The sequence below is a fragment of the Amycolatopsis sp. H20-H5 genome, from assembly GCF_035828755.1.
Taxonomy (GTDB): Bacteria; Actinomycetota; Actinomycetes; order Mycobacteriales; family Pseudonocardiaceae; genus Amycolatopsis.
In genome coordinates, this window is the sequence record NZ_JAYMZS010000062.1 from 1 (window position 1) to 47,077 (window position 47,077).

General features: G+C 69.4%; 46 protein-coding genes and 2 pseudogenes. 18 read left to right on the forward strand and 30 right to left on the reverse strand.

Features of this window, described 5'->3' with window-relative positions; genetic code table 11:
• Positions 1 to 2: 2 nt before the first annotated feature.
• The 3 genes from mltG to QMK34_RS28635 all read left to right on the forward strand — a co-directional run bounded on the left by mltG (position 3) and on the right by QMK34_RS28635 (position 3,501).
• On the forward strand, positions 3 to 1,319 hold the full coding sequence (gene mltG, locus QMK34_RS28625) for an endolytic transglycosylase MltG (protein ID WP_442785239.1): 1,317 nt from the start codon (positions 3 to 5) through the stop codon (positions 1,317 to 1,319).
• A gap of 16 nt (positions 1,320 to 1,335) precedes the next feature.
• Complete coding sequence (locus QMK34_RS28630; protein WP_326417655.1) at positions 1,336 to 2,166, forward strand: shikimate dehydrogenase; 831 nt, start codon at positions 1,336 to 1,338, stop codon at positions 2,164 to 2,166.
• A 72-nt stretch (positions 2,167 to 2,238) separates the two neighbouring features.
• Entirely contained in the window at positions 2,239 to 3,501 is a 1,263-nt protein-coding gene (locus QMK34_RS28635) for a GrpB family protein (protein WP_326417606.1), read from the forward strand.
• A gap of 75 nt (positions 3,502 to 3,576) precedes the next feature.
• Here the strand turns inward: QMK34_RS28635 and QMK34_RS28640 are convergent, their stop codons facing one another.
• Together QMK34_RS28640 and QMK34_RS28645 are read right to left on the reverse strand one after the other, a co-directional pair.
• Complete coding sequence (locus QMK34_RS28640) at positions 3,577 to 4,395, reverse strand: uroporphyrinogen-III synthase (RefSeq protein WP_326417607.1); 819 nt, start codon at positions 4,393 to 4,395, stop codon at positions 3,577 to 3,579.
• Complete coding sequence (locus QMK34_RS28645; RefSeq protein WP_326417609.1) at positions 4,388 to 5,365, reverse strand: helix-turn-helix transcriptional regulator; 978 nt, start codon at positions 5,363 to 5,365, stop codon at positions 4,388 to 4,390. Before QMK34_RS28645 ends, QMK34_RS28640 begins: the two co-directional genes overlap by 8 nt.
• A 101-nt stretch (positions 5,366 to 5,466) precedes the next feature.
• Between QMK34_RS28645 and QMK34_RS28650 the strand changes: the two genes are divergently transcribed.
• The 3 genes from QMK34_RS28650 to QMK34_RS28660 all read left to right on the forward strand — a co-directional run bounded on the left by QMK34_RS28650 (position 5,467) and on the right by QMK34_RS28660 (position 7,371).
• Entirely contained in the window at positions 5,467 to 5,868 is a 402-nt protein-coding gene (locus QMK34_RS28650; protein WP_326417610.1) for a DUF3224 domain-containing protein, read from the forward strand.
• A gap of 9 nt (positions 5,869 to 5,877) precedes the next feature.
• A complete protein-coding gene (locus QMK34_RS28655) occupies positions 5,878 to 6,999 on the forward strand; it encodes a winged helix DNA-binding domain-containing protein (protein WP_326417611.1) in 1,122 nt (373 codons plus the stop codon).
• Between the two features lie 168 nt (positions 7,000 to 7,167).
• Positions 7,168 to 7,371 carry a hypothetical protein gene (locus QMK34_RS28660; RefSeq protein ID WP_326417612.1) on the forward strand — a complete coding sequence of 68 codons (204 nt, stop codon included), beginning with the start codon at positions 7,168 to 7,170 and terminating at the stop codon, positions 7,369 to 7,371.
• 1 nt (position 7,372) lies between these two features.
• Here QMK34_RS28660 and QMK34_RS28665 read toward each other — a convergent pair whose 3' ends face one another.
• The 11 genes from QMK34_RS28665 to QMK34_RS28715 all read right to left on the reverse strand — a co-directional run bounded on the left by QMK34_RS28665 (position 7,373) and on the right by QMK34_RS28715 (position 22,092).
• Positions 7,373 to 8,476: a uroporphyrinogen-III synthase gene (locus QMK34_RS28665; RefSeq protein ID WP_326417613.1), complete on the reverse strand. Its 1,104-nt coding sequence runs from the start codon at positions 8,474 to 8,476 to the stop codon at positions 7,373 to 7,375.
• Positions 8,473 to 8,817, reverse strand: coding sequence for a nitrite reductase small subunit NirD (gene nirD, locus QMK34_RS28670; protein ID WP_326417614.1), 345 nt, complete (start codon positions 8,815 to 8,817; stop codon positions 8,473 to 8,475). The genes QMK34_RS28665 and nirD overlap by 4 nt, the downstream gene beginning before the upstream one ends.
• Positions 8,814 to 11,321: a nitrite reductase large subunit NirB gene (gene nirB, locus QMK34_RS28675; protein ID WP_326417615.1), complete on the reverse strand. Its 2,508-nt coding sequence runs from the start codon at positions 11,319 to 11,321 to the stop codon at positions 8,814 to 8,816. Before nirB ends, nirD begins: the two co-directional genes overlap by 4 nt.
• Positions 11,321 to 12,688 carry a nitrate/nitrite transporter gene (locus QMK34_RS28680; protein ID WP_326417616.1) on the reverse strand — a complete coding sequence of 456 codons (1,368 nt, stop codon included), beginning with the start codon at positions 12,686 to 12,688 and terminating at the stop codon, positions 11,321 to 11,323. Before QMK34_RS28680 ends, nirB begins: the two co-directional genes overlap by 1 nt.
• A 23-nt stretch (positions 12,689 to 12,711) precedes the next feature.
• Positions 12,712 to 14,124, reverse strand: coding sequence for an FAD-dependent oxidoreductase (locus tag QMK34_RS28685; RefSeq protein WP_326417617.1), 1,413 nt, complete (start codon positions 14,122 to 14,124; stop codon positions 12,712 to 12,714).
• Complete coding sequence (locus QMK34_RS28690; protein WP_326417618.1) at positions 14,121 to 16,190, reverse strand: molybdopterin oxidoreductase family protein; 2,070 nt, start codon at positions 16,188 to 16,190, stop codon at positions 14,121 to 14,123. Before QMK34_RS28690 ends, QMK34_RS28685 begins: the two co-directional genes overlap by 4 nt.
• Positions 16,191 to 16,437: 247 nt before the next feature.
• A complete protein-coding gene (locus QMK34_RS28695; protein WP_326417619.1) occupies positions 16,438 to 17,235 on the reverse strand; it encodes a TIGR02569 family protein in 798 nt (265 codons plus the stop codon).
• Positions 17,236 to 17,384: 149 nt separating this feature from the next.
• A complete protein-coding gene (moeZ, locus tag QMK34_RS28700) occupies positions 17,385 to 18,563 on the reverse strand; it encodes an adenylyltransferase/sulfurtransferase MoeZ (protein WP_326417620.1) in 1,179 nt (392 codons plus the stop codon).
• Positions 18,564 to 18,725: 162 nt separating this feature from the next.
• Positions 18,726 to 19,811 (reverse strand): DUF3152 domain-containing protein, encoded by a 1,086-nt coding sequence (locus QMK34_RS28705; protein WP_326417621.1) that lies wholly within the window; start codon positions 19,809 to 19,811, stop codon positions 18,726 to 18,728.
• A gap of 59 nt (positions 19,812 to 19,870) precedes the next feature.
• Positions 19,871 to 21,058 (reverse strand): DUF3152 domain-containing protein, encoded by a 1,188-nt coding sequence (locus QMK34_RS28710; protein WP_326417622.1) that lies wholly within the window; start codon positions 21,056 to 21,058, stop codon positions 19,871 to 19,873.
• An 80-nt stretch (positions 21,059 to 21,138) separates the two neighbouring features.
• A complete protein-coding gene (locus QMK34_RS28715; RefSeq protein ID WP_326417623.1) occupies positions 21,139 to 22,092 on the reverse strand; it encodes an alpha/beta fold hydrolase in 954 nt (317 codons plus the stop codon).
• Positions 22,093 to 22,252: 160 nt separating this feature from the next.
• On the opposite strand from QMK34_RS28715, the gene QMK34_RS28720 reads away from it, so the two are divergent.
• Positions 22,253 to 22,876, forward strand: coding sequence for a TetR/AcrR family transcriptional regulator (locus QMK34_RS28720; protein WP_326417624.1), 624 nt, complete (start codon positions 22,253 to 22,255; stop codon positions 22,874 to 22,876).
• 519 nt (positions 22,877 to 23,395) lie between these two features.
• On the opposite strand, the gene QMK34_RS28725 is transcribed toward QMK34_RS28720, so the two are convergent.
• Positions 23,396 to 24,322 (reverse strand): alpha/beta fold hydrolase, encoded by a 927-nt coding sequence (locus QMK34_RS28725; RefSeq protein WP_326417625.1) that lies wholly within the window; start codon positions 24,320 to 24,322, stop codon positions 23,396 to 23,398.
• Positions 24,319 to 25,227, reverse strand: a complete 909-nt coding sequence (locus QMK34_RS28730) for an AurF N-oxygenase family protein (RefSeq protein ID WP_326417626.1) — start codon at positions 25,225 to 25,227, stop codon at positions 24,319 to 24,321. The genes QMK34_RS28725 and QMK34_RS28730 overlap by 4 nt, the downstream gene beginning before the upstream one ends.
• Positions 25,228 to 25,291: 64 nt before the next feature.
• Between QMK34_RS28730 and QMK34_RS28735 the strand changes: the two genes are divergently transcribed.
• Together QMK34_RS28735 and QMK34_RS28740 are read left to right on the forward strand one after the other, a co-directional pair.
• A complete protein-coding gene (locus QMK34_RS28735) occupies positions 25,292 to 26,077 on the forward strand; it encodes a TetR/AcrR family transcriptional regulator (protein WP_326417627.1) in 786 nt (261 codons plus the stop codon).
• A 16-nt stretch (positions 26,078 to 26,093) separates the two neighbouring features.
• Complete coding sequence (locus QMK34_RS28740) at positions 26,094 to 26,414, forward strand: DUF4873 domain-containing protein (RefSeq protein WP_326417628.1); 321 nt, start codon at positions 26,094 to 26,096, stop codon at positions 26,412 to 26,414.
• A 116-nt stretch (positions 26,415 to 26,530) separates the two neighbouring features.
• On the opposite strand, the gene QMK34_RS28745 is transcribed toward QMK34_RS28740, so the two are convergent.
• Together QMK34_RS28745 and QMK34_RS28750 are read right to left on the reverse strand one after the other, a co-directional pair.
• Positions 26,531 to 26,761, reverse strand: a complete 231-nt coding sequence (locus tag QMK34_RS28745; protein WP_326417629.1) for a DUF3107 domain-containing protein — start codon at positions 26,759 to 26,761, stop codon at positions 26,531 to 26,533.
• A 58-nt stretch (positions 26,762 to 26,819) separates the two neighbouring features.
• Entirely contained in the window at positions 26,820 to 27,509 is a 690-nt protein-coding gene (locus QMK34_RS28750) for a ferritin-like fold-containing protein (protein WP_442785240.1), read from the reverse strand.
• A 447-nt stretch (positions 27,510 to 27,956) separates the two neighbouring features.
• Between QMK34_RS28750 and QMK34_RS28755 the strand changes: the two genes are divergently transcribed.
• Positions 27,957 to 29,672 carry a DEAD/DEAH box helicase gene (locus QMK34_RS28755; protein ID WP_326417656.1) on the forward strand — a complete coding sequence of 572 codons (1,716 nt, stop codon included), beginning with the start codon at positions 27,957 to 27,959 and terminating at the stop codon, positions 29,670 to 29,672.
• A 35-nt stretch (positions 29,673 to 29,707) separates the two neighbouring features.
• Positions 29,708 to 31,093, forward strand: coding sequence for an Rv3212 family protein (locus tag QMK34_RS28760; RefSeq protein WP_326417631.1), 1,386 nt, complete (start codon positions 29,708 to 29,710; stop codon positions 31,091 to 31,093).
• A 15-nt stretch (positions 31,094 to 31,108) separates the two neighbouring features.
• Here QMK34_RS28760 and QMK34_RS28765 read toward each other — a convergent pair whose 3' ends face one another.
• The 7 genes from QMK34_RS28765 to QMK34_RS28795 all read right to left on the reverse strand — a co-directional run bounded on the left by QMK34_RS28765 (position 31,109) and on the right by QMK34_RS28795 (position 35,859).
• Positions 31,109 to 31,885: a maleylpyruvate isomerase family mycothiol-dependent enzyme gene (locus QMK34_RS28765; RefSeq protein ID WP_326417632.1), complete on the reverse strand. Its 777-nt coding sequence runs from the start codon at positions 31,883 to 31,885 to the stop codon at positions 31,109 to 31,111.
• Positions 31,886 to 31,972: 87 nt separating this feature from the next.
• Positions 31,973 to 32,407 (reverse strand): hypothetical protein, encoded by a 435-nt coding sequence (locus tag QMK34_RS28770; RefSeq protein WP_326417633.1) that lies wholly within the window; start codon positions 32,405 to 32,407, stop codon positions 31,973 to 31,975.
• 24 nt (positions 32,408 to 32,431) lie between these two features.
• Positions 32,432 to 33,292, reverse strand: a complete 861-nt coding sequence (locus QMK34_RS28775; RefSeq protein WP_326417634.1) for a RecB family exonuclease — start codon at positions 33,290 to 33,292, stop codon at positions 32,432 to 32,434.
• 236 nt (positions 33,293 to 33,528) lie between these two features.
• On the reverse strand, positions 33,529 to 34,155 hold the full coding sequence (locus QMK34_RS28780; RefSeq protein ID WP_326417635.1) for a MarC family protein: 627 nt from the start codon (positions 34,153 to 34,155) through the stop codon (positions 33,529 to 33,531).
• A 1-nt stretch (position 34,156) separates the two neighbouring features.
• Complete coding sequence (locus QMK34_RS28785) at positions 34,157 to 35,020, reverse strand: PHP domain-containing protein (RefSeq protein ID WP_442785241.1); 864 nt, start codon at positions 35,018 to 35,020, stop codon at positions 34,157 to 34,159.
• Positions 35,021 to 35,083: 63 nt separating this feature from the next.
• Positions 35,084 to 35,644, reverse strand: a complete 561-nt coding sequence (locus tag QMK34_RS28790; protein WP_326417638.1) for a PH domain-containing protein — start codon at positions 35,642 to 35,644, stop codon at positions 35,084 to 35,086.
• 20 nt (positions 35,645 to 35,664) lie between these two features.
• Positions 35,665 to 35,859 (reverse strand): hypothetical protein, encoded by a 195-nt coding sequence (locus QMK34_RS28795; protein ID WP_326417657.1) that lies wholly within the window; start codon positions 35,857 to 35,859, stop codon positions 35,665 to 35,667.
• Between the two features lie 156 nt (positions 35,860 to 36,015).
• Between QMK34_RS28795 and QMK34_RS28800 the strand changes: the two genes are divergently transcribed.
• Positions 36,016 to 36,429 (forward strand): NUDIX hydrolase, encoded by a 414-nt coding sequence (locus QMK34_RS28800; RefSeq protein WP_326417639.1) that lies wholly within the window; start codon positions 36,016 to 36,018, stop codon positions 36,427 to 36,429.
• A 70-nt stretch (positions 36,430 to 36,499) separates the two neighbouring features.
• On the opposite strand, the gene QMK34_RS28805 is transcribed toward QMK34_RS28800, so the two are convergent.
• Together QMK34_RS28805 and QMK34_RS28810 are read right to left on the reverse strand one after the other, a co-directional pair.
• Positions 36,500 to 37,609: a DUF2332 domain-containing protein gene (locus QMK34_RS28805; RefSeq protein WP_326417640.1), complete on the reverse strand. Its 1,110-nt coding sequence runs from the start codon at positions 37,607 to 37,609 to the stop codon at positions 36,500 to 36,502.
• Positions 37,610 to 37,635: 26 nt separating this feature from the next.
• Positions 37,636 to 38,139, reverse strand: a complete 504-nt coding sequence (locus tag QMK34_RS28810) for a MaoC family dehydratase (protein WP_326417641.1) — start codon at positions 38,137 to 38,139, stop codon at positions 37,636 to 37,638.
• A gap of 333 nt (positions 38,140 to 38,472) precedes the next feature.
• Here QMK34_RS28810 and corA point away from each other — a divergent pair, with 333 nt between their 5' ends.
• The 3 genes from corA (at position 38,473) to QMK34_RS28825 (ending at position 41,225) form a co-directional block, all read left to right on the forward strand.
• Entirely contained in the window at positions 38,473 to 39,561 is a 1,089-nt protein-coding gene (gene corA / locus QMK34_RS28815) for a magnesium/cobalt transporter CorA (protein WP_326417642.1), read from the forward strand.
• Positions 39,562 to 39,735: 174 nt separating this feature from the next.
• Positions 39,736 to 40,386: a metallophosphoesterase family protein gene (locus QMK34_RS28820; protein ID WP_326417643.1), complete on the forward strand. Its 651-nt coding sequence runs from the start codon at positions 39,736 to 39,738 to the stop codon at positions 40,384 to 40,386.
• Positions 40,383 to 41,225 (forward strand): chromosome partitioning protein ParB, encoded by an 843-nt coding sequence (locus QMK34_RS28825; protein WP_326417644.1) that lies wholly within the window; start codon positions 40,383 to 40,385, stop codon positions 41,223 to 41,225. Before QMK34_RS28820 ends, QMK34_RS28825 begins: the two co-directional genes overlap by 4 nt.
• Before the next feature lie 826 nt (positions 41,226 to 42,051).
• Here the strand turns inward: QMK34_RS28825 and QMK34_RS28830 are convergent.
• Positions 42,052 to 43,566: pseudogene (locus QMK34_RS28830) on the reverse strand (DHA2 family efflux MFS transporter permease subunit).
• A 117-nt stretch (positions 43,567 to 43,683) separates the two neighbouring features.
• Between QMK34_RS28830 and QMK34_RS28835 the strand changes: the two are divergent.
• Both QMK34_RS28835 and QMK34_RS28840 read left to right on the forward strand, forming a co-directional pair.
• Positions 43,684 to 44,382, forward strand: coding sequence for a TetR/AcrR family transcriptional regulator (locus QMK34_RS28835; RefSeq protein ID WP_326417645.1), 699 nt, complete (start codon positions 43,684 to 43,686; stop codon positions 44,380 to 44,382).
• Positions 44,383 to 44,391: 9 nt separating this feature from the next.
• Entirely contained in the window at positions 44,392 to 44,649 is a 258-nt protein-coding gene (locus tag QMK34_RS28840) for a DUF397 domain-containing protein (RefSeq protein ID WP_326417646.1), read from the forward strand.
• Here QMK34_RS28840 and QMK34_RS28845 read toward each other — a convergent pair.
• Together QMK34_RS28845 and QMK34_RS28850 are read right to left on the reverse strand one after the other, a co-directional pair.
• Complete coding sequence (locus tag QMK34_RS28845) at positions 44,570 to 45,190, reverse strand: class I SAM-dependent methyltransferase (RefSeq protein ID WP_326417647.1); 621 nt, start codon at positions 45,188 to 45,190, stop codon at positions 44,570 to 44,572. The genes QMK34_RS28840 and QMK34_RS28845 overlap by 80 nt on opposite strands.
• Positions 45,191 to 45,381: 191 nt before the next feature.
• The gene (locus tag QMK34_RS28850) at positions 45,382 to 45,585 is read right to left on the reverse strand and encodes a PspC domain-containing protein (protein WP_326417648.1); all 204 of its coding nucleotides are present in this window, start codon (positions 45,583 to 45,585) and stop codon (positions 45,382 to 45,384) included.
• Positions 45,586 to 45,814: 229 nt separating this feature from the next.
• Here QMK34_RS28850 and QMK34_RS28855 point away from each other — a divergent pair, with 229 nt between their 5' ends.
• Positions 45,815 to 46,750, forward strand: a complete 936-nt coding sequence (locus tag QMK34_RS28855; RefSeq protein ID WP_326417649.1) for a hypothetical protein — start codon at positions 45,815 to 45,817, stop codon at positions 46,748 to 46,750.
• 65 nt (positions 46,751 to 46,815) lie between these two features.
• On the opposite strand, the pseudogene QMK34_RS28860 reads toward QMK34_RS28855, so the two are convergent.
• Positions 46,816 to 47,077: pseudogene (locus QMK34_RS28860) on the reverse strand (ABC transporter ATP-binding protein); the annotation flags it as partial.

Consider the following 47,077-nt stretch of genomic DNA (forward strand, 5'->3'; position numbering starts at 1 on the left):
TCGTGCCACCGCCTGTCCGCCGCGGTCCGCCGCCGCAGCCGCAGCCGGAGGAAGAGTTCGAGGGCTCGCTCTTCGCTGAGGACGAGTACGAGGACTACGACGAGGACGGCTACGACGAGGACGGCTACGAGGATTACGACGATCCCGAGGACGAGCTCGCCGAGCCGGAGTACATCGAGGACGAACGGCCGAAGCCGCCCGCCCGCAAGAAGCGCGCGATCGGCTGGCTCGCCGCGATCGCGGTGATCGCCCTGCTCGCGGGCGGCGCCTGGTACGGCTTCACCGCGATCTTCGGCTACGACGACTTCGAGGGCAGCGGCGACGCCGACGTCCTCGTGCAGGTCGAACAGGGCGATTCGACCTCGGCCATCGCCGGGAAACTCGCGACGGCCGGGGTGGTCGCCAGCAGCAAGGCGTTCGTCAAGGCGGGGGAGGACAACACCAAGGTCACCCGCGTCCAGCAGGGCTATTACCAGCTGAAGACGAAGATGTCCGGCGCCAGCGCGGTCGAGAAGCTGGTGGACCCCAAGTCACGGGTCGGCCAGCTGCAGATCAAGCCCTACACGCAGCTCGACGACATCACCCAGCCCAACGGAGGAGTTACGCCGGGGGTCTACACCCTGCTGTCGAAGGCCTCCTGCGCCGACCTCAACGGCAAGAGCACCTGCATCCCGGTCGAGGAGCTGCGCAAGACGGTCGCGGGCCTTGACCTCGCCGTGGCCGGTGTCCCGTCGTGGGCGGTGGAGTCCGCGTCGAAGATCGAGCAGAAGGACAAGCGTCTCGAAGGGCTGATCGCGCCGGGCGTCTACGACGTGAAACCGGGCTGGACGGCGCCGGAGCTGGTCGCCGACGTCGTCAAGGCGTCGACCGAGCTCATCCAGGACGCCGGGCTGAGCGACAAGCAGACCGGTCCGGGCAAGACCCCGTACCAGACGCTGATCATCGCCTCGATCATCGAGCGCGAGGCGATCAAGTCCGACTTCGGCAAGATCTCCCGGGTCATCTACAACCGGCTCGCCAAGAACATGAAACTGGAGATGGACTCCACGGTCAACTACGTGCTGGACCGGCCCACGTTGCTGACCAAGCCGGAGGACCGGGAGAAGGCAGGCGCGTACAACACCTATCGCAACATCGGCCTCCCGCCGACGCCGATTTCGGTGCCCAGCAAGGAAGCCATCCAGGCCGCACTGCAGCCGACGGCCGGGGACTGGTTCTTCTTCGTCAAGTGCGAGAAGGACGGCCAGTCCTGTTTCGCGGTGACCAACGACGAGCACGAGAAGAACAAGCAAGACGCGCAGGCGCGCGGTGTCTACTGAGCCGCGCCGCGCGGCGATCCTGGGCAAGCCGGTCGAGCACTCGCTCTCGCCGGTCCTGCACGGGGCCGCGTTCACCGCGCTCGGCCTGACCGGCTGGACCTACGACCGGGTCGAACTGGACGCCGCCGGCCTGCCAGGGTTCGTCGACGGGCTCGGTCCGGAGTGGACGGGCCTGTCGGTGACGATGCCGGGCAAACGGGCGGCGCTCGACCACGCCGGCGAGGTGACGCCGCGGGCGGCCGCGGTCGGCGCGGCGAACACCCTGGTCCGTACGCCCGGCGGCTGGCTGGCCGACAACACCGACGTCGATGGCGTGACCGGCGCTCTGCGGGCGGCCGGGGGCTACCTCGCGGCTCCCGGTGACGTCGCCCTGGTGCTCGGCGCGGGCGGCACGGCTGCCGCCGCCGTCGTCGGTCTCGCCGCGCTCGGCGTGCGGACGGTGCGGCTCGTCGTGCGCGAGCCCGCGCGAGCTGCGGAGACGGCCGACGCGGCCAAGCGCGCGGGTCTCGACGTCGACGTCCTGCGTTGGTCCGAAGTGGACTTCAGTGCGCTGGCGGGGGAGTCCGCGGTGCTGGTGAACACGGTCCCGCCGGACGCCGTCGCGGGGCTGGTCGACACGCTGGCCGTGGTCGGCTGCGTGCTCGACGTCATCTACCACCCTTGGCCGACGCCGCTGGCCGAGGCCGTCACCGCCCGCGGCGGGAAGCTCGCCACCGGGCTGGACATGTTGCTGCACCAGGCTTTTGGGCAGAGCGAGCACTTCACCGGGCAGCCCGCGCCGCGCGCCGCGATGCGGGACGCGCTGCGCGAGGCGACGGGGAACATTCTCCCGTTGCCACTGGGCTAGGGAAAAATCCCTTTTCGCGAGCGGCCGGTGTTGCTAATCTGGTCGACTGCCTTGAGGAAGGAACGAGGGGTCATGCCCAAGCCCGACCGTGTCGACTACACCAACGAAGACCTGCCGGACATCTACGTCACGGAGGTCCCGAAGCTCAATTCCACCGTCACGCTGGCCGAGTACGACCCGGCGTGGCCCGGGTTGTACGACCGCGAAGCCGAGCGCATCAGGAAGATCCTGGGGGACAGGGTCCTGGTGCTCGAACACGTCGTCTCGACCTCGGTACCCGGGCTGTGCGCCAAGCCGATCATCGACATCCTGCTGGAAATCCCGGACACCGACGACGAGGACTCCTACGTCCCCGTGCTGGAGGCCGCCGGGTACGTGCTGCGGATCCGTGAGCCGGACTGGGAGCGGCACCGCCTGTTCAAGGGCCCGGACACCGACATCAACCTGCACGTCTACTCGCCGGGCAACGGCCAGGCCGAGCGCTACCGCCTGTTCCGTGAGCGCCTGCGGGCGCACGAGGACGAGCGGAAGCTTTACGAGGCAACGAAACGCCAGCTGGCCGCGCGGACGTGGACGTACGTCCAGCACTACGCCGACGCGAAGACCGAGGTGATCGACGCGATCATCGACCGGGCGCGGGCCGCGCAGTACGACGAGTTCAGCGAGCTCTACGCCGACCACGCGGAAACCAGTATCACCAACGCCTTCTACGACCGGCCCGCGATCGTGGAGCTGGCGGGCGACGTCGAGGGCAAGCGCGTGCTCGACGCCGGATGCGCGGCCGGGCACCTCAGCGCGTTGCTGGCCGCCCGGGGCGCGGACGTGCTCGGACTCGACGCCAGCGAGGGCATGGTCGCGATCGCCCGCAAACGCTTCGGCGAGGTCGCCCGGTTCGAGCGGGCCGATCTCGGCCAGCCGCTACGCTCGGTCGAGGACGGCTCGATCGACGTGATCACGGCTTCGCTGGTGCTGCATTACCTGCGGGACTGGGGCACGCCGCTCAGCGAGTTCCGCCGGGTGCTGCGGCCGGGCGGGACGCTGGTGTTCTCCGTCCACCATCCCGGCGAGGACTGGCACTGGTTCGGCAAGGACGACTACTTCCAGCTTGAGCTGCTGGAGGACGTCTTCCCGCTCGGCGAGGTCGGCCAGCAGGTCCAATTCTACCGGCGCCCGCTCAGCTGGACTTTCACCGCGGTGCGAGACGCCGGTTTCGCCGTCGACCGGATCGTCGAGCCGATGCCGGTCCCCGAAGCCGAAGCCCCCGACCCGGCTTGGTACCGAAAGCTCCGCACCCAGCCCCGCTTCCTGTACTTCCGCGCAATGTCTCCAACCTAGTTCGCCGCTGCTGCCAAGGTCCCTGAAGGCCACCATGACGGCGTTAAACGCCGTCATGGTGGCCTTCAGGGACCATCACGGTCCGGCGGGCGAGAGGTCCGCGACCAGGAGCTTGACGAGGGCGCCGAGGCGCTGGCGGTCGGGCTGACGGGTCGCGATGCCCGCCGTTTCCAGCGGCGCGGCCGTCACCGGGCCGACGCACGCGACCAGCATGTCGTCGCCGCACATCGCCGACACGAACTCGTCGTAGCGCCCGTGCTCCCGGGCGAGCGTGAGCAGGTTCGCCGCCGCAGGCGCGCTGGTGAACGCCAGCACCCGCACCTCCTGCGCGATCACGGCGTCGATCAGCGAGCGCACCTCGGCCGGGTCCTCCGGCGAGTGCCACCGGTACGGCTGGACCTCGACGAGCTCGGCGCCGTCGTCCCGCAGCGGCGCGGTGAACTCCGGCAAGGCCGTCCCGTGCAGCTGGACGGCCACCCGCGCGCCGCTCAAGCCGACGTCGCGCAGGTACCCGAACAGCTCGAGATTGCTCTCCTCGGGCGCCGAAAAGTCCTCTCGCAACCCCACTCCCCGCACCGCTCCCGCGGCTTTCGGCCCGCGGACGAAGATCCGCGACGCACGGAGCCTGTCCAGCAGCGCGTCGTGCACGCCCCAACCCTCCGCCGCGGACAACCAGCCGCGAAACCCGGCGCCGGTGGTCACCGCCGTGAAGTCGATGGGCGACGCGAGGACCGCGTCGGTCGCCTCGCGCAGCTTGGTGTCGTCGGGCAGCGGCACGATGCGGATCGTCGGCGCGTGGCGGACCGTCGCGCCGTACCGTTCCAGCGCCGCGATGAACTCCCCGGCCCGGCGCTCGGCCGTGATCCCGATGGTGACGCCGCTGAGCTCATCCATAGAACGTGCCCATCTCCCTGATCGCCTCGGCGAGCTGTTCGCGCAGGTCGGCGGGCTCGAGCAGCTGGATGCCCGCCCCGAACCGCAGCAGCTCGCCGACGGCGGCGTACCCCGGCTCCACCGGCAGTTCCATGCGCAGCCACCCCTCCTCGTCCGGCTCGGCGCCACTCGCGACGGCCTCGCGCAGCGCGCGGGCCCCGATGGCCCCCGCGTAGAACGGTACGAGGGCCTGCGCGCGCGGCGACATGCGCACCACCGCGACCCGCGGGTACATCCGCCGCTCGAACTGCTCGGACCACTCGCGCCAGTACCCCGGCAGGTCGAACTCGGCGGGCCGCTCGAAGGTCTCACCGAGCAGCGAAAACTCCAGCACCCGCGAAACCCGGTATGTCCGGTCGCTGCCGTCGCTGCGCGCGGCGAGGTACCAGTTGCCCGCCTTGAGGATCAGCCCCAGCGGCTCCAGCACCCGCTCGACGCGCTGCTGCCCCCACCGCTCGTACAGGATCCGCACCCGGCGGCTCCGCCACACCGCGTCCGCGACCTCGGACAGCACGGCCGGGCTCTCGATGCCGCGATGCCAGCCGGGGACGTCCAGGTAGAAGCGCTCGGCGACCTTGCCCGCCCGGCTGCGCAGCTCCTCCGGCAGCGCGGCGTACAGCTTGAGCTGCGCGGCGGCGAGCACCGTGCCGAGCCCGAGTTCGGCGGCGGCGACCGGCAACCCGGCCAGCGAAAGCGACTGGGCCTCCTCCTCGGTCATCCCGGTCAGCCGCGTGCGGTAGCCGTCGACGAGCTGGTAGCCACCGGCCCGCCCGCGATCGGCGTAGACCGGCACCCCGGACGCCGACAGCGCGTCGATGTCCCGGTAGATCGTCCGGACGGAGACCTCCAGCTCGGTGGCGAGCTCTTCGGCGGTCATCCGGCCGCGGTTCTGCAGCAGCAGGAGTACCGACAGCAGTCTGCTCGCGCGCATGGGATCCAGTATGCAGTTAAAACCTGACACAAGCTGACAGGTATGGCTGACAGAGTCGTCACCAGCAACGTCGTCACCAGCAACCCTGACAAGGAGAACCGATGAGTGACACCTTTGCCATGAAATCCTGGGACGAGAAGGTCGTCAGCGGCACCGACGGCGGCCCTCGCGTCGCTTGCGCGCACGCCACGATGGCGTACACCGGGGTCGTCGAGGGTGAATCCGTCCTCGACCTTCTGCTCTACTACGCGGGTGAAGGCTTCGACGGCGTGGGCACGGCCGCACCCGGCTTCGAGCGGTTCGAGGCCAATGTGGACGGTCGAGCGGGCAGCTTCGTGGTCAAGCACGAAACCGGCTTCGACGCCGCGGGCATCCACAGCACGTTCACGATCGTGCCCGGCTCCGGGACCGGCGAGCTCGCCGGGATCACCGGCTCCGGCACGACGTCCGGCGTGATGGGCGAACCCACCATGGCGTACACCTTGGACTTCGAGCTTTCGTAGGAGATCAGCATGCTGGAAGTCGGCCGTGAGCAGGTGCTCGCCTACCGCATCGCCGCGCAGGGCCTGCACCGCACCGAAACCGGCGCGGCGAAGCTCGCCGTGTTCGATCTGGGGTTGCAGGACAGCGTGCGCGACACGGCGTTGCTGGCACTGTCCGCCCGCCTCGACGCCGACGTCCGCCCCGAGTCCCTTGTGGACTCCGAATCGCTCGTGCTCGCGTGGTCGCACCGGGGTGCGCCGCACTTCCACCGGCGTGCCGAGCTCGCGGCCGTGACGGCGGGGCTGGTGCCACTGGACGACGCCGACGCGCTGGCCCGGATGCTGTGGCAGCGCGGTCAGCTCGAGAAAACGGGGCTGGACCCGGCCGACGTCCTGTTCACCGCGGCGCGCGCGATCCGCAAGGTGGTGACCGGCCCGATGACCAAGGGCACCGCGAGCACCGCGGTGACGAAAGCGGTGCCCGAAGGTTTTTCCTACTGGTGCAGGGGATGCGGTGCGACACACATCTACGAGCAGCTGATGCGCGTCGCGACCCTGCACGGCGGCGTCCGGCTGGAGGCGGGTGCCACCCCGGCGACGCTGGCCCCGCTCGAAGCCCGCGGCCCGGTGCGCACCAAGCCGGACGTCGCCGCCGCCACGGAAATCGTCGCCCGCTACCTGCGCGTCCACGGTCCGGCCACGCTCTCGGAAGCCGCCGCGTTCGTCGGCACGACCAAGACGATCGCCGCCCGGATGTGGCCGGCGGGCTTGGCCGAAGTGAGCGTCGACGGCAAGCGCGCGTACCTCCCCGCCGAGCGAGTCGCCGAGCTGGAGAGCCCGCCGGAGCCGGACTTCATGCGCCTGCTGCCCCCGCTGGACCCGCTGACACAGGCCAGGGACAGGGCCGTGCTGGTGCCGGACAAGGCGCGGCAGAAGGAGGTCTGGAAGATCCTCGGCAACCCGGGCGTCCTGCTCGCCGACGGCGAGATCGCGGGCGTCTGGCGCGCGAAGGCCGTCGGCCGCAAACGCCTGGACGTCACGATCACGCCGTTCACCCCGCTGCCCGCCCCGGTCCGCAAGGCGGCCGAGGCCGAAGCGGAGCGCGTCGCCGCGGCACGCCTCTTCCCGGACCAGACGATCACCTTCTCCTGACCTCCCGAGTGTCATGAAAGGGTCTTTCCAGGCAATTTTTGTCCTGAAAGACCCTTTCATGACACTTGAGAGACGGGTGGCAGGAAGCGGACTGGCGGACTGGCGGGGTGTCGGGCGGGGCGAGGGTGGCGAGACTGGGGAGGCCCTTCGACCGCCGACGGAAGCCGAGTGACGACAATGCCTTCGAAGACGCCCCAGCGGCCCGGTGCGTGGACACTGGTACTCCCCGCGATGATGCCGCTTGCCGGGCTGTTCATCCTCTACGTCTCGCTGCTCGGCCGGGGTGATCCGGCGCAGTCGGTGGTGGGCGTGTTCTCCATCGTCATGGGGCCGGTCCTGTACTTCCAGGCCAAACGGAAGCGCCGACAGTAGCTCAGGCGTCCACGGCCAGGCGGTAGCCGCGTTTGACGACCGTCTGGACGACCTTGCCCTCGCCGAGGGCGGTGCGCAGCCTCCCGATGGCGGTCTCGACGGCGTGCTCTTCCCCGCCGCCGGGCAGGGAGGACGTCAGCTCGCGGCGGGACACCACTCGGCCGGGGGACACCGCCAGGGCGCGCAGCAGCGCCATCGGCGCGGGGGCGACGTCGCACCATTGGCCGTCCACGATCGCGGCCTGGCCGCGCAGCTCGATGGACCGTCCGCCGGCGAGCAGCCGAGGTGAACGGGCCACCAGTTCCTCCGAGACCGTGCGGGCCAGTGCGCCGATCCGGGACCGCTGGGGCTGCACGGTCGGGATGCCCAGCGCCGCGAGCGGTCCGGCGGTGATCGGGCCGACGCACGCCACCAGCACCCGCTTCTCCAGCGCGCGGACGATCCCGGGCAGCCGGCCGGTGCGCTTGGCGACCGTCAGCATGCTCGCCGCCGCCGGTGCGCTGGTGAACGGGAGCGCGTCCACCGTGCCGTCGAGCACCGCGTCCAGGAGCCGGTCCAGCGGGCCGTGGTCGGCCGGGCCGACCCAGCGATACACCGGGATCTCGACCACCTCGGCTCCCGCATTTCGTAGACTGTCTACAAAAAACGGTAGCGGTTCGCCATGCAATTGCACGGCGATCCGGTGTCCGTCCACACCGGATTCCAGCAGGTGCTGCAACAGCTCGGCGTTGCTCTCCGAAGCCGGTGAGTAGTCCTCCGAGAGCCCGGCCGCGCGGATGGCGCCCTTGGCCTTGGGGCCGCGGGTGAGCACCGACGCGTGGGAAAGCCGCTCGAGCAGCGCTTCCCCGATGCCCCAGCCCTCGGCCGCCTCGATCCAGCCGCGGAAACCGATCCCGGTGGTCGCCACCACGGCGTCGAGATGCTCGTCCAGCAGCTTGGTCGTCGCCGCGTGCAGCTCGGTGTCGTCGGCGAGCGGCACGATCCGGATCGCCGGGCCGTACCGCACCTCGGCGCCCTTGCGCACGAGCAACGCGCCGAGCTCCTCCGCCCGGCGCGCCGCGGTGATACCCACGACGAACCCGGCCAGCGGAAGGACATCCGTCACGGCGATCCCACTTCGACCACTCCTTCGTTCAGCCGGACCGGGTACACCCGCACCGACACGCCATCCTCGTCGAGGCACACCCCGGTCCGCAGGTCGAACCGCTCCTTGTACACCGGCGAAGCCACCACGGGCACGCCGCCCGCGTCACCGATGATCCCCCTTGACAGCACCGCGGCACCACTGCAGGGGTCGAGGTTCGCCAGCCCGAACCACCGCTGCCCCGGCAGGTGGAAGATCGCCACCTGCTCGCCACTGTCGAGCAGCGCGGCCGCGCCGGACCACTCCGGCACGGCGTCGGCGGGGCACACGGCCACCCAGGTCTTCTCCAGTGAAAGCGTCATCGCACAGCCACCTCCGGGATGCCGAGCAGCACCGGGACCTTCTGTTCCCGTTCGGTCCGGAACGAGATCGTGGGATCCGGCGTGCCCGGCGCGTTGACGAACGAGCTGAACCGCGCGAGCTTCTGCGGGTCCTCCAGCACCCCTCGCCATTCGTCGGCGTAGTCGCCGACGTGCTTGGCCATCGCCGCGTCGAGGTCCTCGCAGATGCCGAGGCTGTCGTCGACGATCACCGCGCGCAGGTGGTCGAGCCCACCGTCCAGCTCCTCGATCCACGGCGCCGTGCGCTGCAGCCGGTCGGCCGTGCGCACGTAGAACATCAGGAACCGGTCGATGGTCCTGATCAACGTCCCCGTGTCCACATCGGACACCAGGAGCTCGGCGTGGCGCGGGGTCAGGCCGCCGTTGCCGCCCACGTAGAGGTTCCAGCCCTGCTCGGTCGCGATGATCCCGAAGTCCTTGCTCCTGGCCTCCGCGCACTCCCGCGCGCAACCGGAAACACCGGACTTGATCTTGTGGGGCGACCGCAGCCCGCGGTACCGCAGCTCCAGTTCGATCGCCAGGCCGACGCTGTCCTGCACGCCGTACCGGCACCAGGTCGAGCCGACGCAGGACTTCACCGTCCGCAGCGCCTTGCCGTAGGCGTGCCCCGACTCGAACCCGGCGTCGACGAGCTGCCGCCAGATCAGCGGCAGCTGGTCGACGGTCGCGCCGAACAGGTCGATCCGCTGCCCACCGGTGATCTTGGTGTACAGCCCGAAATCCAGCGCCACCCGCGCGAGGACCATCAGCTTCTCCGGGGTGATCTCGCCGCCCGGGATCCGCGGCACCACCGAGTAGGTGCCGTTGCGCTGCAGGTTCGCCAGGTACTTGTCGTTGGTGTCCTGCAGCGTCGCCTGCTCGCCGCCGAGGATGTGCCCGTTGCCCAGCGTGGCCAGGATCGACGCCACCGCGGGCTTGCAGATCGCGCAGCCGTCGCCCTTGCCGTAGCGCGCGATCACCTCGCTGAACGTGACGATCCTCGTCGCCTGGACGATCGTGAACAGCTCGGCACGCGACTGCGTGAAGTGCTCGCACAGCGCCTTCGACTGCTCAACGCCACAGGACGTGAGCAGCTTCGCCAGCAGCGGGACACACGAACCACAGGTCGTGCCCGCCCGGGTGCACGCCTTGACCTTCGGCACCGAATCGCAGCCCTGCTCGTGGATCGCGGTGGTAATGTCCCCTTTGGACACTCCGTTGCACGAGCAGATCTGCGCCTGGTCCGGCAGCGCGTCGACGCCGACCCCGCCGCCGCCCCCGGCCGGAGCCAGGATCGCACCCGGCTCGCCGGGCAGTGCCCGGCCGACCAGCGTGCGCAACGTGTTGTAGTCACTCGCGTCACCGACCAGCACGCCGCCAAGGAGGGTCTTCGAGTCGTCGGAAATCACGAGCTTCTTGTACGAACCCGCGACGGCGTCGTTGAAGACGACCTCCAGCGAGCCCTCGGTCGCGGCGTGGGCGTCGCCAAAACTCGCGACGTCGACGCCCATCAGCTTCAGCTTCGTGGACGTGTCCGGTTCCGGGAACTCCGCCGACCCACCCGTCAGCCCGGCCGCGACGACCTCGGCCATCGCGTAGCCCGGCGCGACAATGCCGTACACGCGCCCCTCGACCGCCGCGCACTCGCCGATCGCGTAGACCCGCGGATCCGAAGTCCGGCAGGACGAATCGACCAGTACGCCGCCACGCGGCCCCAGTTCGAGGCCGGACGAGCGGGCGAGGTCGTCACGCGGCCGGACCCCGGCCGAGAACACGACCAGGTCGACGTCGAGTTCGGTGCCGTTGCCGAGTTTCGCCAGCAGCCGCTCACCGTCCACCTCGATGGCGTCCGTGGACGTTCCAGTGTGGACGGTCACGTCGAGCGCGGCGATGAGCCGCCGCAGCAGCCCGCCCCCGCCGTCGTCGATCTGCAACGGCATCAGGCGTGGCGCCATCTCGACGACGTGTGGCGACAATCCCATGTCACGCAACGCCTTGGCAGCCTCCAGTCCGAGCAGGCCACCACCGATCACCACCGCCGAGCGACGGCCGCGGCCGGGGCGACCGGCGGCCACCCGGATGGCGTCGAGGTCCTCGATGGTCCGGTAGACGAAGCAGCCGGGCAGATCGTGCCCCGGCACGGGGGGCACGAACGGCCGGGAGCCGGTCGCCAGTACCAGCGCGTCGTAGCGCTGCTCGAACCCGGACTCGGTGACCACCACCCGCCGCTCTCTGTCCACGGAGGACACCGCGTCGCCGAGCCGGAGCTCGACCAGGTCGTCACCCTCGTACTCCGCACCGGGCAGCGCCAGCGCCGCCGGGTCCCAAGTCTCCACATAGGACGTCAGGGCAACTCGATCGTACGCGGGACGGGGTTCTTCGCCCAGTACGACCACCCGCCATTCCCCGGCGGAGTCCTCCGCCCGCACCGCCTCGACGAGGCGGTGGGCGACCATGCCGTGACCGGCGACGACCAGCGTGGGCATCAGACCTCCGTACCCGCGAGGGCCAGCCCTCGCGCACTCGGCTCGGTAGCGGGCTTGCGCAGGTAGACCGCCCAGGTGACGACGAAACAGATTCCGTAGAACACCAGGAAGCCGACGAACGCGGGCACCCCGCTCTTCGTGTCGGTGAACGACTGGCGGAACGCCAGGTTGATGAACAGCCCGCCCATCGCGCCGATCGCGCCGGCGAGCCCGATGAGCGCCCCGGACAGTCGCCGGGCCTTCAGCAGTTCGACGGCCTCTTCGGCGCCTTCGGTGATCGCCACCTTGGCCTTCGCCCGGAAGATCGCCGGGATCATCTTGTAGGTCGAGCCGTTGCCGACTCCGGCGAGTACGAAAAGGACGATGAACGCGACCGTGAACAGTCCCAGCGACTTCGACGTCGAGGCCAGGATCAGGACCACTGTGCACAGTGCCATCCCGACGAAGGTGACGAAGGTGACCTTGCCGCCGCCGATCCGGTCGGACAGCCAGCCGCCGGCGGGCCGCGCCAGCGAGCCCAGCAGCGGGCCGAGGAACGTGACGGCCGCGGCCTGCAGTGGCGTGCGGCCGAACTGGTTCTGCAGCACCAGGCCGAAGGCGAAGCTGTAACCGATGAACGAGCCGAACGTGCCGATGTAGAGCAGCGACATCACCCAGGTGTGCGGGTCCTTGACGACCTCGCGCATGGCCTTGGTGTCACCGCGGACGCTCACCAGGTTGTCCATTTTCAACGCCGCGAAGGTGGCCGCGACGACGATCAGCGGGATGTAGGCGTAGAGCACGATCCTGGGCGCGGTCGCGCCCGCCGTCCCGATGACCAGCAGGCCGACCAGCTGAATCGCGGCCACACCGAGGTTTCCGCCACCGGCATTGAGCCCGAGCGCCCAGCCCTTGGACTTCTCCGGGTAGAACGTGTTGATGTTGGTCATCGACGAGGCGAAGTTGCCGCCGCCGACGCCGCCCAGCGCCGCGACGAACAGGAACATGCCGAACGAAGTCCCCGGGTGCAGCACGATCGTGGCCAGCACGGTCGGGATCAGCAGCAGCGTGGCGCTGACGACCGTCCAATTGCGACCGCCGAACTTCGCCACGGCGAACGTGTAGGGCAGCCGCATGAGCGCGCCCACCAGTGTCGGCGTGGAGACCAGGAGGAACTTGTCCCCCGCCGAGAGGCCGTAGGCGGGCCCCATGAACAGGACCATCACCGACCAGAGGCTCCAGATCGAGAACCCGATGTGCTCGGCGAGGATGGAGAACCACAGGTTCCGCCGGGCGATCTTCTTCCCGGTCGCCTCCCAGAACGTCTCGTCCTCCGGGTTCCAGTGCTCGATCCAGCGTTTGCCACGGTGCTCGGTGGTGGTGGTCATCGCGTCCTCCTTCGTGGGTGTGTTCACTGGGCCACTAGCCAGTCGGCGACCGCGCACACCGTGTCGCGGCAACTCCCGCACCCGGTGGTGGCTCTGGTCGCTTCGGCCAGCGCGGGGACGTCGGTGGCCCCAGCTCGCCAGGCCTCGACGAGACGGCCCTTGGTCACGGAGTTGCAGCGGCAGATCAGGGCCGACGCCGGCAGGTCGGCCGGGCTCGACGCCGGTGCCGCGCCCGCGGGCAGCGCGCGTCCGAAAAGGACGGACAGCCGGTCCTCGGGCACCGGGATGCCGCGATCGTGCAGCTGGGTGATCATCGCCGCGGAATCGGGCAGCCCCAGCAGGATCGCGCCCGCGACCCGGTCGTCGCGGACGACGAGCTTGGCATAGCGGCCGCGTTCCGGGTCGGCGAACGAGAGCACCTCGCCGTCCGCCTCGTGGTCTCCGATCGCGGCGAGGTCGATGTCGCGCGCCTTCAGCCTGGTCACCGGCGCCGTGCCGCGGTAGCGCGCGGCGGAGTCCGTACCGGTCAACAGGTCGGCGAGCACGGCGGCCTGCTCCCACGCGGGCTGCACGAGCCCGGAGATCGTGCCGGGATGGCGGACGCAGTCGCCGAGCGCGTGGATCCGGCCGTCGCTGGTGCGCAGGGCGTCGTCGACCAGAATCCCACGGTCGACGCTCAGCCCGGCTTCCTCGGCCAGCGCGGTTTCCGCGCGGACGCCGGTGCAGACGACGACCAGGTCGGCCGGGATGTGGGAGCCGTCGTCAAGCTTGAGGCCGTCGCCGGGCAGGTACCGCGCGGCGCCGACGCCGAGCCGGAACGTGACACCGAGTTTGGTGAGACTCTTGACGAGCACACCCGCGGCGCCCGCGTCGAGCTGCCGTTCCATGACGTGCGACGCCGGATGCACCACAGTGACCAGGTTCCCTCGGCCCGCCAGTCCCCGCGCGGCTTCGAGGCCGAGCAGGCCACCGCCGAGCACGGCGACCGGCGCGCCCAGTTTGGCGGCTTCGAGGATCCGGGCGCAGTCGTCGAGCGACCGGAACGCGACGACGTCGTCGCCCTGCTCGAGCCCCTCGACCGGCGGAAGCCATGGACTGGCACCGGTCGCGATCACCAGCGCGTCGTAGTCCACAGTGGACCCGTCGGAAAGCTCGACCCGGCGGAGCCCCCGGTCGATCCGGGTGGCGGTGATGCTCGTGCGGAGGTCGACGTGGTGCCGCTCGGCCCAGTCCTCGTCGTGCAGGCGAACGGTTTCCGCCCGCATGGTGCCCGCGACGACGGCCGAGAGAAGGACCCGGTTGTAGGCGGGGTGCGACTCCGCACCGAGCACGGTCAACGCGACCCGCTCCCCGGCCGGGTCACGCCGCCGGATCTCGTCTGCCAGCCGGGAGCCCGCCATGCCGTAACCGAGCACGACCACTCTGCGGGGGCTCACGCGGCACCCTCCACAGGGGACAGTGCGACCGCGCACACCTTGAACTCGGGCATCCGGCTGACCGGGTCGAGCGCGGGGTTCGTGAACAGATTCGCCCGTTGCTCGCCGGGGAAGTGGAACGGCAGGAACACGACGTCGGGCCGGAGCGTGCTCACGTACCGCGCCCGCGCGACGGTCTCGCCGCGGCGCGAACGGACCACGGCCAGTTCGCCGTCGGTGACACCCGCCCTGGCCGCGGTGTCGGGATGGACCTCCACGTAGACCTCCGGCACCATGTCGTTGAGCTCACCGATGAGCCGGGTCTGCGCGCCCGACTGGTAGTGCTGCAGCACGCGGCCGGTGGTGGCCAGCAGCGGGAAGTCGTCGTCGGGCGCCTCGGCCGGGCCGACGTGGTCGACCGGCACGAACCGGGCCCGGCCGTCGGCGTGGCCGAACCGGTCGAGGAACAGCCGTGGCGTGCCGGGATGGGTTTCGCCGGGCACCGGCCAGTGCAACGCCTCGCCCGCGCGCAACCGGCCGTAGGTCACGCCGGAGTAGTCGGCGACCCCGCCCTTCGACGCCGCGCGCAGTTCGGTGAAAACGGTTTCGGCGTCGGCGGGAAACCGCCCGGCGGGCTGCCCGAGGCGCGCGGCGAGCTCCGAAAGGACAGTCAGGTCTGTCCTTACTCCCTGCGGCGGGTCGAGTGCCTTGGTGCGCAACAGGATCCGGCCTTCGAGATTGGTCATCGTGCCCTCCTCCTCGGCCCACTGCGTGACCGGCAGGACGACGTCGGCGAGCGCGGCGGTCTCCGAGAGGACCAGATCGGCCACCACCAGGAAGTCCAAAGCGGACAGTCGTTCTTGGACGGCGGCGGAGCGGGGCGCCGAGACGACCACGTTGCTGCCGAACACCATCAGCGCGCTCGGGCCGTCTTCCCTGCCGAGCGCGTCGAGCAGTTCCACGGCCGATCGCCCCGGGCCGGGCAGCGATTCCGGTGGCACGCCCCAGACACCCGCGACATACTCGCGGGCGGCGGGGTCGTCGATCTTGCGGTAGCCGGGCAGCTGGTCGGCCTTCTGCCCGTGCTCACGCCCGCCCTGACCATTGCCCTGGCCGGTCAGGCAGCCGAAACCGGAACCCTGGCGGCCGGGCAGGCCCAGCGCGAGCGCCAGGTTGATCCACGCGCCGACCATCGCCGTGCCGTTGGCGTGCTGCTCGGTTCCGCGCGCGGTCAGCACATACGCGTTGCGTGCGGCCGCGAGCTTGGCGGCGGCGCGACGTTGATCCGCGGCGGCCACGCCGGTCACCTGCTCGACGCGCTCCGGCCACCAGGACGCCGCCGTTCGCCAGACCTCGCCGAACCCAGTGGTCCGCTCATCCACATAGGACTGACGAAGATGGCCGTCGGCGACCACGGCATGCAGGATTCCCAGTGCCAGTGCGAGATCCGTCCCGGGCGCGGGCGCGAGGTGCAGGCTCGCCAGCTCGGCGGTCGGGGTGCGGCGCGGGTCGACGACGATGAGATCGGCGCCGCGCAGGTGCTGGGTGAACGGCGGCATGGTCTCCGCCGGGTTCGCCCCGATAAGCAGCACGGCGTCGGCGTCGCCGAGATCCGTGACGGGGAAGGGCATCCCGCGATCGACCCCGAATGCCTTGATCCCCGCCGCGGCCGCCGAGGACATGCAGAACCGGCCGTTGTAGTCGATCTGCGACGTGCCGAGCGCGACCCTGGCGAACTTGCCGAGCAGATAAGCCTTTTCGTTCGTGAGCCCGCCGCCGCCGAAGACGGCGACGGAATCGGCGCCCTTGGTCAGCCGGAGCTCCGCGAGCCGCCTGGCGATGAGGTCCAGCGCGTCCGGCCAGCTCGCGGGGCGCAGCTCACCGCCGGTGCGGATCAGCGGGGTCGTCAGCCGCGAGGGCGAACTGAGCAGTTCGCCCGCCGTCCAGCCCTTCTGGCACAGGCCACCGCGGTTCACCGGGAACTGCCTCGGCGACACCTTGGCGCCGTCCAGGCTCATCCCGCACTGCAGCGCGCAGTAGGGGCAGTGGGTGTCCACGACGGTCGTGGCTTCGGCGAGCAGCGACACGGGGACCTCCTCCGGCTTCGGGATGCCCGAACGCTAAGGAGGCCGTGTTACCTGGAAACGCCCGGATGTTTCGGGCAGTTGACATTGCGGGCGGTCACGCGCGGGTGCGCGGTGAGGTCGGCACCAACCACAACACCCCCCGGACACCGTGTCGACTGCCCCTGAAGGCCACCATGACGGCGTTTAACGCCGTCATGGTGGCCTTCAGGGGCACGCGCGGACGTAACCAACGCCACAGCGGAGGAGCTCAGATGAACTCGCTGACCTCGCGGGCCGCGGCGCGCAGGCCGTCGAGCGCGGCGCGGGTGGACTTCGGGTCGAGCGCGTTCGCCGCGAGCCGGAAGAGCACCGCGCGCAACAGCAGCTGCGGCCATTCGGGCAGGTGGGACCAGCGGTCGAGGAGCTCGAAACCCGCGCCGCCCCAGGCCAGCGCGTCGACCGCGACCACGGCGGCGCCCCACTCGGCGGGCCGGTAGTACGGGACGAAGTCGACCAGGCCCGGCGCCTGGTCCCCGTCGAACAGCAGCCCGGCCAGCAGCTCGGCGTGCACGACCTGGTCCGGCAGCTTCACCGGACGGCGTGCCCCGGCCAGCACCTCGAACCAGCGGCCACCCTTGGCCTCCTCGAGCGGGAGCTCGAGCTCCTCCCAGGCGAGCTTGTCCGCGGCGGCCTCGACGTCGGCGCGCTGGGCGAGGAACCCCGGACGGGGGAACTCGGCGGTGGCCCGATGCAGCCTGATCGCGGCGAGCACGGCTTCCTCACCCCGATGGTCGGCCGCGCCGGAGACGAACCGGTTCGCCTGCCAGCCACCCACGATGTGCCGCCCGTCGGTCGAGCGCACCGGCTTGGCGACCCGCAGCCCCGGCACGTCGACCCGCTCGAGCGCGCGAGCCGTCCACACCGACCGCGCCTTGTCGACGACCGGCTTCAGCACCAGCTCCCCGGACCGCCACGAACGCGAATCCGGCAGCCGCACCAGACCGTCGACAACGCCACCGAACGCCTTGCAGACGTGCTCGGGGGGACAGGCGAGGGAGGACCGCACACCGCGTGACGTTACCCGGCCGAGTGTTCCACGAACGAGAAGACTCGCTGGTCACACTCGCAATTGGCGCAAAAGGGAGCAAGGGACCTTTGCTGCCGCCGGGGGCGATAGCAAAGGTCCCTTGCTCCTGTTTTACGACTCGAGCCGGATCAGTAGGTGGGGAGGCTCTGGTCGATCTGCCTTGCCCAGGCCAGCACACCGCCACCGAGGTGGGTCGCGTCCTTGAACCCGGCCTTGTGCAGGGCCGCGAGCGCCTCGGCCGAGCGCGCGCCGGACTTGCAGTGCAGCACGATCGGCTTGTCCTGCGGCAGCTCGGCGAGCGCCTCACCCGAAAGGATCCTGTCCTTCGGGATCAGCTTCGCACCCTTGATGTTGACGATCTCGTACTCGTGGGGTTCGCGGACGTCGATGAGGGCGAAGTCGTCGCCGTTGTCGAACTTGGCCTTGAGCTCGGCGGGGGTGATGGTGCTGCCCGCCGCCGCGTTGGCGGCCTCGTCCGAGACCACGCCGCAGAACGCGTCGTAGTCGATCAGCTCGGTGATCTTCGGGGTCGCCGGGTCCTTGCGGATCTTGACCTCGCGGTAGCGCATCTCCAGCGCGTCATAGCTGATCAGGCGCCCGAGCAGCGGCTCGCCGATGCCGGTGATGAGCTTGATCGCCTCGTTGACCATGATCGAGCCGATCGACGCGCAAAGCACGCCCAGCACGCCGCCCTCGGCGCACGACGGGACCATGCCGGGCGGCGGCGGCTCCGGGTAGAGGTCGCGGTAGTTCAGGCCGCGGCCGTCCGGCGCGTCCTCCCAGAAGACACTGGCCTGGCCCTCGAACCGGAAGATCGAGCCCCACACGTACGGCTTGCCCAGCAGCACGGCCGCGTCGTTCACCAGGTAGCGGGTGGCGAAGTTGTCCGTGCCGTCGAGGATCAGGTCGTACTGGGCGAACAGTTCGAGCGCGTTGGCGCTCTCGAGCCGGTCCGTGTGCAGGTGGACCTTCACGAACGGGTTGATCTCGGCGATCGACTCCTGGGCCGACGCGGCCTTGAGCTTGCCGATGTCGGACTGGCCGTGGATGACCTGGCGGTGCAGGTTCGACTCGTCGACCTCGTCGAAGTCGACGATGCCGAGCGTGCCGACCCCGGCCGCGGCCAGGTAGAGCAGCGCCGGACTGCCGAGGCCACCGGCGCCGATCACCAGCACCTTCGCGTTCTTCAACCGCTTCTGCCCGGTCACCCCGACGTCCGGGATGATCAGGTGACGGCTGTACCGGGCCACCTCGTCCTTGGTGAGCTCGGCGGCCGGCTCGACGAGCGGCGGCAGACTGCCTGACATCGGGTCCTCCATCTCGCGTGGAACTGCGTGCTGCGGGGTCGTCGCCCCACACCCCTCGCCGGAGGCGCTGCCCCGGACCTCCGGGGAAGCAGTGGTGGTCGTATCCCAGTATCCCTAACGTCCGCAGGCAAGCGCACCTTCCCAACGTTCATATGCTGGGACTCACCCGGGTGACGGATTCGGCCACGGGTTGTAGCGGCAGACCTTGCCGTCGGCCGGAACGGCCGAATAGTTGCCGGGGTCGACCTTGTTCAGGCCCGCCACATAGTCGTTGGCCACGCCAAAGGTCTGCTGCATCATCACCGGCGCCGCGTCGCCGTTGGCGGGACAGGGCAGGTGGCCGTTCCCGAGCGCGTGCCCGACCTCGTGGTTGATCGCGTACTGCCGGTAGCTCCCGATGTCGGTGCCGAAGGCGAGCGCGCCGCGGATCCAGCGGGCGAGGTTGATCACCACCCGGCGGTCGAACTTGCGGGTGTAGCAGGAGGACTCGTACTTGATCGAGAAGCCGCAGACGTCAGGGCGGTGCGCGGTGTCCGGGGTGGTCAGGCTCAGCCGGAAGCTGGGGTTCGGCTGCGAGGAGTCCACCCGCTGGAACGACACCTTGCCGGTACCCGGCCAGCTGCGCGGCTCCGAGAGAATGCCTTCGACCTGGGAAGCGAACGAGTCGTCCTCGAGGTAGCTCGCCGAGTCGATGCCGTTCTCGACCTCGATCGTGTAGGTGTAGAGCGTGCCCTTGGTGCCGACGCGTTTCCCGAAGCCCGGCGGCACCTTCATCACGTGGTAGGTCCCCGCGCCACCGGCGGTGAACTCGCCGCCAGCGGGCAGCTCGGCGGTCGGGATGTTGAGGTCGACGGGCTTGGCGGGGTTCTCGGGCACGCCGGGCTCGGCCGACGGACTCGGGAGCGGAGCGCCCACGACCACCGCGGGCGGGTTCTCCACCCCGGCGGCGATGGGTTCGGCGGGACCGGTCGCGGTCCGGAACACGATCAGCGCGGTCAGCACGACCATGAGCGGCACGACGTAGACCCGCCAGCCGTACGTCTTGAGGAGCCTCCGGCGCTTCGGCGGCCGCTTGCCACCCTCGACCTGGGGTTTCCACGACGCCTTCAGCGGCTGCGCGCCGCTCCAGCGGCCGCTCTCGCGATATCGGTCCTCACGGATCCGCGGCGCGGGCCTGCCGCCGGGCCGGTACTGCCCGGTCCGAAGATCCTCGGACTGGTCTCGCTCGACGTCTTCCGCCCGGGGCATTTGATAACAATGGCATAACCACGCCCAGGTCGGGAGTACCTTCCTGAAAAGCGGACGACTCAGTTACCGCCGGTGTTGGGCCAGGCGTTGGGACGGCAGACCTTGCCATCCTTGGCCACCTTGCCCTTGTCCCCGCCGGGGACATTGTTGAGCGCGGAGACGTAGTCGTCGGCGACGCCGAAGGACTGCTGCATCATCACCGGCGCGGGACCGCCGTTCACCGGGCAGCCGACGTGCTGGCCGCCGAGCCCGTGCCCGACCTCGTGGTTGATCGCGTACTGGCGGTACAGCCCGAGGTCACCGCTGAACGCCTTCGCGCCGCGGACCCAGCGGGCGAGGTTGATCAGCACCCGCCCCTCGCTACGCCGGTAGCAGGAGGCCTCGGCCTTGATCTGGTAGCCGCACATGTCCGCCCGGTGCGTGGTCTCGGGCGTGGTGAGGCTGACTCGGAAACTCGGGTTCGGAAAGCTGGCGTCCACCCGCTGCAAGGCGAACTTGTTGTTGTACGTCCAGCTCTGCGGGCTCGACAGGGTGGTCTGCACGGCGGCGGCGAAACTGTCGTCGCCCGCGTAGCTGCCCGGGTCGATCCCGTTTTCGACGTCGACCGTGTAGGTGAAGAGCTTGCCGCTGCCGACCTGGTCGCCCTTGCCGGGGATCACGTGGAACGTGCCCTGCCCGGCCTGGGTGAACGGGATGCCCTCGGGAAGCTCGGCCGTCGGGATGTTGAGGTCGACGGGCTTGGCCGGGTTCTCCGGGATGACGTCCGTGCCGCCGTCCGACGGGCCACCGCCCGCGCTGTCGCCGCCGAGGGCGGCGGCCTGGGTCTGCTGGTCGGAGACGATCGGCTCGGCCGGTCCGGTCGCGGTGTTGAACACGACCAGGACGGTCAGCACGATCAGGATCGGGACGGCGTAGACGCGCCAGCCGTAGAGCTTGGTGAACTTGCCGAGCTTCGCGCCGCCGGTGTCGCTCGCGCGGCCGGACCGGCGGGCGGGCTTCTCCTCGACGTCGGCCTCGCTGTCGTGCGGTTTCCACGACGCGCGCAGCGGCTCGGCCGTCGTCCGGCGGCTGCCGGGCCGGTAGCGATCCTCGCTCACCCGCTGGGCAGGCGTGCTGGTCGGCTTGTACTGGCCGGTGCGCAGCGGGACGGAAGTCCGCCGGGACGGCGTGTGCGGCGTACGCCGTGAGGACAACGGGGTCTCCGACCGCCGATCCTCGCTTCGTCCGCTCTGCTTGGCCCGGTCCACCAACCCAGGGTGCCATATCCGGACGGTGCTGCTCTCGGCGACTGGCGGATCACACAGAGATTCGATCCCACCCGGATGGCCTACCAGCTGCCCGCTTCGACGCGCTCCCACATACCCAGAACAGCCTTCGCGACGACGATCGGACGTTCCATCTGCGCCACGTGGCCAGTTCGAGGGAGCACGAGCAGCCGGGCGTTCCGGATCGACCGCGCCGTCCGCGTGGCGCGCTTCACCGAGATCACCCGGTCGTGGAGACCCCAGACGACGAGTGTGGGTGCGGTCACCTTCAGCGCGGACGACCACAGGGACGCCGGGCCGCGGGCCGACCACGCCCGGAAGATGCCGAGAGTGCTGCGGGCCAGCGCGGGCGCCGCCCAGGCGAAGTTCGCCCGCGCGCTGTGCTCCTCCGCCAGCTCGGCGAGCCTGCTCTCCGCGAATTTCTCGGGATGGGCATAACAAAGCCGGATGACCTGGGCGGCGCGCTCACGAGGCCCCAGCGCGGCCAGCCGTTTGCGGACCCCGCGGCCGACCAGCGGCAGGTAGGCCAGCGCCATCTGCGGGTCGGACAGCCGGCGCGGGTCGGGGCGGCGATCGGGCATCGCCGGCGAGATCAGCGTGAGCGTCCGGACCAGCTCGGGCCACCTGGCCGCGACGAGCAGCACGACCGCGCCGCCCATGGAGTTGCCGAGCAGGTGCACCGGACCGGCGCCGAGACCCCGGAGATAGCTCGCGACGACCTCGGCGTGCGCGTCGAGGCTGAAGGCGAACTCGTCGACGGGCTCGGAGAAACCGAAACCGGGCAGATCCAGCGCGGCCCCGTCCGCGAACGGCGAGAGCAGCGCGGCGAGATCCGTCCAGTTCGTCGACGAACCGCCGAGCCCGTGCACGTAGACAGCGGTTTCCGCGCCATTCTCACCGGGCGTGTGCCGTACGTGCAGCGGCGTCCCGCCGAGCTCCTCGACCTTGCCCGGCCAAGGGGGACGGCCCGCGTCCAGCGGCGGCAGCGGGGTGCGCGACAGGGGCACGTGCGTCAAGGGCGCTCGCGCGGCTGCCGGGCCGGGAGGGCGGGAAACTGAGGCGGACACGAGTCCAGGATGCCCCAGGCTTGGCAATTCGGCCGTACCCGCGAGTAATGTCATGAGCACTTCACGCGGTGGTGACCCCGCCCGGTGGAGCCGCTCGACTGGAGGAATCATGACGGAGATGGCGCGACTGCAGCCACGAGGTGTCCGCCTGCCACGGACGGAACGCCGTGCGCAGCTATTGGCGGCCGCCCAGCGGGTCTTCGCCGACAACGGCTACCACGCGGCCGCGATGGACGAGATAGCCGAAGAGGCCGGTGTCAGCAAACCGGTGCTCTACCAGCACTTTCCCGGCAAACTCGACCTCTACATCGCGTTGCTGGAGAGTCACGTCGACGAGCTGCTCGGCCGCGTCAAGGGCGCGCTCGAGTCGACCAGCGACAACAAACAGCGCGTGCCCGCGACCGTCGGGGCCTTCTTCGACTTCGTGGACAACGACGCCGGCGCGTTCCGGATGGTCTTCGAATCGGATCTGCGCGGCGAACCCGCCGTGCAGGAGGCCGTGGACCGCGCCACTTCGGCGAGCGTGGACGCGATCACCGAGACGATCACCGCCGACGCGGGCCTCGACGAGGACAAGGCCCGGCTGCTGGCGGTCGGGCTCGTCGGGCTGAGCCAGGTGAGCGCCCGCTTCTGGCTCGCCCACCACAGCTCGATGAGCAAGGAAGAGGCTGTCGCGCTGACGGCGAACCTCGCCTGGCGGGGCATCGGCGGCGGGTTCCCGCTTTCGCACTGATCCCGAGACACCCGAACAGGAGCAAGGGACCTTTGCTGCCGCTCCGGCGAAGCGATAGCAAAGGTCCCTTGCTCCTGTTTACGCTTTCGTCACCGAAGAGCCACGCGGCGAGCCGGTGAACTGCGGCGATGATCGCGGCCACCTGGTCAGAAGTCCCTGAAGGCCACCTTCACGGCATCTAACGCCGTCAAGGTGGCCTTCACGGCATCACCACAGCGGTCACATGCGGATCAAACGGGCACAATTAGGGCGTTTGTGTTCCTTGTGGACGGTCGCGGCCCCCCTGCCGGACTCCCGCGCCTCGTGGCGACGCCTGAAGGTCGCCCTTGTCAGGTTCACCGTTGCAAGGGCGACCTTCAGCAGCCTGCAGAGCTTCCCGAATCGGTCAGATGAGGATGAATCAGGCATAATTGCGGTGTTCGTGTCTCTTGTGAACGGTCCGCTGCTCATTCTCCCGGGGCGAGTGACAATAGTGCGATAGCAAAGGTCCCTTGCTCCCGTTTTGAGCGTTTGTGCTGTTCAGCGCCTCACGACGGAGCGGACCAGTGTGAGGATCCGGTCCCCGACCTCGTTCGCGCGCTCCTGCGGGAGCATGTGGCCCGCTCCCGGATACCGGACGAACTCGGCGTCGGGGAGCTCGTCGGCGATCACCTTCGCGTGCGCGAGCGGGCACAGGCGATCGCTCTCACCCACCAGGACCACCGCGGGCGTGCCGCGAAGCGCGGCCAGTGCGACCTTGCAGTCGTGGCGGGAGATCGCGTCCTGGAATCCGGCGACGCTGGCCGGATGGGCGCAGAGGAGCTGGTCGGTGACCGAATCCACGTCCGAGCGGCGCGGGTGCGAGCCGAAGACCAGGAAGCGCGCGCCGGGCCGGACCATGGCCGGGGACAGCGGCAGGGCGTCACGCCGCTGCCTGGCCAGCAATTTCGCCAGGCGGCGTTCGAACTTCGCCGCCCCGGTGCCCGCGATGCCCGGCAGACCGAGGGTGATGCGGTCCATCTGGCCAGAGGAGGTCGCCACGAAGGCGGCCCCGGCCACGCGCTCGGCCACCAGGTCAGGGTGGCGGCGGGCCAGTTCCATGATCGTCATGCCGCCCATCGAGTGCCCGGCCAGCACGAGCGGACCAGCCGGCGCGTGGTCGGCGATGAGCTCGGCCAGGTCGTCGGCGAGGGTCGCGATACTCGCCGTGCCCGGCTTGGCCGGGGCCGAGCCGCCGTGCCCGCGCAGGTCGTAGCGCAGCACGCGGATCGACGGGCCGAGCCGAGCCACGACGCCGTCCCAGGTCCGATGATCCTGGGTCCACCCGTGCACCAGCACCAGGGTGACCTCGGAATCCACCGGCCCGCTCGACTCGACGTGCAGCGCCGTGCCGTCGCTAGTCACGAAACGATGACCACGCGACGGGTCCCAGGAGACCGAGTCGCGCTGCGCTTGGCAGGCCGTCATCGCTTCGCCGGCAGCAGGAAGGACTTGCGCCAGAAGAACATTCCCGGCCTGCCGACCAGGCCGGACTCCTGCAGGAACGGCATGATCTTCTCGCCTGCCCAGGCGACGCTGCCCTTCCACTCCGGGTTGGTCATCGCCGCCTTGACGCCTTCGCGCGGATCGATCCCGACGGCCTTGTAGACGTTGGGGTTGATGAACGCGCGGGTCACGAAGAACGAGATCACCGCGATGATGAACTGCTGGTAGACGATCTCCGCCTTGTTCAACTTCGCCATGCCACGGGTCACCTCTTCCCGCGCGAAAGTCACGTGGCGGGCCTCTTCGAGCACGTGGATCCGGTTCACCATCCGCACCAGCGGCTGGATCTCGGGGTCGTTCATCTGCTCGCGCTGCAGCCGGTCCAGCACCTCTTCGGCGACCAGGATCGCGCCGTAGCGGGCGGGCCCGTAGCTGATCGACGGCATGAGCTTCGCGAGCTTGCGCAGCCAGGGAACCGGGCCGTACGCGGGGCAGCCGATGCGGGCCGCCATCCGCGCGAACATCGTCGAGTGCCGGCACTCGTCGGCGATCTCGGTGAGCGCGTACTGCGCGTGCGCCGTCGTCGGGTCCTGCTCGTAGACGTCCTTCAGCAGCATCTGCATGAGCAGGATCTCAAACCACAGCCCGGTGGTCGCGACGCTGGCGACCTCGTGTTTGCCCAGCTCGATGCGCTGCTCCGGGGTCAACGTGTCCCACAGCGGAGTGCCGTAAAGAGAGGAGCGCTTTTCGGGGATGAAGCGCTTGCCCTCCACCAGCGGGGCTTCCCAGTCGATGTCGACGTCGGGATCGTAGAACTTGTTCGCCGACGACTTCAGCAGCCGCTCCGCGGTCTTGTCGCGATCGGTTTCCTTCAGCGTCCGCGTCATTGCCGACACGTCCTTCCGTGTGACCCAGATTATGTAACTTCGAGTAACAGTTACCTCTGGTAGCATGACTCCCGTGATCGAACGTGTCAAGCGCTCCAGCAAGCACCCGAGCAAGCACCCCGCGGCGGGTGACGCCGACACCGGCGACGCCCGGCGGGATCGCTGGCGCAAGCACCGGATAGCCCGCCGCAAGGAGTTCGTGGAGGCGGCACTGCGGGCACTCGACAAACACGGCCCGGACCTGGGCATGGAGGACGTCGCCGCCGAAGCGGGCGTGACGAAGCCGGTGCTCTACCGGCATTTCGACGACAAGGCCGACCTGTATGTGGCACTGGGCCAGCGCGGCACGGAGATCCTTTTCGAGCGGCTGATCCCGGCCATCAACGCGGAGCTCGCACCGGTGCCGCGGATCCGGATGGCCCTCGACGCGTTCTTCACCGTCATCGAGGAGCACCCGAACCTCTACAGCCTCTTGGCGCGCGGCACCCTGCAGGGCAAGCCGGTCGACTCGGACGTCGTCGCGGAGGACAAGGAACTGATCGCGACGGCGCTGACCGCGCTGCTCGGCGACTACATGCGGATGTTCAACATGGACTCCGGCGCCGCCGAACCGTGGGCGCACGGCATCGTCGGCATGGTCCAGAACACCGGTGAATGGTGGCTCGAGCGGCGCTCGATGGGCCGCGACGCGGTGGTCGAGTACCTCACGCAGATCATCTGGGCCGCCATCGACGGGCTGACCCGGCAGCAGGGCGTGGTCATCGACCCGAACGTGCCGCTGGAAGCCAACAAGGTCGTGCAGATGACCAAGAACCAGCAGGAACCCCGGTCAGAGACAGACGCCGGCTGAGCACGAGGAGCATCCGATGAGCGACGAGCACGACGAAGACGGCTACACCGGCGAAGCGACCCTCGTGGTCGACGGCACCGAGCTGGCCGTCCAGGTGGACCTGCGAGGCTACTTCCAGCCCATCGACGGGTTCTACCGCTGGTACGGCCGCATCGCGGTGAACGACCAGGTCACGGAGCTGGCGGGCGGCAAGAAGAAGACCGTCGAGCTCCGGGCGGGCGAGTACACCGCCCAGGGCGAGCTCTCCGACCCCGACCCCTGGGGCCGCTACCGCGTGATGGGCACCAGCACCCCGCCCTTCCACGTGCCGACCACGCTCGAGGAACTCAACGCCTGACCTGGGCTTTCCCGCGAAAAAGGGATCGGGGGACTTTACTGTCGCCGAGGCGGCAGTAAAGGTCCCCCGCTCCCTTTTCCCAGGTCCGTTCATCTCACTCGGGACGAAGAGCCGCGTCAGCTGCCGACGGCGAACCCGACCTTGCGCACGTCGGACGGCGCGATTTCGACGTAGGCGATCCGCTCGGCGGGGATGATGTACTTCCGCCCCTTTTCGTCGTCGAGGCGGAACAGCCCGTCACTGGCCTTCAAGGCTTCGGCGACCAGCTTCTCGACCTCGTCGGCGGGCTGGGCACTGGACACTACGAGCTCGCGCACGGTGTCCTTGATGCCGATCTTGACCTCCACGTGGGACCTCCGCTTGAGAATCGATTTACTTCCTGACCAAGGCTAGCCGAACACCGGCTCAGCCGAGCCCGAGCACCTGCATACGTTTGGTGTGTCCCTGCTGCAACCGGCGGAACAGCGCGGCGATTCCCGACAGGTCGCCCGAGCCGCTGATGATCAGCTCGGCGAGCCCGTCCCGCTCCGCGACCACGTATTGGGCCTGGGTGAGCGCCTCGCCCAGCAGCCGCCTGCCCCACAGCGCGAGCTTGTCCTTGGTCTTCGGGTCGGCCGCGATCCCGGCGGCGACTTCGCGCTCGGCGAACGCGGAATGCCCGGTGTCGGCGAGCACGGTCAGGACGAGGTCCTTGGTCTCCGGGTCGAGCCAGCTGGCCATCTCGCGGTACAGGTCCGCGGCGAGCCCGTCACCTACGTAGGCCTTGACCAGCGATTCGAGCCACGATTTCGGCGCGGTCTTGGAGTGCCAGGCGTCGAGGTGGTGGCGGAACGGCGTCATCGCGTCCTCGATCGCCACGCCGTGCCCGGCGAGATGCTTCGACAGCAGGTCGTAGTGACCGATCTCCGCGGCGGCCATGGAGGCCAGCGCGGCCCGCCCGGACAGGGTCGGCGCGGTGCGCGCGTCCTCCGCCATCCGGTCGAACGCGGACAGTTCGCCGTAGGCGAGCACGCCGAGCAGGTCGACGACCCCTTCGACGATGCCTTCACTGATCTGCTTTCCCTCAGTCACGGCCAGAAGGGTATCTCCGAACACCCTCACCCGGCCGCGAGGAGACCGATCCCACGCCGCCCGGCATGGCCAGTACTGTCGAAAAACTGCTGACCAGGTAGACTGCGGTGGCTATTGACAGATCTTCCGCTTGTCGATCCGGCGTCCCTGGGGCGAATCGGGCGAAGCAGTTCGCAGCCGGCCGCACAGCCGGGCGCCATCGCGGGCGGAGACGGCGAGACGAGTGGCCAGTCCATTTCGGCCCGTCGAGCAAGTAGCGAGCGGGATGGACCCATCCGGCTCGCGCAACTGATGTGCGTGCACGCCTCTTGCGGCATTCCCGCGAAGGACCGGCTTCGGCGCCACCAAGGCGCTGGATCGAACGGATTCTCGTGGTCGAGTGTCGATCGGTCACCAGGGTTGTGCGCGCTGGTTACGAGAGAGGCGATCACCCTGACGAACACGTCCGAAACAGAAGAAACCAACCCGGCAATCGAGTTGGAGCACAGCGAGAGCGGCCCCGCCGTCCTCGACACCTCCCACCCGCTGCAGGCAGGCGCGCCCGTCGCGCCCGAGGACCCGACCTTCGCGTCGTTCGGCGTCAAGCCGGAGATCGTGCAGGCGCTGGCCGAGGTGGGCATCGAGCGCACCTTCGCCATCCAGGCCCTCACCCTGCCGCTGGCGATGGCGGGCGACGACCTGATCGGCCAGGCCCGCACGGGCATGGGCAAGACACTGGGCTTCGGCGTCCCGCTGCTGCACCGCGTGGAGGTCCCCGGCGACGGCACCCCGCAGGTGCTCGTCGTGGTCCCGACCCGCGAGCTGTGCGTCCAGGTCGCCGCCGACCTCAAGGGCGCGGGCAAGCACCTGGGCATCCGCACGCTGGCCATCTACGGCGGCCGCCCGTACGAGACCCAGACCGAGGCCCTGCGCAAGGGCGTCGACGTGGTCATCGGCACCCCTGGCCGCCTGCTCGACCTGGCCGAGCGGAAGGACCTGGTGCTCGGCAAGATCCGCGGCCTTGTCCTCGACGAGGCCGACGAGATGCTCGACCTCGGCTTCCTGCCCGACATCGAGCGCATCCTGCGGATGGTGCCGGACAAGCGCCAGACGATGCTGTTCTCGGCGACCATGCCCGGCCCGATCATCACGCTGGCCCGCACGTTCCTCACCCAGCCGACGCACATCCGCGCCGAGGAGAACGACGCCGGCGCCATCCACGAGCGCACCACCCAGTTCGTCTACCGGGCGCACTCGATGGACAAGGCCGAGCTGGTCTCCCGCGCGCTGCAGGCCACCGACCGCGGCCTGACGATGATCTTCACCCGCACCAAGCGCACCGCGCAGAAGGTCGCCGACGACCTGGCGGAGCGCGGTTTCGCCGCCGCCGCGGTCCACGGCGACCTCGGCCAGGGCGCGCGTGAGCAGGCGCTGCGCGCCTTCCGCGCCGGCAAGGTCGACGTGCTGGTCGCCACCGACGTGGCCGCCCGCGGCATCGACGTCGACGACGTCACGCACGTGTTCAACTACCAGGCCCCGGACGACGAGAAGACCTACGTCCACCGCATCGGCCGCACCGGCCGCGCGGGCAAGACCGGCGTCGCGATCACGCTGGTCGACTGGGACGACATGCCGCGCTGGAAGCTGATCTCCGACACCCTCGGCCTGGACAAGCCCGAGCCCGTCGAGACGTACTCGTCCTCGAAGCACCTGTTCACCGACCTCGGCATCCCCGAGGGCACCACCGGGCGGCTGCCGCTGTCCAAGCGCACCCGCGCGGGCCTGTCGGCCGAGGTGGAAGAGGACCTGGGCGGCAAGCGCCGCGGCCCGAAGGGCAGGTCCGGCGCCGGATCCGGCCCCGCGCCCGAGGAAGACTCGCCCACCCGCAAGCGCGCTCGCGCGCCGCGCCGCCGCACCCGTGGCGGCGGCTCGGACTCGGCCGCCGAGGGTGAAGCCACCCCCGGCACCGCGGCCACGAGCGAGGCACCCGCCGCTGACGACTCCACCGCCGAGAACGGCGAAGGCGGCCGCGGCCGTCGTCGTCGCAGCCGTGGTGGCGGCGCGAAGCCGAGCACCGAGGCGACCGGTCCGGTCGTGGAGAAGGAAGCCGGTGAGAACGGCGAGCGTCCGGCACGTCGCCGTCGCCGTCGTCGTCCCGCGGTCTCCTCCGACAACGCGACATCTGATACACCTTCGTCGGCAGAGTAAGCACCACCCACCGCCGAAGTCGGGAGTCAAGGCACGTGAGCGAGCCCTGGGACGGCGTTCCGGAGAATGATCCGGCACGGCGAACGGACTTGGACGGCGTGCCCGCCGCTCCTGCCGAGGAAACGGACCGCCCCGGCGGTTCCTACGGTGCCGAAGACGTGCTGGCGCCGTCCCCCAGCGGGGACGGCGCCGCCCGGCACAACCGGGCGTCCCGATCGTCGCCGTGGAACCGCGGCCGTGACCGGCTCATCGCCGCCACGATCGCGGTCGTCGTCCTGATCACCGCGTCGATCATCGCGCTGACCAGCGAAAGCAACGCCACGGACACCACGGTCGCGACGACGCCCGTTCCCCTTCCCGCGGCACCCGGCGCGGTCCCCGGCTCGCTGACCGAGCTGTGGCAGGCCCGCAGCGCCGCCACCCCGACTCCGATCGGCGAGTCCGACACGGTGGTCACCGCGGACGACGGCGAAGTCGCCGGACGTGACCCGCTGACCGGCAAGATCCGCTGGCACTACAGCCGCGACCTGCAGTTCTGCACCGTGGCGGACGGTTTCTCCAAGGTCAACGCGGTCTACCGCAACGGTGACAGCTGCAGCGAGATCACCCAGCTGGACCCCGCCACCGGCCGCCGCACCGCCCAGCGCAACGGGGACGCCGAGCTCGGCACCCAGCTGATCGGGGACGGCGGGCACGTCACCGCGACCGGCAAGAAACTGCTCAACACCTGGCGTGACGACCTCGTCCTGAGCGTGGAGTACGGCAAGGTCCCCGCGATCGTGAACCCGGACAAGCAGCCGCGCACGGGCTGCACCTACGGCACGGTCGCGGCGGCGGCGAGCAAGGTCGGCGTGATCGAGCGCTGCGAAGGCGACCCGGCCGACAGGCTCACCGTCTTCAAGACGAACGGCGAGCACTCCGACGCCCCCCAGTCGGTCTTCAGCTCCGTACTGGCCGGGCGGCAGGCCAAGGTCGTCGCGATGTCCGGCGACTTCACCGCTGTCGCGCTCCCCGAGCAGAAACTGCTGGTCATCTACGGCGTGGACGGCACCCAGCGCTCGGCGTACCCGCTCGGGGTCCCCACCGGCGACATCGCGCAGGACCCGCCGGGCGGCGTCATGACGAGCACCAGGACGGCGTCCGGGGTGTACTGGTTCACCGGCTCGAAGACACTCGCCCTGTCGAGGGACGACCTCACCCCCCGCTGGACGCTCGACGGCACGATGGGCCCTGGCATCACCTTCGCCGGGCAGCTGGTCGTGCCGATCAAGGGCGGCCTGGCCGTGCTGAACGAGGAGACCGGTGCGACGATCCGCACCGTCGGCGTCGACCGCCGCGGCTACACCGGCCCGGTGCAGCTCACGGCGCTCGGCCCGGTGCTGCTGGAGCAGCGCGGCGACATGCTCGCGGCGCTCAAGTAGGCGTCGGCAGGCCGATCAGCCGAAGCTGACTCGCTCCAGCCAGAAGTCGAGCAGCTTCGCGTCGCCGAACACCTCGACGGCCGAGTTCTCGACCGGGCGCCGCTTGTAGATCAGCAACAGGAGCTCGGTCAGCGGGCCGCGCACGGCGACAGCCGCCTTCTCGTGTCCGCGGCGCCAGGTCATGACGTCGCCGGTGAGGTCCAGCGACCACTCCCCCGGGGCGTCGGTGGCGTGGAAGTGCAGCGTGCGGCCCTCGCCGAGCAGCTCGCGCATCCAGGGGTGGACCTCGAAGTGCATCGGGAGCGTGCCGAGCTCCATCCACTCGTCGAAGCCGTCGATGGCCAGATCGGCGTCGAGGGTGTACTCCGCGCCGAGGGCCAAGGTCGCGTCGGACCGGTGGATGACTGTTTCGTGGGTGAACCGGCGAGCCCAGAATGCCGACACGTTCCCGCCTTCGGAGAACGGGGTCCAGACGCGGGCTCGCGGCCCGGCGTCCCGCAGCGCCTCCGCGAGCTGCTCAGCCCCCTCCGCGAGCCAGGGACCCAGGACGGCCGGATCCTCGCGGGTGTACGCCGAGAGGTCACGGAAGCTGTGGTCGGCAGGTGGTTCCGTGGCCAGGGAGCGCACGGTCGCCGCGGCCCAGCGCTGGCCGCCGCCGAGGTGCCGGCCCAGCTGACCGACGTTCCAGCCGGGACAGGACGGTACTGGGACGGTCATGTCCGCGCCCTGGATGGTGGCCCGCAGCAGGGCTGTCTGGGCGACGATCTCCGTGCAGTAGCGGTCGTGGTCCATGTGTCCTTCTCTCCCCTGGTGATCAGCGCCCGGCTCGGGCACGTTCTCGATCAAGTCGGAGCCGCGCACACTTTCTCGACAACGGCTTCAGGACCACCAGAACAGGGCGAGGGCAGCGGCGGCGAGAACCACGACGGCCAAACCGGCGAGCCCGCCGCGACGGCCGTTGAACCGGTCCGCGGTGTGCTGGGCGAACAACGCGAGCACCGCCACGACGGGGTGGCCGATGAGCATCAGCGCGCCGGGCCCCGGGGCGCCGGTGAACTGGCAGACGACCGCGATGACCAGGACGAAGACCGCGAGCACGGTGAGCCCGGCCGCGAGCGAACCGGTGAGGCCGCGCCACCAGCGGCCGCGCTCCTTGACCGGGACCTGCGCCCGCGCGGGCACGGCGGGTTCAACGGCCCCGCGGGGTTCCGGCTGCTGAGGTTCCGGCCGCTCGGGTTCCGGCTGCTCGGGCTCCGGCCGCCGTGGGGTGGGCAGCGGGACTGTCCCGAGTTCCTCGATATCCGGTCCGGCCACGTTCTCGCCTGTCCAATCGTCGGGTTAGGGCGCCAGCAGGTCCCACGGCTCGGAGGCAGGCGCGGCCTGCTGACCCTCCGCGCAACTGGGCCGGAAATCGCACCACGAGCAGCGACGGCTGGTTCGCGCCGGGAACAACTCCTGTGCGTCGGCGCCCTCGCTCAGCGTATCTGTCGCGGTACGCAGGTCACCGGCGGTCTCGTCGGCGCGTTGCAGATGCCGCCGGAGGCTGGCCTCGGTGTGTTCGGCCGCGGCGACCGTGCCGGTCGGCAGGTGGTGCAGCTCGACCTGGTAACACGGCAGGCGCAGGGTGCGCGCCGCGGCGACGGCGTACATCGCGAGCGCCTGGGACGCCCGCGCCTCGTGCTCGTCGGGCGCACGACGGCCGGTCTTGTAGTCGATGATGACCAGCTCACGGCCGCGCTGGTCGATCCGGTCGGCCCGGCCCTCGATGATCAGATCCGGCTTGCCGCCCGGCTCCAGGCTCACCGGCGCGGACACCCAGCGCTCGAGCCCGACCGGCTCGACGGTCACGTCGTTGTGCTCGACGTAGTCCGACACCCAGGCCTTGGCCCGCGCGCGATACCGGGCGGCCTGGTCGGCGTCGGCGAACCCGGCGTCCTTCCAGTGCTCGGCGACCAGCGCCATGGCGCGCTGCGGAGTGCGTTTGGCGGCGGACAGGTCGAACAACGCCCGCAGCGCGTTGTGCACGATCGCGCCCAGCGTGCTGTGCGCCCACGGCCCGGTACGCCGCGGCGAAGGCCGTTCGAGGTACGCGAGGCGATACCGGCGCGGGCAGTCCTCGAACGTGCTCAGCCTGGCGGGCGACACCTTGGTCAGCCGCCGCGGCTGCTCGACGCCGAAATCGAAGCCCTGCTGTTCCACCGGATCATCACCCCGCGACCACGCTACGCACCACCACCGACACTTTTCGCCACACCCCCACAGGAACAGGAGCAAGGGACCTTTGCTATCGCTTTCCGGCCGTGGTGGTCCCTGAAGGCCACCTTCACAGCGTTTTACGCCGTGAGGCCCGTCGCCGACGAGGCGACGGGCTTTTGGGGACACAGTGGCCTTCAGGGACTTGCGAACCGGACGCGACGCACCAAGCAGGCCGAGGCCTACCCGCCGGAGATAAAGCCCCGCACGGAGTTGGCGACGAGCTCCACGGCGATCGCCGCGAGCAGCAGGCCGGCGATCTTCGCCAGCAGCGTGATGCCGCTTTCCTTGATCAGCCGGATGACCACGCCGGAGTAGCGCATGCAGGTGTAGAGCACGAAGTGCACGGCCACGATGGCCAGCCCGAGCGCGATGTACGCGCCGATGTGCCCGTCGGCCTGGCGCACGAACACGATCGTCGCGGCGATCGCGCCGGGCCCGGCGAGCAGCGGGGTGCCGAGCGGGACCAGCGCGACGTTGACGTCTTCGGTGGCCTCGGCCTCGGTGCCACTCTTGCCGGTCAGCAACTGCAGCGCGATGAGCAGCAGCAACAGCCCGCCCGCGCCCTGCAGCGCGGGGATGCCGATGCCGAGGTACGCGAGGATCGCCTGGCCCGCCACCGCGAACAGGCTGATCACCAGGAGCGAAACGAGCACGGCCTGCCGGGCCGCGCGGGCCCTGGTCGCCAGCGGTTTGCGCCCGACGAGGCTCAGGAACACCGGCACCGTGCCGGGCGGGTCCATGATGACGACGAGGGTGATCGTCGCGCTCATGAAGAGTTTCGCGTCGAAGAAGTCGGCGATCGCCATGTCAGCCCACCACGATCCGGGAACCCGTGGCGCGGGAGACGAGCTCCTCGAGCGACTTCGGGTCCGTGGTCTCCTCGCCGAGCGAGATGGTCTTGTTGGTGCCGTGGTAGTCGCTCGAACCGGTGCGCACGAGGCCGAGCTCCCCGGCCAGCCCGTGCAGCTTGACGCGGGTCTCCTCGTCGTGGTTCGGGTGGTCGACCTCGACGCCGGTGAGACCGTGCGCGGCGAGCGAGGCCAGCACGTCGACGGTGATGGTGGCGCCGCGCGTGTACGCGAACGGGTGCGCGATCACGGTGACGCCACCGGCGTCGGCGATCATGTCGATGGCTGTCTCGACGGGGGTGTCCTCCCGCGGCAGGTAGTAGCCGCGGCCGTTGCCCAGGTACTCGGCGAAAGCCTGGTTGACGCTCTCGACGCGGCCCGCGCGCACCAGCGCCTGCGCGAGGTGGGGACGGCCGGCGGGCGCGTCGGGCGGGAGCAGGCCCATCACCTCGTCGGGATCGACCGGCAGGCCGTCCGCGGCCATCCGCTCGGCCATCGCCCGCAGCCGGGTGCGCCGCTCGGAACGCAGCCTGCTCTGCTCGGCGACCAGCGCGGGCGACGCCGGATCGAACAGGTACGCCAGCAGGTGGACGCTCACGCGGCGGCCGGTCGCCGGGTCGACCGAGACGGTCGAGAGTTCGGCGCCGGGCACGAGGGTCAGGCCGGGCGGCAGCGCTTCGGCTGCGGGCGCCCACCCGGCGGTGGTGTCGTGATCGGTGATCGCGACGACGTCAAGACCGGCCTTCGCGGCGGCTTCGACGAGCCCTGCCGGGCTGTCGGTACCGTCCGAGGCGGTGGAGTGGGCGTGCAGGTCGATGCGCATCGGAACCATTGTCGAGGATGCGCTGGATCACAGCGACCCCGGGACCTGCGAGAACGCCAGGTCTCAGCCGACGGCCTTCTTGCCGCGTGCGGCACGCTGGGCCTTGATCATCGAGAACCGCTCGACCTGCTTCTGCTTGTCGCCGAAGACCAGCTCGGAGATGGTGTCGTAGAACTCTTCGGGCCGGGGCAGGTAGTCGATCTTGTTGAGCGCCTGGATCTGCCCGGCCGACTCGACGACCATCGTGCCGTAGCCCATCAGGCGGCCGGTCGCGGTCCGCTCGTAGGTGAGGTCGGTGACCTTGGTGATGGGCATCATCAGCACCTTGGTGGTGAACACCCCGGTGGTCATGACGAACCGCTTGTCGGTGACCACCAGCCGTTCGACCCACCACTCCATCACCGTGTAGGCGAACCGGAGGATGACCAGCAGGGCGATGTACCAGAGCACGTTCTGCCCGATGTACAGCGCGGCCGGCAACAGGTAGGACACCAGCACGCAGATCACCAGGAGAGCGGCGGCCTCGAAGGTGTCCCACAGGAGCACAGCCCAGTGCCGGCGGACCCGGATGACCCGTCGCTCGGTGTCGAGTAAGTACTCGTCTGGATCGCGTGGGGCGAACATCCCTTGAGGGTATCCGCCCGCTAGCCCTTGAAGACGCTACTGACGAAGGTGATCACCGATTCGGCCGAACTGCGCAGGAACCCGACGATGTTGCCGACCAATCCGGCGGCCTGCCCGGGCTGCGCGATCACGAAGAACAGCACCAACGCGATCCCAGCGAAAGTCAGAAGCTTTTTCGCGTTCACAGCGATCAATCCCGTCTCTTGCGGCGACACCTGACAAATCTGACCATTTACGTTGTACCGCACTGAACACCGGCGCGGGTGGAATGTCCCGCGCTTGGGTCAGCGTGCGGCCCGAAGCGTACTGCACGGCTACTCTCCGTGTACAGGACATCCATTGTCATGTGGTCGGCGTCTACCCTTCGAGAGGTGGACACCCCTTCGAACGCCACTGTCCGCTGCGTCGGCGGGATCGCCCACGACCCGCAGGGCCGTTTACTGCTGATTCGACGGGGGAATGACCCCGATTGGGGTATGTGGTCCATCCCGGGCGGCCGGGTGGAACGGGATGAAACAGACATCGAAGCCGTGGTCCGGGAGCTCCGCGAGGAAACCGGCCTCGACGTGACTCCGAGCACATTGGTCGGTTCACTGACCTACGGCCCCTACGAAATCTTCGACTACACCTGCGCCGTCGACGGCGGCGTGCTGCGAGCGGGCGACGACGCCAGCGACGCCCAATGGGCCGACGCGGCGAAGATCACAGAGCTGCTCACCGCGGGACAGCTGCGGGAGCGCCTGTTCGTGACACTGCGCGACTGGGGAGTCCTCCCCCATCACTGACCGCAGGTGTCATGAAAGGGTCTTTCAGGGCAATTTTTGCCCTGAAAGACCCTTTCATGACACTCGAGCCTCAGGCGGGCAGCCAGGTCATCCGTTGTCCGTGCGGCGCCGTGCGCGCCAGCGCGCGGGCCTGCGCCACGCCGTTCTCCCAGCGCACCAGTCCCAGCACGGCCTGCGCGCCGCTACCGGTGAAGGCGAGGTCGTCGCGGCCGGGCAGGACGTACTCCAGTGCCGCGCTGTACGCCTCCTCGCTGACCCACCACAGCGGCCGGTCCGCGGCCAGCTTGCCCAGCTCAGCCACGAAGTCCCCGCGCCGGTCTTCGAGATAGGTGAGGACGTGGCTGGTCAGCACGACCAGTGGGACGTCGGCGGGCAAGGTGTCCGCCGCCGATACCAGGTCGTCGACCGCGTCGCCGGTGATCATCGACGGCCTGCTCTTGCACTGGGCCGCGGCCGCCGAGCGCAGCAGGCGGATCCGGTCCAGCTGGTCGGCCCACACGCACGCCTCGAGCCAGGCGAGCTCGTCCTCGTCGGACAGGTCCACCGGCGACCGGTCGAGCCCCGCCTTGGCCGTGATCGTCAGCTTCTTCGGCACCTTCGGCGCCACCGCGCCCGGCGCCAGGTCGAGCGCGCAGTGCAGGCCGACCGCGGCCTTGGCGGGCCCGGCGGACAGCTGCTCGCCGCCGTCGCACTGGTAGCGGTACGAGAACGTGTCCAGTCCGAGCAGCAACCCGGCGCTGCACCCGACCTCCAGCAGCGCGACCTTGCCGCCCGCCTCCTTCGCCGCCTGCGCGACCGCCGGGTAGAGCAGCGCCGCCCGCCGGACCTCGTTGGTCTGCGTGAAGCGGCTGGAGATGAGCGCGCGGGCCTTGTCCGCCCGCTCCAGCAGGAACGACCGGAACAGCGGCCAGGTGTCGGAGTCGACGCCGTCGAAACCCCCGACCGACGGGTAGTAGCGAGAGAGCGGATGGATCGGGTCGGCCTGCACCAGCCGGTGCGCGGCCGCCATCAGCAGCGTGCCGCGTGCGTCGCCGTCGCGAGCCTCCGACAGCAGGCCCGCGATGTCGTCATCCTCCGCGGCCTGGCTCGCCAAGTGCTCGTATAGCGGCGAAGCGCCCGCGGCCTCCTTCTCGGCGAAAGCCCTCAGCCGGGTCTTGATCTCGTCGAGCGTGATGCCCATCTACGCACTCCTCTCGAGCCGGCGGCTCACGCGTGGGGCGTCGGCCGGCCCCGCTGTTCCCCGCCCCGAGTGTCACCGTACGAGCGCTTCGGCACCATCACCTTGCGCCGGAAGACACACACGATCGTGCCGTCCTGTTTGTACCCGCGGGTTTCCACGTAGACGATGCCGCGGTCGTCCTTGGACTTCGACGGCGTCTTCTCCAGCACCTCGGTCTCGCCGTAGATGGTGTCGCCGTGGAAGGTCGGCTTCACGTGCTTGAGCGACTCGACCTCGAGGTTCGCGATGGCCTTGCCGGAGACGTCCGGCACGGACATCCCCAGCAGCAGCGAATAGATGTAGTTGCCGACGACGACGTTCTTGCCGAAGTCCGTCGTCTCCTCGGCATAGTGCGCGTCGAGGTGCAGCGGGTGGTGGTTCATCGTGATGAGGCAGAACAGGTGGTCGTCGTACTCGGTGACCGTTTTGCCCGGCCAGTGCTTGTAGAGGGCACCGACCTCGAACTCTTCGTAATAACGTCCGAACTGCACGCAATTCCTCCTGGACCGGTAACGCCGCCAGAGCCTGGAGCGACACCCATTCACGTCGAGGAGTACCCTCGACCATCGGGGTTGGCACGTCAACGCGAGCCCCGCCACTGTCGAGTAGTGCTCCGGCCGGAAGGAGGTGAGGAACCCCAGATGAGTAGTGGTGATAGTCCGCTCCCTAGTAGTCGCAGCGTTCCCACCTCGCAGGCCGGTCTCCTCCTCCCCACCGGGTAGGCCTGGCCACAAGGGAACGCTGTAGGTCGAGCGGATTCCCCTCCGCCCGGCCCGTCGTCTTCGCGCACGAACACGCACGACGATCAGCCCAGGAGAGTTCCCATGCCTGCCATTCCCTCGCTCGGCGGCCTGCGCGGCCGCGGTGTCGGCCGTGCCAAGCCCGTGCTCCCGCGTCCGCTGCCGGTCCCCCTGTCCGCGTACGTGGTGGATTGCGCCGTCTACGTGGACGGCGAACGGCTGTCCGGGCGCTGGACGCACTCCGAGGCGATCAAAGAGGTCCGCAAGCGTCGTGACGGCTTCGTGTGGATCGGCCTGCACGAGCCCGACGCCGAGCAGATCCAGGGTGTGGCGGACACCTTCGGCCTGCACGAGCTGGCCGTCGAGGACGCGCTCGAGGCCCACCAGCGGCCGAAGCTCGAGCGCTACGACGACACGCTGTTCATGGTGCTCAAAACCGTGCGGTACGTGGAGCACGAGTCACCCACCACGGCGAACGAGATCGTCGAAACGGGGGAACTGATGGTGTTCCTCGGCCGCGACTTCGTCATCACCGTGCGCCACGGGAACCACTCCGGCCTCGCCCGCCTGCGCCGTGGCCTGGACGAGGACCCCGAACGGCTGAACCTCGGCCCGTCCGCCGTCCTGCACGCGATCGCCGACCACGTGGTCGACCACTATCTCGACGTCACATTGCGGATCGAGTCCGACATCGACGAGATGGAGGGCCACGTCTTCGCGCCGCGCTCGCTGGTCAGCGCCGAGCAGATCTACCTGATGAAGCGGGAAGTCCTGGAACTGCGCCGCGCGGTGATGCCGCTGGGCATCCCGCTGGAGCGCCTCGCCGAGGGCTACACGCGGCTGGTGCCCGACCAGGTCCGCTCCTACTTCCGCGACGTGGCCGACCACCTCGCGACGGTGTCCGAGCGCGTGGTCGCGTTCGACGAACTGCTGAGCACGCTGGTCGACGCGACGGTCGCGAAGATCTCGCTGCAGCAGAACACCGACATGCGCAAGATCACCGCGTGGGCCGCGATCATCACGGTGCCGACGATGATCGCCGGTATCTACGGGATGAACTTCGACTACATGCCCGAGCTGCACTGGAAGTTCGGCTATCCGCTGACGATCACCGTGATCCTCGGCGTCTGCCTCCTGCTGTACCGAATATTCCGGAAGAACGACTGGCTCTAGTCCTTCACCCGGCAGCAGTACAGGAGTTTTCCCATGCCACGGATCCTGTTCAACCTCAAGTTCTGGGCGCTCGCGCTCTGTCTCGTCTGGATCGTGGCGGTCACCGCGATCATTCTCAACGATCCGGCGTCCGCGACGAGCGTGAAGTAGCGCCGTTGGCCGTACCCTGGGCCCATGCCCAGGGCTTTGGTGGTGGCCGACGAGGTCGACGAGCGACTGTGGACCGACGCGGTCCGCGGCTATTCGGTCGACCTCGTCATCGGCGCCGGGGACCTGCCGTACAAATATCTGGAGTTCCTCGCCAGCGCACTGGACACGCCTTGTGTGTTCGTCCCCGGCAACCACGATCCGGACCTGAGCGGCTACACGCGCTACGGGGGACTGTCCATGAAGGACGGTTTCCCGACAGCGTGGCCGGGCCCGGCGGGCGGGGTGAACGCCGACGGGCGAATCGTCGACATCGCCGGGGTCAGGGTCGCCGGGCTCGGCGGTTCGATCCGCTACAACGACGGCCCGAACCAGTGGACCCAGCGCCAGCAGGCGCGCCGGGCCCGGAAACTGGTGCGCCACGCCGGTTTCCGGCATTGGCGAGACGGGCGCGACGTCGACATCCTGCTGACCCACGCACCGCCGCTGGGTCTCGGCGACCGCGACGACCCGCCGCATCGCGGCTTCGACTGTCTACACCGGACGATCGACCGGTTGCGCCCGAAGTGGATGCTGCACGGTCACATCCACCCACACGGCGAGCGGATGCCCGACCGCGTCGTCGGCGGGACCCGGATCCGCAACGTGGTGGGCCACCAGATCATGGAGTTCGCATGAGCAGGGACACCGGTTTTCCCAGGGCCGACGCCGAAGCCGACTTCCTGCGCGCACGACGACGTCAGGTGCTTTCGCGGCTGGCGAAGTGGCTGCGCGGCGAACCCGACGACGTCAACATCATGCTGCCGTTCCACGAGGTGGTGGACGCGCTCGGCTACCAGGGCGAATCGCGGGTCGGACTGCGGGTGATCCGGCTCGACTCGATCGTCGGCAGCGTCGACCGCGGCCGCGACTTCGACCGCCGCTTCCGCCCGACCTCGGGCCGGGTCCGCGAACGCTGGGAGCGACTCGCGCTGGCGGCGCGGCGAGGCGAGGAGATCCCGCCGATCGAGGTGTACCGGATCGGCGAGCTGCACTTCATCATCGACGGCCACCACCGCGTGTCCGTCGCCCACGCCCTCGGACTGTCCACAATAGAGGCGAACGTCATCGGCGTGCGGACGAAACTCGACCCGAGCGGCATCCGCTACCGCGGCGACCTGATCGTCAAGGACTACCGGCGCCTCTTTCTGGAGCGGGTGCCGCTGACCGGGCACGCGCGGGCGTCGGTGCTGGTGACCGATCCGTGGGACTACGCGAAACTCGGCGAGCACATCGAAGCCTGGGGCTTCCGGCTCATGCAGGACGAGGGCAAGTTCTCCGACCGCGCGGCGGTGGCCCAGCGGTGGCACGACGAGGAGTACGTCCCGGTGGTGGACATGCTGCGGCAGGCGGACATGATCGGCTCCCGCACCGAAGCCGAAGCCTACCTGTGGGTGGCGGGCGAGCGCTACCGCCTGATCCGCACCCACCGCTGGGACGACGACGTCATCGAGGCGCTCCGCACGACGAAACACTGACGCACCAGAAAGATTGACCAAAGGTTTGGCCAGCTGGGTGACATTCCCACGCGCCGGTCAAGTCGAGACCACCGACCCAACCACCAAGACTCAACCCCGCCCATCACCAACCACCAAGACTCGACCACACCCGTCACCAACCACCAAGACTTTGACCCCGCCCATCACCAACCACCAAGACTCGACCACGCCCGTCACCAGCGCACGTCACTCGACCGCGACACATGCCCACCCAAGCCGCCCACAACAGTTCGCGCCGACCACAGGGTCTCCGCGAGCCCTGCGAGCGGAGACTTCACGCCGCGCGCCCTCTTTTGCGGCCGCCAGGCCGCCCGCTAGTGCGACGGTACCCCGGCCCCCCTTCCCCACCAACCTGCGCGTGCGTGCAGGAGTCGGGGCCGGGGTGGCGGCGCAATCGCGGAAGCGCGCTGGCCAAAAAACACAGGCTTCTAACCATGTCTCAGGACGTGACCACGGTTTTTGGGGTTACGTCAGAAAGTTGGGTCGCGTCCGGAGGTCAGTCTAGAAGCCTGTGTTTTTTGGCCAGCGCGCTTACATAATCGCGCCGCCACCCCGGCGCGACCTTCGTATGCAACTCACGTTGAGCACGCAAGGCGCCGGGGTACCGTCGCGATTCTGGACGACCCTTCGGGCCGTGAAAGAGGGCGCGCGGCGGTGAAGTCTTCCCTCGCAGGGCTCGGGAAGACGCTGGGGTTGCGGCGAAACTGTGGTGGTTGGCCTGGGTGGTCTGGGTTGGGGTCGGGTTGCGGCGAAACTGTGGTGGCCGTTTCGTTGGTCATGCGGCCGTCATCTCGCTTGGGGAGGGTTACATGTGTACGGCCGTTGGGGCGTCCGGGTCCGGCGGTGTCAGGGCGCCGGAGCGCAGCAGCAGGCCGCAGACGACCGCGCCGGCGATGAAGATGCCGCCCGCCCAGGCGAAGGCCGTTGTGTAGCTGTTGACGGCCGCCTCCGCGAGCACCTGCGGGCTCAGGTTCTTGCCGACCAGGTATGACGTCGCGGCGTTGCCTGCCAGGGTGCTCAGCAGCGCGGTGCCGATCGAGCCACCGATCTGCTGCGCGGTGTTGACCGCCGCGGACGCGACACCGGCGTCGCGCTCTTCGTTGCCCAAGGTCGCCACGCTCATCGCGGGCGCCATCGCGAGGCCGATGCCGAAGCCCATCACGATCAGCGGGAACAGCACGCCACTGGAGTAGGTGCTGGTGGTGTCGATCGCGCTGAGCCAGAACATGCCCAGCCCGGCGATCAGCATGCCGGTCGGCACCAGGGGGCGCGGGCCGACGCGGTTCAGCAGGACGCTCGTCGCGGTGGTGGCGCTGAGCATCAGCGCGGCCACCATCGGCAGGAACGCGACACCGCTCTGGATCGGGGTGAAGTGCAGGTTCTGCTGCACGTAGAAGGTCAGGAACAGGAAGATCGCGAACATGCCGATCGCCAGCAGGAACATCGCCAGGTACGACCCGCCGCGGTTGCGGTCCAGCAGCACCCGCAGCGGGAGCAGCGGGTGGGAGACGCGCTGCTGCAGCACGACGAACGCGGTCAGCAGGACGATGCCCGCCGCCAGGAAGCCCCAGACCGAGGCCGAGGACCAGGAGTCACTCTCAGCGTTCGAGAAGCCGTAGACCAGCGAGAACAGGCCGATCGACGCGGTGAGCGTGCCCGGGATGTCGAGCTTCGGGCGCGGGCCCGGTGCGTCCTGGTGCTTCATCAGGGTCGACGCGCCGACGAAGGCGATCACGGCGAAGATGATGTTGACGAACATGCACCAGCGCCAGTCGAGGTACTGGGTGAGCACGCCGCCGAGCAGCAGGCCGAGCGCGGCACCGCCACCACCGATGGCGCCGAACACACCGAAGGCGCGGCCGCGTTCCTTGGGATCGGTGAACGTGGTGGTCAGCAGCGAAAGCGCGGCCGGCGCCAGCAGCGCGCCGAAGACGCCCTGCGCGGCACGGGCGATGAGCAGCATTTCGATGCTGCTCGCGGCGCCGCCGATCGCGGAGACGATCGCGAAACCCGCGAGCCCCACGAGGAACAGCCGCTTACGGCCGAAGAGGTCGGCCAGGCGGCCGCCGAGCAGCAGCAGGCTGCCGAACGCCAGCGCTTACGCGGTGACGACCCACTGGCGGGAGCCGTCGCTGAACCCGAGGTCGATCTGGGCCGACGGCAGCGCGATGTTCACCACAGTCGCGTCGAGCACGACCATGAGCTGCGCGAGACCGATCACCACGAGGATCAGCCAGCGCCGGGCGTGATGGGGGTTTTCGTGCTGCGCGGTGGCCACATCCCCAGGTGGCACAGCGACAGCGGTGGATGACTCTGTCATGGCGGCGGGTCCTCACAGGGTGTGATCAAAAGACTATGTGGAGTAGGTGTCTCCCCTTATGTTGACCACGCTACACAAGAAGCGGAGACCACGCCTCTACTTTGCTAGACTGGTCCTATGGCACGGGACACTGTTCCCGCCGCACCGGCGCGGCCGCTGCGGAGGGATGCTGAGCTCAATCGTCGACGCATCATCGACGCCGCGAGAGTGGTGTTCGGTTCGCGTGGACTCGAAGCGACACTGGACGACATCGCCCACTACGCAGGACTCGGGGTCGGCACGGTCTATCGCCGATTCCCCGGCAAGGAACAGCTGGTCGAGGCCATGTTCGCCGAGCGGATGGACGAGATCCGCGCGCTCGCCGAGCAGGCACTGGAGGCGGCGGACCCCTGGCAGGGTTTCGTCGACTTCACCTGGCAGGCGGCCGAGCTGCACGCCGACGACCGCGGGCTGCGCGAGGTGATGCTGTCGAACGTGTTCGGGCACGAGCAAGTGGCCGAGGCGAAGGCCCGGTTAGTGCCGATGATCACCAAAGTCGTCGAGCGCGCGCAGCGCTCCGGGCAGCTGCGGGCCGACTTCGTGCCCACCGACCTCCCGCTGATCCACCAGATGATCGGCTCGGTCATCGAGTACACGCACGTCACCCAGACGCACGTGTGGAAACGCTGCCTCGCCCTGCTCCTCGACGGGCTGCGGGCCGAACCGGGCAAGGCCTCGGAGCTGCCGTACCCGCCGCTGGACTTGCAGTCCCTCGACGACGCGATGTGCAACTTCCGTCTCCCCCGATCCGGTGATCGAAGCGGGATCCCACGCTGACCCTCCCCCGTGGACCTGGACCAGGCCGGGTGGCGCAAGAGCACGAGAAGTCAAGGTGAGAACACCGCGTGCGTCGAGGTCGCGTTCGTGCCCGAGGTCCGCGACTCCAAGGACCCGACCAGTCCAGCCCTCACCTCCCCGGGTTCACCTGGCGCGCCTTCCTCTCGGCTTCCCGAGTCCGTCGCGGTCAGGCGGGCAGAGGTCGGCGGGCCCAGAATAGGGCGTGGCCGCTGTCGCCCTCCGGGACGAAGTCGCGGGACTCGATGACCAGACCGGCCTCGGTGATCCAGTCTTCGTAGACGCTCGCGTCCGGGTGGCTCCACCACATCAGGGTTTCGCCGCCGAGCCAGTTGTCCTCGGTGCCGGTCCACGTGTCGTGGCCGGTGATCGCCAGCAGCCAGCCGCCGGGCTTGAGGTACCGGCCCGCCCGGAGCAGCAGCTGCCGCTGGTCCTCGTTCGGGAGGTGGATCAGGGCGTAGAGGCTGACGATGGCGTCGAACGCGTCGTCCGGGAAGCTGATCCGCGTCACGTCGTCGCGCAGGAAGGTCGCGCCGGGCACGAGGCGGCGGGCGCGCTCGACCTGGACTTCGCTGATGTCGACGCCGGTCACCGCGTAGTCCGGGGCGAGTGAGCGGGCCATCGGTATCCCGCAACCGCAGCCGACGTCGAGCACCGCGCCACCGGCGGGGACGCGCTCGCGCAGCTGGACGATCCAGGGCGCGTAATCACCTTCTTCGGCGTCGTCCTCGCGGTAACGGTAGGAGAGCGCGTCGTAGCCGTAGCGGACGATGTCCTTGGGATCGGTCACCGTGGTGACGCTACTGGCTGATCAGCTTCCGAGGAGCAGGCCGAAGCTTCGCCGCCGGCGGCTTTGCAGAGGTCCGTGTCGTAGGCTGCGGACGGCCGACCCGGGGTGAATGCGCCTGCGGCTGGAGCCCCCGCGCTGCAGGCGCTCACGGGCGCGGACCGCCAGATCGCCCTCGAGATCAGGGTTGTGCGTCAGTGCGCAGGGTCCTTCGGCATGATGGCCCACAGGATGAGGTAGAGCAGGAACTGCGGCCCAGGCAGCAGGCAGGACACCACGGCCAGCAGCCGCACCTTTCCCGGCGAAATACCGAAGCGCCGTCCGATGCCGGCGCACACCCCGCCGATCATCTTGTCGTGCTGCGACCTCATGAGCCTGGTGTTCGTGGTCTGGTTCATTTCCGTCCCCTCCTTGAATGCTTCGTCGAGGTCCATTGTTCGTGCCCGGCCGGGCGAGCGCGTCACACTACGGAACGAAACCGCCCCCTAGGGGAGCCGGAAGTGATCGTTGCCCGATTCCGCCGATGGCACCCGTTCCACCAGCGGCTTCACCGGGGGGCCGGGGATCGGGAATGTGGTTTTTCCCTGTCAGGGGTGTTATTTCGGGCCTTCGCGGTGATACTCAGGCGTGCTCAGCAATTCCCGCTACATTTTCGTAGCCCTGTGTAGCGCCTTCGCCGTCACCGGCTGCGCCACCACCCCGGAACCGGCACCCGCGTCGCCGCCCGACGCCGACCCGCTCACCGCTTCGGCGGCGCTCGGCGACTTCACCAACCTCGACTACTGCAGCCTGCTCGACCTGCCCTCGGTGGCGGGCGGAAGTGCCGTGGCCGAGCCACCCGCGGCCTCGTTCGAACAGTGCCGGGCAGTGGTGACCGACAACGGCGCGAAGCTGGCCGTGGTCATCGGCCCGGTCAGCTCAGGCGCCGATCCGAACATGAAGCCGTACGAGGCGTACCAGCGCGGCGCGCTGCCCGACGGCGTCAGCGTCCAGCAGTCGACGTTCGAGGCCCAGCAGCTCTGTACCCGGCTGGTCACCTTCACCGACGGGATCCGGCTCACGCTGTCGGTGGCCGACCAGGACAAGCCGACGTCGACGGAGATCCGGTGCGGTAAGGCGGACGCCATGGTGGCGGGCGCGCTGGCCGCCGTCGCGGGCAAGCGCGTCGGGCGGCTGACCTTCAGCGAACATTCGCTGGGCCGGGTGGATCCGTGCTCGTTGCTGTCCGGGCACGAGCTGGACGCGGCGAGCGGCGCGGGCACCGCGCCGAGTCCGGGCCTCACCGGGCACAGCTGCATCCGCGGCAAGGTGAGCCTGGCGCTGTCGGTGGACGACGCGAACGTCCAGGGCGAGGCGGAGAAAATCGAGGGCCGCACGGCGAGGCGGTCGACCGAGGGCGCCTTCTGCACGATCTGGACGGACCAGCCCGCGGTCGGCGCGCCCGGCAGGGTCGAACGAGCCAAGATCAGCGTGGTCGACGTCGAGGGCAAGGGCGGCGAGGAAATGTGCGGCGCGGCCCGCGAGGCCGCCGGAATCGTGCTGCCGAGACTGCCCAAGCCCTGATGCCCCTGAAGGCCACCTTCACGGCGTAAAACGCCGTGAAGGTGGCCTTCAGGGGCAATGGGAACTCAGCCGTCGTAGGTGAGGTTCTTGCCGTTGGCCGGGTCGAACAGCTTGACCTTGTCCGCGTCGAACCAGACCTGCAGGTCCTGGTTCTCCGCCGCTGTCGACGACGCCGAGAGCCTCGCCACGATCTGCGACTCCGAGCCGGGGACGTCGGAGGAACCGCTGTCCGCCGCCAGTTCCGCGAGCTCGGACGACGTCGCCTGCTCGCCCTCGATGGTGAAGTGCGCGAACTTCTCCGAGCCCATCGACTCCAGCACGTCGACG

Coding starts and splice junctions, on each gene's coding strand:
- QMK34_RS28725 (WP_326417625.1), bottom strand. CDS start 24,322: ATGACGGCCTGCCAAGCGCAGCGCGACTCGGTCTCCTGGGACCCGTCG.
- QMK34_RS28820 (WP_326417643.1), top strand. CDS start 39,736: ATGCCCAGGGCTTTGGTGGTGGCCGACGAGGTCGACGAGCGACTGTGG.
- QMK34_RS28680 (WP_326417616.1), bottom strand. CDS start 12,688: ATGACCACCACCACCGAGCACCGTGGCAAACGCTGGATCGAGCACTGG.
- corA (WP_326417642.1), top strand. CDS start 38,473: ATGCCTGCCATTCCCTCGCTCGGCGGCCTGCGCGGCCGCGGTGTCGGC.
- QMK34_RS28730 (WP_326417626.1), bottom strand. CDS start 25,227: ATGACGCGGACGCTGAAGGAAACCGATCGCGACAAGACCGCGGAGCGG.
- QMK34_RS28650 (WP_326417610.1), top strand. CDS start 5,467: ATGAGTGACACCTTTGCCATGAAATCCTGGGACGAGAAGGTCGTCAGC.
- QMK34_RS28790 (WP_326417638.1), bottom strand. CDS start 35,644: ATGTTCGCCCCACGCGATCCAGACGAGTACTTACTCGACACCGAGCGA.
- QMK34_RS28850 (WP_326417648.1), bottom strand. CDS start 45,585: ATGAACCAGACCACGAACACCAGGCTCATGAGGTCGCAGCACGACAAG.
- QMK34_RS28635 (WP_326417606.1), top strand. CDS start 2,239: ATGCCCAAGCCCGACCGTGTCGACTACACCAACGAAGACCTGCCGGAC.
- moeZ (WP_326417620.1), bottom strand. CDS start 18,563: ATGTCAGGCAGTCTGCCGCCGCTCGTCGAGCCGGCCGCCGAGCTCACC.
- QMK34_RS28805 (WP_326417640.1), bottom strand. CDS start 37,609: ATGGGCATCACGCTCGACGAGATCAAGACCCGGCTGAGGGCTTTCGCC.
- QMK34_RS28735 (WP_326417627.1), top strand. CDS start 25,292: ATGACTCCCGTGATCGAACGTGTCAAGCGCTCCAGCAAGCACCCGAGC.
- QMK34_RS28705 (WP_326417621.1), bottom strand. CDS start 19,811: ATGCCCCGGGCGGAAGACGTCGAGCGAGACCAGTCCGAGGATCTTCGG.
- QMK34_RS28765 (WP_326417632.1), bottom strand. CDS start 31,885: ATGGACCACGACCGCTACTGCACGGAGATCGTCGCCCAGACAGCCCTG.
- QMK34_RS28655 (WP_326417611.1), top strand. CDS start 5,878: ATGCTGGAAGTCGGCCGTGAGCAGGTGCTCGCCTACCGCATCGCCGCG.
- QMK34_RS28825 (WP_326417644.1), top strand. CDS start 40,383: ATGAGCAGGGACACCGGTTTTCCCAGGGCCGACGCCGAAGCCGACTTC.
- QMK34_RS28785 (WP_442785241.1), bottom strand. CDS start 35,020: ATGCGCATCGACCTGCACGCCCACTCCACCGCCTCGGACGGTACCGAC.
- QMK34_RS28835 (WP_326417645.1), top strand. CDS start 43,684: ATGGCACGGGACACTGTTCCCGCCGCACCGGCGCGGCCGCTGCGGAGG.
- nirD (WP_326417614.1), bottom strand. CDS start 8,817: ATGACGCTTTCACTGGAGAAGACCTGGGTGGCCGTGTGCCCCGCCGAC.
- QMK34_RS28740 (WP_326417628.1), top strand. CDS start 26,094: ATGAGCGACGAGCACGACGAAGACGGCTACACCGGCGAAGCGACCCTC.
- QMK34_RS28645 (WP_326417609.1), bottom strand. CDS start 5,365: ATGCGCGCGAGCAGACTGCTGTCGGTACTCCTGCTGCTGCAGAACCGC.
- QMK34_RS28780 (WP_326417635.1), bottom strand. CDS start 34,155: ATGGCGATCGCCGACTTCTTCGACGCGAAACTCTTCATGAGCGCGACG.
- QMK34_RS28720 (WP_326417624.1), top strand. CDS start 22,253: ATGACGGAGATGGCGCGACTGCAGCCACGAGGTGTCCGCCTGCCACGG.
- nirB (WP_326417615.1), bottom strand. CDS start 11,321: ATGCCCACGCTGGTCGTCGCCGGTCACGGCATGGTCGCCCACCGCCTC.
- QMK34_RS28640 (WP_326417607.1), bottom strand. CDS start 4,395: ATGGATGAGCTCAGCGGCGTCACCATCGGGATCACGGCCGAGCGCCGG.